This is a genomic window from Pseudomonas sp. TJI-51, assembly GCF_000190455.2.
Taxonomy (GTDB): Bacteria; Pseudomonadota; Gammaproteobacteria; order Pseudomonadales; family Pseudomonadaceae; genus Aquipseudomonas; species Aquipseudomonas juntendi.
In genome coordinates, this window is record NZ_AEWE02000063.1 from 1 (window position 1) to 55163 (window position 55163).

Consider the following 55163-nt stretch of genomic DNA (forward strand, 5'->3'; position numbering starts at 1 on the left):
CTGCACCTCGGCGCGCCGCGCCGGCTCCAGGCGCTCGTCGACGTAAGCGTGCAGTTCATCTTCGGTGGGGATAAGGCGCGTCATTTCAATCTCCGCAAGGCCGGTGGCTGGGGTGAGCCTTCGGTCAGTTCACGCAAGGCATTGCGCGCCCGCGACAGGCGCGACATTACCGTGCCGATAGGAATGCCCAAGGCCTGGGCGGCCTCCTTGTAGCTCAGGCCCTCGACGCTGACCAGCAGCAGCAAGGCACGCTGCTCGGCACTCAGCCGGGAAAACGCTTGCAAGTCGGCCTGGGCCAGGATGATCGCTTCAAGGTTGTCACCAACGGGTTCGTCATCGCGCTCGGCACGGCCGAACCAGGACAGCCAGCGCGCATGCAGGCGCTCGCGGCGTTTGCCGTCCAGGTACAAGCGATAAAGGATGGTGAACAGCCAGGCACGCAGCGCCTGCGCGTCGCGTTGCTGGTCTCGTCGGCTCAGCGCGCGCTCGACGGTAGCCTGCACCAGGTCGTCGGCGCTGCCCGGTTCACGGGTCAGCCATACGGCAAAGCGGCGCAAGCGGGCGAGCAGTTCGCGCCACTGCTGGTTGTCCAGGTCGTGCATGGTCAGGTCCGGCCTATGGGGCAGTCAGTGTAAGGGGCAGACGCGTGCAGGCCTATTTTATTCCCCCGCGGGAATAAATGGCGTGCTACCCCGTCGTACTGGCACCTTCACTGAACCGGACGCACACCATGAACTCACCTTTGCACGGCCCGGCCAAGGCCCTGCGCCTGGCCGCCATCGGCGCCGTGATGCTGGCCGCAGGTGCCGGCTTCGCGTATGCCGCTGGCTGGCTGGGCCAACCGCAGTTGACCCCGCAACGCATCATCGACACCTTCGAAGCCCAAGCCGGGCACTACCCCGGCTACCGCAAGAACCACGCCAAGGGGCTTTGCGTCAGTGGTTACTTCCAGCCCAGCGGCCAGGCAGCCAGCCTGTCCACGGCACGCGCATTCAGCCAGCCGCGGGTGCCGGTCATCGGCCGTTTCGCCATCGGCGGGGCCAACCCGTTCGCCCCGGACACCAGCATACCGGTCCGCAGCCTGGCAATTGAGTTGAGCACCGATGACGGCCAGGTCTGGCGCACCGGCATGAACAACCCGCCGGTGCTTGCCGTCAGCAACCCCCAAGGGTTCTACGAGCAGGTGCTGGCCAGCGCACCGGTCAAGGCCACCGGCAAACCCGACCCGGCCAAGCTGCAGGCGTTCTTCGCCGCGCACCCGGAAAGCGCAGCGTTTCGTCAATGGGCGGCCAGTTACAAGCCCAGTGACAGCTTCGCCAGCACGCAGTACCACAGCATCAATGCCTTCCGCCTGATCGACGCAGCCGGCGCGGCCCACCCGGTACGCTGGCAGTTGGAGCCACAGGCGCCGTTCGCCGCGTTGCCTGGGCAGGTCGACGACAAGTTGTTCCTCCAGCACGACTTGCAGCAGCGCCTGGCCCAAGGCCCGTTGCGCTGGACCCTGCGCCTGGTGCTGGCGGAACCGGGCGATGCGGTGGATGACCCGGCCCGCCCCTGGCCTGTCGAGCGGCGCAGCGTAGACGCCGGCACCCTGGTGCTGGAGCAGGTCGATGGGCCCGAACAAGGGGCCTGCCGCGACATCAACTTCGACCCCCTGATCCTGCCGCAAGGTATCGAAGCCTCCGACGACCCGATCCTCGCCGCCCGTTCCGCCGCCTATTCGGAATCTTTCAACCGCCGCAGCCGTGAATCGCTCGGCACCGGAGCCCGCCCATGAAGCCCGAAGCCTTCCACCCCCTTGCCCGCGCGCTGCATTGGTTGATGGCCGTGCTGATCCTGGCCATGCTGTTCATCGGCGTGACCATGGTTGCCGACCTGTCGTTGCGCCACCCTGTACTGATCAGCCTGCACAAGGCCACCGGCCTGGCGTTGCTGGTGCTGGTCGTGCTGCGTATTGGCGTGCGCCTGGCCGTCCCCCACCCGCCGCTGCCTGCAGACCTGCCAACCGTGCAGCGCTGGGCTGCCGGCGCATCGCACCTGGCGCTTTATGGCCTGATGCTGGCGATGCCGCTGCTGGGCTGGGCCATGCTGTCTGCCGGCGACTACCCGCGCCCGCTGGGCCTGCCCGCGATCGCGCCGCACAACCTGCAGCTGTATGCCGTGCTGCGCCAGGCCCACGGCTGGGCAGGCTACTTGCTGTTCGCCACCGTATTGGTGCATGTCGGTGCGGCGCTGATGCATGCCTGGGTGCGCCGCGACGGCGTGTTGCGTAGCATGTGGCCTGGCCCCCTGCGCCGCAATCAATGACCTGAGGCAGCCCAGGGCGGTCGACCTCCATCAATGACCGGCTGTCACCGGCCCTACTGCCCTGGAAACCCCATGACCCTCGCAAAGGATCCTGCAACGCTCAGCCCAGCCAGCACCCTCGATCTACGCCCGCTGCTGCTGGCCAACATGGCCTGTACGATGTCGATGATGGCCTTCGTCGCCTTGATCGGCCCGATCGCCCGCCAGTTGGGCATGGCCACCTGGCAAGCCGGCGCCGCCATTACCGTGGCCGGCGTGGTCTGGGTATTGCTGGCCCGCCCTTGGGGCCGCGCAGCTGACCGCCTTGGCCGTCGGCGCGTATTGCTGCTGGGTAGCGCGGGTTTCACCCTGGCCTACTGGCTGTTGTGCCTGTTTGTCGAAGGTGCACTGCGCTGGATGCCAGGTGCAACAATGGCCTTCATCGGCCTGATGGTCGCCCGCGCTTGCATCGGTGCCTTCTATGCCGCCATTCCGGTCGGCTGCAACGCCCTGATCGCCGACCATGTCGGGCCGCAGCAGCGGGCCTGGTGGTCGGCCCAGCCCTGGCAGCGCTGCTGGCGCGGCATAGCCTGAGCCTGCCGTTTCTGGTCATGTCGCTGCTCCCTGCCAGTGCCTTCGTGGTGCTGCTGTTGGCCCTGAAGCCACAGGCGCTTGCACACAGCCACGCGCCCACCCCGGTCAGGCTCAACGACCCCCGCCTGCGCCGGCCGTTGCTGGTGGCATTCAGCGCCATGCTGAGTGTGACCGTGTCGCAGATCACCGTCGGCTTCTTCGCCCTTGACCGCCTGCACCTGGGGCCAGCCCAGGCCGCCCAGGCTGCCGGCATTGCCCTCACCACCGTGGGTGTGGCGCTGATGCTGGCCCAGGTCCTGCTGCGCCAGCTGCAGTGGCCACCGCTGAAGATGATCCGGGTCGGTGCCACGGTTTCGGCGCTGGGCTTTGCCAGCGGCGCGTTGGCGACCACGGCCCCTTGGCTATGGGCCTGCTACTTTGTGGCGGCGGCGGGCATGGGTTTTGTATTCCCGGCGTTTTCGGCCCTGGCCGCCAATGCCATGCAGGCCAGCGAGCAAGGCGCCACGGCCGGCTCCATAGGTGCAGCCCAGGGCATGGGCGCGGTCATCGGCCCGCTGGCCGGGACCTTGGTCTATGCCGTGGACCCGCGCTTGCCATTCCTGGCCGTGGCAACGCTGTTGTTGCTGGTCGGGCTGTGGCCAATCCCGCGTGAACAAAGGCGTTGAGAAGCACAGCGCGCAACGCAGCAGAGTATGTTTTAATGCGCATCGCTCGTTATTTTAAACACCTCTGATTACAAGGCGGCTATGGACACGGGGACGCGACTCAAACTGGTGCGGGAACGCAACAACCTCTCCCAACGGGAATTGGCCCGTCGTAGCGGGCTGACCAACTCGACGATCTCGCAGATCGAACAGAACCGCGTGAGCCCTTCGGTCAGCTCCTTGAAAAAGCTCCTCGAAGGCATTCCCATGAGCCTGGCGGAGTTTTTCAGCTTCGACGAGCCGGTACGTGAAGAGCGCTATGTGTTCCGCGGCGGCGAACAGCCAGACCTGGGCCGTAACGGCCTGCGCATGCTGTTGGTCGGTGCCAGTGTCGAAGGCCGGCAGATGCGCATGTTGCGTGAGCTGTACGCGCCGGGCGCAGACTCCGGCGAACCGATCGTGCATGCCGAAGGCGAAGAATGCGGGCTGGTCACGCGGGGGACCGTGGAGCTGTGGGTCGACGGCCAGGTCAGCGTGCTCAACTCGGGTGATGGCTACTACATCCCCACCACCCTGCCGCACAGCTTCAAGAACATCGGCCCGGACGAGGCCGAGATCATCAGCGCCAATACCCCGGCGAACTTCTGACGGCATGAACAGCCGGGTGGTCTATCAACGCCTGCGTGACGCAGCGCTCGGTGTCCATACCCTGTCGATAGCCCAGCGCCATGACCACGCCCTGGTGGACGTGATCGTCGACGGCTGGCAACTGACCCTCGCGCTGGACAGCGAGGGCCTTGCCCAGTGCATCCACTGCACGGCCCCGTGCGGGGCGCAGGCGGGGCTCGATGCCTGGCAACGGTATGGCAGCAACCCCTGCGATCTGCTCAGCCAGTGGGAACGCACTCAGCTGGAAAGGCTGCTCGCCCCCTGCTGCAGCGCTGCCTCGACGAAGTCCAGGCGGTCCTGACCGAAGAACATGTCTTCGCCGACAAAGCACGTCGGCGCACCAAATACCCCCCGCTGCACCGCCACCTCGGTCGCCTGCCGCAGTGCTGCCTTGATTTCGTCATCTGCTGCCAGTGCGTGAAACGCGTGTGGGTCAAAGCCGCCTTCAACCAGGGTGGCGTCCAGTACCGCCACATCGCTCAGGTTGCGCTGCTGGGCAAACAAACCCTTGAACAACACCGCCAGCAGCCCCTCGAAACGCTCCGGCGCGCGTAACTGCGTACCCATGACGCCTCGCATCAAGTGCAGCGTATTGACCGGAAAACCCGGTGGCAGCCCAAACGGCACCCCGTAGCGGGCGGCAAAGCGCGCCAGGTCGTTGAACATATAGCGCCCTTTGGCGGGGATCATCGCTGGCGAAGCGTTGCCCGTGGCCTGGAATACGCCGCCCAGGAGCATTGGCCGGTAGTGCAGCGTTGCCCCGTGGCAGGCGCATAGCGCCGGCAGCTGGGTCCAGGCCAGGTAACTGGCTGGGCTACCCAGGTCAAAGTAGAAATCGACGTGCTTGTGCATGGTCATGTCCTTACAGGGAAAAGGGTTTACCAGCCTTCCATCCAGGGCCGCAGGTCCAGCTCGAAGGTCCACGCGTCGCGGGGCTGGGCGTGCAGGAACCAATAGCTGTCGGCGATGTGTGCAGGGTTCAGGATGCCACCCTCACCCTTGAGGGCGTAGCGCTCGGGGAAGCTGTCGCGAATGAAGGCAGTGTCGATGGCCCCGTCCACCACCACATGGGCGACATGAATATTGCGCGGCCCCAACTCGCGGGCCATGCTCTGGGCCAATGCGCGCAAGCCATGCTTGGCGCCGGCGAAGGCGGCAAAACCGGCCGCGCCACGGGTTGCGGCGGTGGCGCCAGTGAACAGCAGCGTGCCGCGCTCGCGCCGGACCATGCGCCGCGCTACCGCCTGGGCAGTCAGAAAGCCGGCGAAGCAAGCCATTTCCCAGATCTTGAAATACTTGCGTGGGGTTTCGTCCAGAATGCTGCATGGCACATTGGCGCCAATGTTGAACACAAAGGCTTCGATCGGGCCGATATCGCGCTCGATGGTTTCGACCAGTTCCGCCACGTCGTCTTCCTTGCGCGCATCGGAGCCGAACCCGTAGGCCTGGCCACCGGCAGCGCGTATTTCTTCCAGCAACGGCTGCAGCTTGTCAGCCTGGCGCCGGGTGACACAGGCGATATAGCCCTCGCGGGCAAAACGCTTGGCAATCTCGCCGCCGGTGGCATCCCCCGCACCAATCACCAGCACGACTTTTTGTTGTTCCGACATGCCTGCACCCATTGGTAAATGATCGTTTAGTAAACGAACGCTATGCTACGATGCCGGCTTTCGTCAAGCCGTCTTGCAGAGGCACGCCCATGCGCTACCCAAACGAACACAAGCAGCAAACCCGTGAACGCTTGCTCGCCAGCAGCGGTGCGCTGGCCAAGCGTGGGGGCTTTGCCAGCACGGGCGTTGCCGGCTTGATGAAAGCCATTGGCCTGACCGGGGGGGCGTTCTACAACCACTTTCCGTCCAAGGATGACCTGTTCACCGAGGTGGTCCGGCAGGAACTCTGCAACAGCCCACTCGCCCGGCTGGCCAACCAAGGTGCCAGCCGCGAGCGCCTGGCCCGCTGCCTGCAGCAATACCTTAGCCTGGCGCACCTGCACAACGCCGAGCAGGGTTGCCCGTTGCCGCCGCTAGGGGTGGAGATAGCCCGCGCTGACACGCCTGTGCGGGAAGTGGCCGAGCACTGGTTACTGCAGCTGCACCAGGCCTGGAGCGCCACCCTGGAGGATGAGCAGTTGGCCTGGGTATTGATCAGTCAGTGCGTGGGCGCGCTGCTGGTTGGCCGCATGCTGGTCAGCGAAAGCGTGCAAGGCCAGGTGCTTGGCGCCAGCCGCGCGTTTGTCGAACGCGCGCTGGAGGGCGACTGATCACGGGTTGGCTGGGGGTTGGCGGGGGCCCGCCGCAGCACGTTCAGCGCCTGCCAGAGCCTCTGGCAAACCTTGCTCACGGCTGGCATAACGCTGCGCCAGCACCGCGCACACCATCAACTGGATCTGGTGGAACAGCATCAGCGGCAGGATCATCGCGCCAATGCCACTGCCCACGAACAGCACCTGCGCCATGGGTACGCCGGTGGCCAGGCTTTTCTTCGAGCCGGCGAACAGGATGGTGATACGGTCCTCGAGGTCGAAGCCCAGCGCCTTGCCCAACAAGCGGGTAGCGAACAACACCACCGCCAGCAGAATGCCGCATACCGCGAACAACCCCGCCAGGTGCTGCGACGAAACCGTGTGCCACAGGCCGGTCACCACTGCCTCGCTGAAGGCGGTATACACCACCAGCAGAATCGACCCCTGGTCGACCACCTTGAGCCAGCGGGCATTGCGCTTTACCCAGGCGCCAATCCAGCGCCGCGCGATCTGCCCGGCCACGAATGGCACCAGCAGTTGCAAGGTGATCTTGAGGACCGCATCCAGGCCGGAGCCAGTATCGCCACTGGCGCCCAGCAACATCACCACCAGCAATGGGGTGAGGAAGATACCCAGCAGGCTGGACGCCGCCGCACTGCAGATGGCCGCCGGCACGTTGCCGCGGGCCAGCGAAGTGAAGGCAATGGCCGACTGCACGGTTGCGGGCAAGGCGCACAGGTACAGCACACCCAGGTACAGCTCATTGCCTACAAGTGGCACGAACAGCGGCTTGAACGCCAACCCCAGCAGCGGGAACAGCACGAACGTGCAGGAGAACACCAGCAGGTGCAGGCGCCAATGCCCGGCGCCTGCGATGATCGCCTCACGCGACAGCTTGGCACCGTGCAGGAAGAACAGCAGGCCGATGGCAAGGTTGGTCAGCCAGCCGAAGTACATCGCGCCGTCGCCCGAACAAGGCAATACGGTGGCAATGCAGACCACCCCGAGCAAGGCCAGGGTGAAATTGTCGAACAGCATGCGCAAATACTTCATCACGGCTCCCGTCTTGTCATTGTGCAAGGGCAGACGATAAGGTTTCCGGCTTTTCAGCGCTAACGCCGGAACCCCCTGGGGTATCGCTCAACGGACACCATGCACACAAGGAACCGCCCATGCCGCGCTTGCGCAAGGCTTTGATTGCCACCACCATCACGCTTGCCCTGGGCCATACCACCGCCCAGGCTCACGACCCGTTGCAGGCCAAGGTCGACCAGGTCGTCCGCCCGCTGATGCAGGAGCAAGGCATCAGCGGCATGGCGGTGGCCATTTATGCCCACGGCCATGCGCACTATTTCAGTTATGGCGTGGCCAGCAAGGCCGACAGCGTGCCGGTAAGCCGCGACACGCTGTTCGAAATCGGCTCGTTGAGCAAGACCTATACCGCCACCTTGGCCGCGCTGGCCAGCGCGCAGGGCAAGCTGGACCTGTCGGCGCCGGCCAAGCGTTACCACCCGGCGTTGGCAGGCGCCCCTATTGGCGAGGCGTCCGTTCGCGACCTCGGTGCCTACAGCGCGGACTGCCTGCCGCTGCAGTTCCCGGATGACGTCCAGACGCCGCAGCAGGTCGTCGATTTCTTCCGGCACTGGCAACCACGCGCCAAACCCGGCACCCAGCGCTGCTACTCCAACCCTAGCCTGGGCCTGTTCGGCGACCTGGCCGCCCGCGCACAACAGCAATCGTTTTCGACACTGATGAGCGAAGGGCTGTTGGCACCGATGGGCCTGCGCGCCACCTATCTGCAGGTGCCCGCCAGCGCCCAAGGCCTGTACGCACAAGGTTACGATGCCGCCGACAAGCCGGTACGCGTCGGCCCCGGCCCCTATGCCGACGAAGCCTACGGGATCAAGACCAGCGCCCGCGACCTGCTGCGCTACGTGCGCCTGCACCTGCAACCGCAGGGCCTGCCACCAACGCTGCAGCAAGCCTTGAGCATTACCCGCCAAGGCTACTTTCAGGTCGGCGCCATGACCCAGGGCCTGGGTTGGGAGCGCTACCCCTACCCGGTCGCACTGGACACGCTGGTCGATGGCAACAGCCCAAGGCTGATCCGTGAACCACAGCCAGTCACGCGCTTGCAGCCAGCCCAGCCGGCGCTGCCTGCGGCCTGGTACAACAAGACCGGCTCCACCAATGGCTTTGGTGCCTACGCTGCGTTCGTGCCCGCCGAACAGCTGGCGGTGGTGTTGCTGGCCAACCGCAATTACCCCAATGAGGCCCGGGTCCGTGCCGCCTTTGCGATCCTTTCCGGCCTGTAGAAAGGCCGCGGATTGTCGAACAAATCGACACTATGTAGTGAAAAAAAATATTCACTACAAAATGGTTGACGCCGTTCATCGCCCTTGTGCATGATGAAGCCGTCCCCCTGATCGGGGGCGGTGGCAAGGGTATTCCAGACGGTCTGCGCGGTAACGCGGGCCGTTCGTGGAGCGGGAAACTGTCCAAAAGGCAGCGTGAGAAAGCCCCTGTTGCGATGCTGCTGTAGCAGCGTTGGTAGTGCGCTACACCGTGGTAGCGCCAACTGTGAAAATCACCTACGAATGGGTAATGGGGGCTTTATGATGAACTTGAACAACAATCCGACCATCGACCAATTGGCCCAGCTGTTCGCCGGCCGCAAAGACAGCCTCGACGACCACCTGCTGTGGGTCAGCCAAACCGGTGAAGTGCGCCTCGATCGCCTGCCACCGAATACCGTCGAAGCTGAATTTGAAGAGCACCTGCCCAGCATGCGTGCCCGCTTCAAGGTCTACCGTCGTGGCCAAGGCTACGTTGGCAAGAAGGCCGCCGCCGACACCGAGTTCGTTGGCCGTGTGCTGCAGACCCTGCAACAGGAATGGCCCGCTGCCCGTGAGCAGCAGGCAGTCAAGGTGATCGAACCGCTCAATTGAGGTTGCCACCGTTAGCAAAGCCCGGCCTGAACAGGCCGGGCTTTTTTCATGCCTGGCGCCGCTGGCGGCGGGCTGGCGGCAACGGCAATGCCCCTGTCGCCATGGCCCTGGCGCGGTCGACACCCCAAACCATGGCACGGGTCATGGTCTCGCCCGGCCGCGCGGGGTAGTACTCTTCCACCAGCGCCCGCCCATCCCCGGCATACAACCCCAGGAACAATTGCGTTGCGCCCAGGCGCGACAAGCGCACCTGCACATCCAGTGTGGTGCCATCGCTGAGCGCTTCGTCGTGGCTGCGGCTGTGTAGTTGGGCGTCCGCCCAGTGCCAATAAGTCTCTTCCCTGACGCGCATGTGCATCCAGTCCTCCGTTGCTCGAATGTGGCGTCAGCAAAGCACAGGCTTGGCGATCCGGCGAGTGTTACCCAATCATTTCATGAGGCGGGTCAACGAATGACCATAAAAAGTCCGCCGTCGGACAGTGTGGGGTTACTTCTTCAGCGGCACCCGCGGCATGAAGCGGCCCTTTTTGCTGCGCTGCAGATGGGCAGGCTGAAGCTGCTCGGAATCATCCAGGGTCATGTGGGCGAACCCCAGCCGGAATGCCGCCTGGCCGCAACGCACCTGGCTGTTGATCGGAAACGCATCGTTAAGGTCTTCGAAAAAAGATTCGCTCATGCCCTGTCTCCCTCAGCGGCAACGCGCCGGCAACCAGAAAAGTTGCCAAGTGACGCGGCCTGTAAAAGTGAGACTAGCCGGTCATTTACAGACCAGTCGGGCAAAACCCAGGCAGCCGACCAGTGGCAAACCGGCCTTCAGCGCAGGCGCACTGCGGTGCCGGTGACAAACACGACGACCATGCCGCCTTGTACCGAAGGCATGCTGATCTCGTAATCCACACCGACTACCGCGTCGGCTCGCAACTGCTGGGCGCGCGCCTTCAGCTCTTCGGTGGCCTGCTCGCGGGCCTCGCGCAGTGCGCTTTCCAGGGTCTGCGAGCGACCACCCAGCACGTCGCGAACACGGGTAAAGAAATCGCGGACGAAATTGATGCCCTGGACCGATTCGGCGCTGACCACGCCGAGGTATTCGGCAATCGGGCGGCCTTCAAGTTGACTGGTAGTGGAAATGATCATGCAAACGCTCCGTTGGCCTGGTCTCGAACAATGAGGCCGAGTCTAACAGAGCCGCACCTGAGCAACCGGCAATGGGGCCTTACCACCCGGTCAACGCTTCAGCCGTCACCACGCCCCCCACTAACCTCCTGTCAGGCGCTGGCCGCACGCAAGCGCTGGCCGATCCGCGCGCCGAATACGTTCACCAGCAGCCCGGCCATCACCAACACGGCGCCCCAGCCCTGAATTGCGGTCAGTCGTTCGCCCAGCAGCAATGCCGACGAACTCAAGCCGATCACCGGCACCAGCAGCGAAAAAGGCGCGACCTTACCGGCCGGGTGGCGCGACAACAGCTTGCTCCACAGGCTGTAGCCGATCATGGTGGCGACAAAAGCCAGGTATGCCAGCGCCAGCACCGAGCTGAGGCTGATGTTGGCAAGCGCATGGCCAATACGCTCTGGGCCTTCCAGCCACCAGGACAACGCCAGGAACGGCAACGGCGGGATCAAACCACCCCAGATCACCAGCGCCACCAGGTCGACCGAGCCAAAGCGCCGGGTAATGATGTTGCCCAGCCCCCACATGGCACCGCCGCACAATGTCAGCAGCAGCGCCACCATCGGCACGTGGCCACCGTCTTCGCTGCCGATCAGGGCCAGGCCACTGGCCGCCACCATTAGCCCCAGCACACTGGCCAGGCGCAGCCGTTCACCGAGGAACAGCGCGGCGAAGCCGAGCGTGAAGAATGCCTGCGATTGCAGAATCAGCGAAGCCAGCCCTGGTGGCATGCCGCTGTACATGGCCTGGAAGAGAAAGGCGAACTGGCCCAGAGAAATGGTTGCGCCGTAGGCGATGAGCCAGCGCCAGGGCAATTTGGGGCGCCTGACCAGCAACACCGCGGGAAACGCCACCAGCAAAAAGCGCAGTGCCCCCAACAGCATCGGCGGCAAGCCGTCGAGGCCAACCTTGATGACTACAAAGTTTACTCCCCAGGCAACAATCACCACCAGGGCGATGAGTAGGTCCTTGAGCGGCACGGCAGCTTCCTTCTTCAGGCGTTCTAGACATATTTCGTTACAGCATAAGGCTATAACTCTGAAGAGGACCAGCACAGTTGTGGCCTAGGCTGGCGCAACAGTCCGACTGTTGCGTCAACCTGTAACGTTGATGCATAACGCAGAAAACCCGCGAACACTGCGTATTCGCGGGTTTCCAGTACCCTTGAGCAGGGCACGATCAGCAGCGCGGACTTGCCGGCACCTCAGCCTTGCAAACCTTATCGCTGTGCATCAAGCCGCTGCAAACAGCTCATTGGCGATCTGCGCCTGTGCGGCGTCAAGCGCCTGTGTACGCTGCTCCGGGCCGTAGGCCAAGCCGTGAGCGCGCACGATTTCCAGGTCGGTGACACCAATGAAGCCCAGGAACACCTTGAGGAAGTCTTCATGCCCAGCACCCGTTGGCTGGCCAGCGTGCAGGCCACCCGCGGTGGAAACCAGCACTACTTTCTTGTTACCGCAAAGCCCCTCAGGGCCCGCCTCGGTGTAGCGGAAGGTCTTGCCGGCCACCGCAACGCGGTCGATCCAGGCCTTGAGCTGGGTCGGCACGCTGAAGTTGTACATCGGCGCGCCTATCACCACGGCATCGGCGGCCAGGAATTCTTCCAGGGTCTCGGCGCTGAGCTTGGCCTCGAATGCCTGGGCGGCGTCGCGTACATCTTCCGGGGTGCCAGCGGCTACCAGCGTGGCAGCAGAGAAGTGTGCAATGGCATCGGCAGCCAGGTCGCGGTACACCACTTCAACGCTGGGGTCTGCGGCTTTCCAGGCTTCGACCACCTCGCGGCTCAACTGGCGGGATGCGGAATTGTCACCCAGGATGCTCGAATCGATGTGCAACAGTTTCATGGGACTCTCCTGTGAATGAAGACCGCATCACTTGGCGATCACGATGGGTAGAATCCTACCGGAGTGATTAATGACTGATAAGCCGCAGAAAATGCGTTAGTTTGTCTCATGAGTGGAACAATGAGACCTGTTCATGCAAGACCTCAATGACCTTTTCTATTTCGCCCGCGTAGTGGAAGCCGGCGGTTTTGCTGCAGCGGGGCGCCAGCTGGGCATTCCCAAGTCACGCTTGTCCCGGCGCATCGCCGAGCTCGAAGAGCGCCTGGGCACCCGCCTGCTGCAGCGCACCACCCGGCAGTTGAAACTCACCGCAGTGGGCGAGCGCTATCTGCATCACTGCCAGGCCATGCTGCTGGAGGCCGAAGCTGCCGATGAAACGGTGGCCAGCATGAGCAGCGAACCACGCGGGCGCTTGCGTGTGTCCTGCCCCGTGGCGCTGGCCCACGCGTTTCTGCCGCAGGTGATCAGCCGCTTTCTCGAGCAGTACCCGCTGGTGCAGTTGGACATGGTACTGCTCAACCGCCGGGTGGACCTGATTTCCGAAGGTATCGACGTTGCCCTGCGCGTGCGCGACCTGGGCGATGAAGACCCGGCCTTGGTCACCCGCCGCCTGCGCCAGGCGCAAATGCAGCTGGTTGCCGCCCCGGGCTTCGCCGACCACATCCGCGACCCTGCCGAACTGGCGACGTTGCCGGTACTGGGCGCCGCCGAGGCAGACCGGCTGGTGCACTTTCGCCTGCTGGGCCCCAACGGCAAGCAACAGGACCTGGCCCTGGAGCCACGCCTGGCGATCGACGATTTCGTAGTACGTAATGCCGCTGTACGGGCTGGCTTGGGCTTTACTGCATTACCCAGCATGTTTTGCGAGGCGGAGCTGGAACGCGGCGAGCTGGTACGCCTGCTGCCTGAGTGGTCGCTGCCAGGTGGCTACCTGCAGGCGGTGTACCCGCACCGGCGCGGCCTGTTGCCGGCTGTACGGGTGTGGATCGACCATCTGGCGGCATCATTCGAGGCGTGTGGGGAGCGATACGTATGAACGCGAACATGAGCGAAGCCGAAGTAGCGGCATTCTGCCTGGAGCTGCCGGGTGCCCAGGAAGACTACAAGTGGGGCGGTATCCGGGTTTTCTCGGTGGCCGGCAACAAGATGTTCGCGGTACTCGACCTGGCCGGCGCAGGGCTGTCGTTCAAGGTGGCCGACGATTTGTTTCTCGGCTATTGCGACCGCCCTGGAGTGCGACCTGCGCCTTACCTGGCACGGGCACGCTGGATCAGCATGGCGCCGCCCTACCCCATGGGCCGGGACGAATTGCGTGACTTGCTGCAGCGTTCGCACCAGCTGGTGGTGCGACGGTTACCGAAGCGGTTACAGGTGGGTTTGCTGCTGTAATACCGCCTGCCCCCCCGCTTCGGGACCGCACTTCACCCTAAAGGCAGAAAGCGCCCACCGAAAAACAGCCAGTCGGCCCAGAACACCTGGTGCAACAGCACAATCGCCCAGAACAGCAGCTGGTACGAAAGCTTGCGCGTCTTATGCCGGAACAGCTGCTGCGCCAGCAACGCACCCGGCCAGCCACCCAACAGCTCGCTGGCATGCAGCACTTTCTCGGGCGTGCGCCAGGCCTGCTGACGTGCCTGGTGTTTGTCCTGCCAGTACAGCATGACGCTGACCAGGCTCATCGCCGGGTACAGCGCCAATGGCCACCAGGCCTGGTCGAGCCAGGCCATGCGAGCCGCGCCCAGCCCTGGCAGCACGCACAACACGGCCAGCACCAGCAGTTTCAGGCGCAGGTTGCGTACCCCGTCCAGCGGCGCGGCACGCCGCAGCTCAGCCATGAACCGAGGTCCAGTTGACCCAGCCGAACTGCCAGGTAGCCAGGATGAACAGGCCGAACACGATGCGATACCAGGCAAACGCGGCATAGCTGTGGTTGGCAATGAACTTGAGCAGCGCACGCACGGCGATCATGGCGAAAATGAACGACGTGACGAAACCGATGGCGAACACCGGCAAGTCATCCGGTTGGAACAGATGGCGGTACTTGTAGCCCGAATACACGGCCGCGCCGATCATGGTCGGCATGGCGAGAAAGAACGAGAACTCGGTGGCCGCTTTGCGCGACAGACCGAACAGCAGCCCGCCGATGATGGTCGAGCCCGAACGCGATGTGCCGGGGATCATCGCCAGGCACTGCACGAAGCCTATTTTCAGCGCATGACTCCAACGCATGTCGTCGACATGGTCAACTTCTACCCTATGCGTGCGCCGCTCGGCCCACAACATGATCACCCCACCCACCACCAGCGCTGCCGCCACGGTGACCGGGTTGAACAGGTACTCGTGGATCAGGTCGGCGAACAGTACGCCCAGTACGACCGCAGGCAGGAATGCCAAAAACAGGTTACCGGTAAAGCGCCGTGCCTTGGGTTGGCTGCGCAAGCCGAAAACCACTTCGCAGATCCTGCTGCGAAACTCCCACATCACGGCCAGGATCGCAGCCAGCTGGATGATGATGTTGAAAGCCATGGCCCGTTCACCGCCAAAACCGATCACGTCGGCGACGATGATCTGGTGGCCGGTACTGGAAATCGGCAGAAACTCCGTCAGCCCCTCTACTACGCCCAAGATGATTGCCTGGAAGGCAGTCCAAAAATCCATCATTCCCCCGGTGGAGCGCTGCTCGCAGCAGGCTCCTTGTTCTTGATCTATTGACGATTGCTGCACGCGGACCGGCTTTTTACAGCGACTGTTGGGACCAGCGCCAGTGGAAAAGTTCACGGCGGCTAAAGGTTTCATCTTGCGCGGCCGAAATCCTGTCAGAGCACCTTTGCAAATCCGTTACGCAACCTTCTGCAGACTGTGACAAAGATAGCACTTAGCCATTAGTCGAGTGGGGCATGGCTGCAAACCGTGCTTGGATGCAGCTGAATAAAAAGAACAATGGGGGAGCGGCTGGATGAACACTTTGAGATCAATGTCGATCAGCCAACGCCTGTGGCTGATCCTGGTGGTGGCGGTGGCCATGCTGGTGGTGCTGGGGCTGCTGATGCTGCGCCAGATCCACGGCGACCTGTACCAGGCCAAGGCCGAAAAGACCCGCCATGTGGTGGAAACCGCTGCAGGGGTACTGGCCTATTACCAAGGGCTGGAGGCAGCCGGCACGCTCAGCCGTGAAGCCGCCCAGCAGCAAGCGCTGCAAGTTGTCCGGGGGCTGCGCTACGACCACGACGATTATTTCTGGATCAACGACTTGGGGCCGAAGATGATCATGCATCCGTCCAACCCCAAGCTCGACGGCCAGGACCTGTCAGCCATCCGCGACCCCGACGGCTTTGCCGTGTTCAATGAGATGGTCGCCCTGGCGCGCCAGCACGACGCGGGCCCGGTCAACTACCGCTGGCCCAAGCCCGGGGCGAGCGAGCCGGTGGCCAAGACCTCCTACATACAGCTGTTCAAACCATGGGGCTGGATCATCGGGTCGGGCGTGTACGTCGATGACGTGCAGGCCGAATTCGCCCGCCAGTTGCGCGATGCCTCGCTGGTTGGCCTGGGCATTGCCCTGCTGATGGCGCTGGTGGTGATGCTGATCGCCCGCAGCATTGCCCGCCCCCTTCAGGAAGCGGTGCAGGCCATGGGCAATATCGCCAGTGGCGAAAGTGACCTGACCCGGCGCCTGGACACCCATGGTCGCGACGAAATCACCCGCCTTGGTGAACACTTCAACCGCTTCAATGGCAAGCTGCAGGGCGTGGTCGGCCAATTGCAAGGGGCCGCCCATGCGCTGGCCCAGTCGGCCGGGCATGTGGGTGACAATGCCGGGGCCGCCGAGCAGCGCAGTGCCCAGCAGTCGCTGCAGATGGACCAGGTGGCTACCGCCGTGAACGAAGTGACCTACGCCGTGCAGGACGTGGCCAAGACGGCCGAACAGGCTGCCGGGGAAATGCACAGCGCCCAACTGCAGGTCACACAGGGCCAGCAAGCTATCCACGGCAGCCTGGCGCAGATCGACCGGCTGTCGCTGACCATCGACCAGGCTGTGCAAGTGATCCGCGACCTGGCCGGGCACAGCACGCGCATCGGCGGCGTGCTCGACGTGATCCGTTCGATTGCCGAGCAAACCAACCTGCTGGCGCTGAACGCCGCCATCGAGGCGGCCCGGGCCGGGGAGCAAGGCCGCGGCTTTGCCGTGGTCGCCGACGAGGTGCGCCTGCTGGCACAGCGCACCGCGCAGTCCACGGCCGAGATCCATACCATGATCGAGCACCTGCAAAGCCAGTCGGACGCCGCTGTGCGGGCAATCGACACCAGCAGCGAGGCCTCGCGCCAGACCGTCGAACAGGCCCGCGAGGCCGGCGCCAGCCTGGACGCCATCAACCAGGCGCTGAACAACCTCACCGCCTTGAATGCGTCCATTGCCAGTGCCACCCTGCAGCAGGCGCATGTGGTCGAAGAGATCAACCGCAACGTACTGGACACTGCCGGGCTGTCCCAGCAAACCGCCGATGCGGCGCGCCAGTCCAGCGATGCGGGGGTGGCCTTGGGCCAGTTGAGCGAAGAACTGGAGCAGTTACTGCGCCAGTTCCGCGTGTAGTACGGGCTGCCGGCGGGCGCGGCTACACCTTCGCCCGCCGAACAGCTACAATCGCGCCCCTTCCCCGCAGCCTCCAAGGATCGCCGATGTCCGGCCTTGAACTCATCGCCGCCGTCCTCGGCGTCATCGCTGTCTGGCTCACGGTCAAGCAGAACGCCTGGTGCTGGCCGATCGGCCTGGTCATGGTGCTGATCTATGGCTGGCTGTTCTATGAGGTGAAGCTGTATTCGGGCATGTTGCTGCAACTGGCCTACGCCCTCCTGCAACTGTACGGCTGGTGGCAATGGCAACGCCCCGACCGCGCTGAAGACACCCGCCAGGTCTCGCGCTTGCAAGGCCCGGCGCTATTTGCCGGCCTGGCCGTCGGGGTGCTGCTTAGTGCCGCCCTGGGCGCGGCCATGGCCCACTGGACCGACGCCGCCATGCCGTGGCTGGACGCGACCCTGACCGCTTTCAGCCTGGTGGCACAACTGTGGATGGCGCAAAAGCGCCTGCAATGCTGGGCCCTCTGGGTTGTGGTCGACACCCTGTATGTCGGCCTGTACCTGCACCAGCAGCTGTATTTCACGGCAGGCTTGTTCGCCGTTTTGACCCTCATAGCCGTACGCGGCTGGCTGGAATGGCGGCGAGACCCGGCATTGGTGCAGCCATGAGCACGGTGCAGGCGACGAAAGTACTGGTGCTGTGCGGCCCCGAGTCCAGCGGCAAAAGCTGGCTCAGCGGGGTGATCCAGGCGCATTTTGGCGGTTTGGTGGTGGCCGAATACGTGCGTCACTTCATCGAGCAGGAGCGCCGGGATACCTGCTACGCCGATATCCCCAGCATTGCCCGTGGCCAACTGGCATGGGAAGACCAGGCCCGCGAGCAGGCGCCCCCCTTGCTGATCCTCGACACCCACCTGCTCAGCAACATGCTCTGGAGCCATGCCCTGTTCGGCGACTGCCCGGCCTGGCTGGAACAGGCCCTGCTCGCCCGGCATTACGACCTGCATCTTTTGCTAAGCCCACAAGGCGTGGAATGGGTCGCCGACGGCCAGCGCAGCCAGCCGGACGTGCGCGATCGGCAACGCTTTTTCGAAGACAGCCGGGCCTGGTTGCAGCAGCATGGCCAGCCCCACCAGATAATTGAAGGGAGTTGGCCACAGCGCCAGTTGTTGGCCCTGGAAGCGGTGGCTAGGCTCCTTGATAGCGATAAGCCAGCCTACCCTGCCGAGTGTTAAGCCACTGACACAGCCCCCTGCGGTACAACCCCCGAAACCAGGCGGCTGCTCCCACTAGCAGGGTGAGTGTCAAGCGGGTGAAACACCGCTGCGAAATCTCCCTTCAGGCGACGCCACAGCAGGCCCGCCCGGCCATGCCGGTGTGCAACTGTTTCACGGCTGACACACCACACCCCACCTGCGTCTTAGCTGTCATCGCCAAGCGCCTGATTTTCATACCAATTCAAAAAGCGGCACACCTTCTGCTCTGTCCTTCGCATCGCTGATCAGGCCCAGCGCTCAAAGAAGGAAGTGCCGTCGTGAGGAAAACAGCCAACCACCTTTATCACGCCTTGCTGATGGGCTGCGTACTGGGGTCACTGAGCCTGACGGCGCAGGCCGACAAGGGGATCATCACCATCACCCGCGACGTGCAGGTGCGCAACGCAACCGTTCCCCCCCTGCGGCCCGATCCCAATCCGACCACGGTCAACGCCAACCCCTCTGCCTATGTGCTCAAGCAGACCAACGAGCTGAGCGACGGCGACTTCGCCGCCATCAGCAGCGGCGCTGGCATCAGCAACATGATCACCCAGCAGACCAACAACCTGGGCGGCAACCTCGGCAACCAGAACCAGTTGCCCAACCTGGCCGGCGGCCGCGGTACCGGTGGTTCCGGTAACGGCATCGCCAACATGGTCAACTCCAGCGTGCAACGTGGCCTGGCGCCGCTGCAAATCCTGACCGGCGGGGGCAAGTGAGATGAAGTACATGCTGCTGATGCTGGCTGCGGTGTGCAGTGCGCCCGCCTTCGCCCAGTCCCCCGTTCCGGTCATCAACAACGCTGACATCGACAGTTCCGGCAGTCGCTACCAAGGCAACCTCAGCGTCAACCAGGCCGCCGGGGACCAGCAGCAGCAGGCCAATGCCCGCGCCATCGCCGTTGGCCCCGAGGCCAACGCCAGTACCCAGATCCGCCAACAGCTCAACACCCCCGCCGACCCGAGGATGGACGCCCGCGCGACCATTCAGGGCAACGCTTTCAGTAACGGCAGCGGCGCCCTGGGGGTGAACCAGAGTGCAGGCGCCAACACCCAGCAAGCCAATGCCATGCGCATCAGCATTGGCGCACAACCGCAAAGCATCGACGACAGCGTCCTCATGCAACAGAACGTGACGCTGCACAACAACTCCGGAGCAACGGATATCCCAGCCGGCTATCGCCAGGTCACCACCAGTGACCAGGCCTTCACCGGTAGCCGTGGGGTGATCCAGTTGAACCAGAGTGCCGGGGTGGGAAACCGCATGGCCAACACCTTGAGCATCCGGGTCGCGGACTGACCCTTTCAGTTAAGAACGACACTTAACCTACTAGAGTACGGAGAATCACCATGAAACCCTCGATGGCAATCAAGCCTCTGGTTTTCGCAATTGCTGCGGTCATGGCTGTTGCTGTACAAGCTGGGCAAAACGACCGGCGCGGTGACTACCATAATGGCAACAACAATGGCCAGCACACGCCTCCTGCCACCAAGATCCCGGTGTATGCAACCGCCAATGCCTGGGACACTCAAACCAGTACCAACAACCGCATCACCAACCAAGGCACCATCAACGAAGCCGAGATGAGCGACTCGGGCACCGGCTCCAGCGGCAACGTCGGCATCAACGTCGCGGCCGGTAACGGCAACCAGCAGGACAACGCTGCAGCCATCGCCAACGCCGGCTCCGAATCGAGCCTGGACAACAGCTTCGTGTTCGGCATGGCCAACGCCACGGCCGACGTGGTGCAAACCAGCCGCAGCAACCGGGTAGACAACTACTCGACGCAATCGTCGGCGCTGATGAGCGGCTCGGCCAGCGGGGCTGAAGGCAACATCGGCATCAACGTGGCCGGTGGCGACCTCAACCAGCAGAAAAACACCATGGCCATCGCCAACACCGGCGCCCCATTGGGCAACGCCACGGCGACCGCCTCCGCCAACCAGTCCGGCCCAGGCCTGACGGTGAACAACAGCGCCGACCGCACCTACCGGGTAGACACGCTGACCTTCACCACTTCGGCCAGCGGCTCGAGCTCGCGTGATGGCACCTTCAACTCGAGCGATGACCGCAGCGCGTCGTCGAGCTTCAGCGTGGCCGGCTCGCAAAGCGCCAGCAACAGCGGCTCCAGCGGCTGGAACTCCAGCGGTTCGAGCAGCGCCAACGCCAGTGGCTCCAACAGTGCCAGCGCCAGCGGTTCCAACAGCTGGGGCATGAACGGTTCGGCCAGCGGTTCCAACAGCTCGTCCAGCAGTGCCAGCCTGAACGCCAGCCTGGCTGCAGCAGCCGACGCGACCCGCACGGTCACCACCGACGACGGCCGCCGCGAACGCTCGCGCACCAGCAGCTTCGATGGTTCGCTGAACGCCTCGCTGAACGCCTCGATCGACAAGTCGCACGAAAGTGCCTATGACTCGTCCTTCGAGAAGGCATTCGACTCGAACTACGACAAGTCGCACCAGTCCTCCTACGACAAGTCGCGCGATTCTTCGTACACCAAGTCTCATGAGTCCTCGTACGAAAATGCTTCCGCCTCTGACTTCTCCAAGTCTGGCGAGCAATCGCATCAGTCCTCCAACGACGTCGCCAAGAGCTACAGCGAAAGCAGTGCTTACGACTTGAGCAATACCGTGTCCTTCCAAGTGCTGACCCCGACCGGCTGGGCCAACCCTGTTACCAACACTGCAACCCTTAGCGGTTCGGTCAACGGTGGCAGCGGCAACCTGGGCGTGAACGTGGCCGCCGGTGTAGGCAACCAGCAGAGCAACTCGCTGGCCATCTCCAACACCTCGTTCTAACGCTGCAATCAAGGCCCCCTTCGGGGGGCCTTTCTTCAACAGAACAAGAAGGCATCCGATCATGCGCATTATCGCCTTGGCGTTTTTACTGTGCCTGGCCAGCGTGAGCGAAGCTGCACAAATGCCGCTGGCGGTATTGCCGGGCGGCGCCGTGGTGTTCAAACCCCTGCAAAGCGTGCGCGAGCGCAAGTTCGCCGACCTGGTGCAACAGAAAACCGACTTCAGCTGCGGTGCTGCTGCCCTGGCGACCATCCTGCGCCAGGCCTACTGGCTGGATGTGGACGAACACCAGATCATCGAAGGCATGCTGGCCCACGCCGACCAGGACCTGGTGCGCACCCAGGGCTTTTCGATGCTCGACATGAAGCGCTACGTGGAAAGCCTGGGCATGCGTGCCCGCGGCTACCGTGTAGCGCCCGATACCCTGCACAGCGTGCGCATTCCGGTGGTGGTGTTGATGGATGTGCGTGGCTACAAGCACTTCGTGGTCATGCAGAAAGTCGACAAGGGCTGGGTGTATGTCGGTGACCCGGTGCTGGGCCACAGGCGCTACAAGGTAGACGACTTCCTCAAGGGCTGGAACGGCATCATCTTCGCCGTGATCGGCCAGGGTTATGACAAGAACAATGTCTTGCTCGACCCGCCTCTGCCGCTGACCGCCAAGGGTCGAGTGAACAACTTCACCCCGGTGCAGGACGCAGAGCTGCTGGACTTTGGCTTCATCAAAAGCGACTTCTTCTAACGATACGTCCAATGATAAGGAGCATGACGCTCCCGGGAGCCCGCCATGAACAACCCCTTCCTGCTGGCATTGGCCTGCCTGGCTGCCAGCCTGCCGGTTCATGCAGAAACGTTCAAACCCATCGAACTGAAGGACCAGGAACTGGCAACTTTGCGTGGTCGCTACGTGATGCCGGGGCGCATCGTGAGCTTCGGCATCGTCATGAGCAGCACCTGGCAAAATGCCAAAGGCGACGTGATTGGCGCCAGCAGCAGCCTGCAGGTGCAAGCGTCGACAATCAAGCCACAATTCTACGTGTCGACGATCAATGAAAAAGGCACCGGCAGCGCGGCTGGGGCGGCCGCTGCGCCCGGGACCGGCAGCGTGACCGGCGGTGCCGGGCTGGCCACCAGCGAGGGCGTCACCCAGGTAGTGCGCGCCGCCGGTGATAACAACGGCGCATACAACAACGTCGACATCAACGTCACCAAGGCCAACCAGGCACCGGTGGTGCAACAGCAGGGCCAGGCGCTGGCCGCAGGCCAGACCGTAAATGCAGAAAACGGCGCCGGTTCGCTGAGTGTCTCGGCCAGCGGCGTGGGCGTGCAGCTGAACATCAACGCCAGCAACAACCAGGGCAGCAGCATGCAACGCCTGGCCCAGGGCGGCCTGATGCAGAACACCACGCTGCTGGGCAACGGCAACCTGGTCAGCAATGTCACCTCCCTCAATGTGGTCATGCGCGAGAGCGTGCCGACAGCGGCTTCGCTCAATGGCAGCCTCGATCAGCTCAAAGGCCTTCGCACTTTCGGATACTGATCTACGCTCAGTCTCATCAAAAGTAGTTGGAAGGGACGGCAACTCCATGCACCGATCTTTTACGCTCAAGGCTTTTGTTTGTCTGACTACCCTGGCCCCGGCCACATTGCTGTATGCCGCTGCCGACCCGCAGGTCGAGGCACTGAAGCAGGAACTGACCGAACTCAAGCGCCGGTATGAGGCCCAGCAGCAAGCGTTGATGGTGCTGGAACAACGCGTGCGCCAGGTTGAAGAAGCCCCGGCGGCGGCCCCACCCAAACGCCTGGTCAAGTCGCCTGCCGAAGGCGTGAAGGGTGGCCAGACGGTAGCGTCCGGCGCCCCTGGCACCACCGGCAGTTCCTATGGCCAGGCCCTGGCTGCCGACTCGGAGCCGGCGCAGAGCGTGTCCAACCTGTATGACGAGGCCAGCGGCTTCTTCGGTGGCGGCAAGTTCAGCTTCGAGACCGGCCTGACCTATACCCACTACGACACCCGTGCACTGACCCTCAACGGGTTCCTGGCGCTGGACTCGATTTTCCTGGGCAGCATCAACCTCGACCGCATCAAGGCCGACAACTGGACCTTGGACATGACCGCGCGCTACAACCTGGCGCAACGTTGGCAGTTCGACATCAACGTGCCGGTGGTGTACCGCGAATCCACCTACTCGTCCGGCGGTGCCGGCGGCTCGGGCGCGGCCACCTCCGATGCCACCGTCACGCGTGACCCGGAAATCGGCGATATCAACGTTGGCGTGGCCTACAAGTTCCTCGACGAAGACGAAACCTGGCCGGATGCCGTGGCCACCCTGCGGGTCAAGGCGCCGACCGGCAAGGACCCTTATGGCATCAAGCTGCGCGAGGTGGACGGCAACAACAACCTGGCGGTACCGGACAGCCTGCCGACGGGCAACGGCGTGTGGTCGATCACCCCAGGCATCTCGCTGGTCAAGACCTTTGACCCGGCCGTGCTGTTCGGCAGCCTGTCCTACACCTACAACATGCAGGACTCGTTCAGCGACATCAGCCCGCAGGTCAACAGCAAGGTGCCGGGCGACGTCAAGCTTGGCGACTCCTGGCAAATCGGCGGGGGCATCGCGTTCGCGCTCAACGAGAAGATGAGCATGTCGTTCTCGGTGTCGGACCAGTTTGCCCGCAAGAGCAAGATCAAACCGGATGGCGGTGACTGGCAGTCGATTTCCAACAGTGACTACAACGCCGCCAACTTCAACATCGGCCTGACCTTCGCCGCCAGCAACAACCTGACCATCGTGCCCAACTTGTCCATCGGACTGACCGACGACGCCCCGGACTTTTCCTTCAGCTTGAAATTCCCCTACTACTTCTGACCTATGCCATCAGCCGGGCCCGCGACTACGGGCCCGACTTTTGGTAACCACCCTTGTAGCGCCCGCCTTCCCGACCGCCCGCCTGTTATCATTCAGCACAGTTTCATGACGATTCAATGGCAAAAGGGAAGTTTTTGTGAAGAACCTGTCCGACCACCCACAGGCCCGGCTTGCCGCTCTGGCAGGCCTGCTGTTGGTGATCCCACTGGGTGCGCGCGCCATGCTGGGTTGGTCCAACCCACTGGGCTACCTGTCAGACCTCGCCCTTGGCAGCCTGCTGCTGTTACTGCTGCAGCGCCGCCCGTGGTGGCTGGCGCTGCCGGTGTTGCTGGCCTGGGCGGCCCTGTGGGTCGCCTCGGCCGAACTGGTCAGCGCGGTGGGCCGTTTGCCAACCAGCGCCGACCTGGCCTACCTGGCCGACCCGCAGTTCATGGAAAACTCCACCGGCGGCGGCCTGGCCCATGCCTGGCTGCCCTGGCTGATGGGTGGCGGCCTGCTGGCCTGGCTGGTGCTTGCCTGGCGCAGCCGTGCACAGCGCGGCCGGGCACTGCCGCGCAAGGCCTGGGCCATCCCGGTCGTGCTGTTCGGCGCCCATTGGGGCAGCCAGCAACTGGCACCTTCTGATGCCGACCAGTGGCGGCAATACAACCTGGGCCATCAGTTGCTGTCTGCCGGGGTGGGCCAGGTACAGCGCCAGGCCGATGAGTGGCTGGGCACTTCCCAGCCCTTCACCCCCCTGCCTAGCATTGGCCTGACACAATCCGACCTGCACGGGCAACGACTGCTGGAAGGCCCGGGCCGTGCGCGCAATTTGCTGGTGATCACCCTGGAAGGCATCCCCGGCGCTTACCTGCGGCCCAACCGTCAGGCGTTGAACAGCCCCTTCGACGAAGAGCTCATGCCCAAGCTCAGCAGGTGGGCCGAGCGCGGCATGAATACCCCGGACTACGTACTGCACACCCACCAGACCATTCGTGGGCTGTACGCCATGCTCTGTGGCGACTACGACAAGCTGGCCAACGGCACGCCCAAGGGCGTTGAGCTGCTGACCCAGAACGAACGGAACCAGGCCTGCCTGCCGGCGCAGTTGCGCCAGGCCGGGTTCACCACCCATTACCTCCAAGGTGCGGGCCTGCGCTTCATGGCCAAGGACCGCATCATGCCGCATGTCGGTTTCGAGGCTGTACATGGCCTGGAGTGGTTTGCCAACAAGAACTACCTGGACTTCCCCTGGGGCAAGGATGACCGCGCATTCTTCGAGGGCGCCTTGAGCTACGTGGGCCATTTGCAGCAGCAGGACAAACCCTGGATGCTCACGTTGCTGACCGTCGGTACCCACCAGCCCTATTCCGCGCCGGCCGAGTACCTCGAACGGTTCGACACGCCGAAACAGGCGGCAGTGGCCTACCTGGACGACGCGGTTGCGGCGTTCCTCGACAGCCTCGAACACCAGGGGGTACTCAAGGACACGCTGGTGGTGCTGACCTCCGACGAGTCGCATGGCATCGACGGTGTGCGCCTGGCGTCCTCCTGGGGCTTCAACCTGACCCTGGCCCCGGAGCAGGCCCAATTGCCACGGCTCAAGCAAGGGACTTATGGCCACATCGACCTTGCCGCTTCACTGCTCGACTACTTCTCGCTGCCGATCCCCATGGCCCTGGGCGGTCGCTCGCTGTACCGCGACTACGACACCGGCCGCGAAATGATCGCCTACACCAACGGCATGCTGCGCTACCACAACGGCCAAGGGGTGTTTACCGAGTGCGATTTTCAACAACGGTGCCGGCGTTACGCCAGTGAGGGCTTCATCGCCGGGCAGGCCCGCTACCTTGGCAGCGGTGATAACCTGCTCGGGCAGCAGATCGGTGCCCTGGCCGGCGTGCTCGACCAGTCGCTGCTGCAGACGCCGCTGAACCTGCGCTACCAGTTTGGCGGCCCTGCGCCGATCAGGCTGCGCAAGCACATTCAGGATGATTGGGCCGACAACCTGATCGGTGCCCAGTACCTGGAAATGCCAGGGGGCTCGCGTACCCGGGTACGCATCAAGGTCCGCTCGCTGGACCCGAGGCACGTGGCCTATATCCAGCTCAAGGCCAAGCAACTGGAACAGGACGTACCGCTGGGTCTGCCTGCCGAGGTGCAAGTCACCACCGATCAGCCACTGGAGATGGACTTCCGCTTCGACAACCCGACCGATCGCAAGGCGTTTTCCTTCCACTTGCTGGGTTATGGCGGCGGCCAGGTGGAAGTCAGCGACTTCAGCGTGATAACCGCGCTGCCTGGCGATGAAGAGGCAGCCGAGGAACTGGGTGACGAGCCTATCGCCCATTCTGGCTGAACAGGCGACAGCTCTGCGGTGCGTGGCACCGCCTACGCCGGTGTGCGCGGCGGTTTAACCACGCACACCCAGCATTCCGCGTTCGACAATGAAATCGATCACTGCCTGCAGCCCCTCGCCTTTCTTCAGGTTGCTGAAGGTCCATGGGCGCTGTGGGCGCATGCGCTGGGTATCGCGCTCCATCACCTCCAGCGAAGCCCCCACATACGGTGCCAGGTCGGTCTTGTTGATCACCAGGAAGTCAGACTTGGTGATGCCCGGGCCACCCTTGCGCGGAATCTTCTCGCCCTCGGCTACGTCGATCACGTAGATGGTCAGGTCGGCCAGCTCCGGGCTGAATGTGGCGCTGAGGTTGTCACCGCCACTTTCCACGAAAATGACTTCGAGGTTGCCGAACTTGCGCGCCAGCGCCTCGACCGCCGCCAGGTTCATGGAGGCGTCTTCGCGAATCGCCGTGTGCGGGCAGCCGCCGGTTTCCACCCCGACGATGCGCTCCGGCTCCAGCGCGCCGGCTTCGGTGAGGATGCGCTGGTCTTCCTTGGTGTAGATGTCGTTGGTGACCACGGCAATCTGGTAGTGATCGCGCATGGCTTTGCACAGGGCTTCGAGCAGTGCGGTCTTGCCGGAGCCGACCGGGCCGCCGACACCGACGCGCAGGGGTTGTTGATAGCTATGCATGCAGGCAGTCCTCAGGAACGGAACAAACGGGTGTATTGGGTTTCGTGACGCGATGAGGCAATGGCCAGCAACGGCAGGCCACCCCCGAGCTGGTCGTCACCCAGGGTCAGGGCCTGGTCGATGGCTGCGGGCAAATCGGTGGCCAGGTCACGCAGCAGGGTCTGGGCCGCCTGCTGGCCGAACGGCACCAACTTGACACCGGCCATGACCGCGCCCTCCAGCCAGGCAAAGCCATGCCCCAGGGCCAGTTGGCGCAAGGGGATGGCCCAGTGCACAGCCAACCAGGCCATGCCGCCCAACTGGGTCAGCTCGAGGCTGGTACGCCACGCCGGCGCCTGGCCCAGCTGCCAGCCGTCGAGTAGCCGTGCCAGGGCCGCCCCGCGCTGCTGTTCTTCCAGGCGCAACTCGGCGGTCTCACGGTTTGCCAGCAAAAAGCGGCTCCAATGAGCAAAGGCTTGCGCATCCTCGGCCTGGCAGGCCTGGTACAAGCGGGCGAGCACCGGCCAGTCCAGGCCGACCAGGGTGTCGTGCAACTGCTCACGCTGCCACGCAGTGAACCCGTGCACATCCCTTACCCAGCCCGCCTCCACGGCCCACTCCAGGCCCTGTGAATAGGTGAAGCCACCTACCGGCAGGCCTGGGCTGGCCAGTTGCAGCAGGCGCAGCAACGCCAGATCGCTGTTCATCAGCCGGCCAGTACCAGCGCGGCGCCGGCCAGCAGGCCACCGCCGAAAGCTTTTTGCAGGCCAGCATGGCGGCGCAGCAGGCAACCGACCGCAAAGCCGGCGGCCAGCAACAGCCCGCTGACCGTGACAAAGCCGGCGCTGAACTGCCAGAACGCGCTTGGCGTGGCCTCGACGCCATGCGCCCAGCCATGGAACAGCGCGAACACCGGCATCGCCAAGGCCAGCAGCTGTTGCCGGCCAGGCAGCAGCACGGCACCTGCGGCCACCAGCAGCGACACAGCGATCAGCGTTTCCATGCCCAGCACGTCCCCGAACAGATGCCCACATACCGCCCCGCCGAACATCGCGGCCAGGGTCGCCAGTGGCAAGGTCAGGTTGCGCCGGGTCAGCGCCGCCAGTACGCCGGTGCCCAGCAGCATCAGCAGGTGGTCGAGCCCGGTCAGCGGGTGCAGAAGGCCGTCATGCAAGGGGTTGCTGTCATGCCCGGGGTGGGCGAAAGCCGGCACGGCCAGCATCAGCAGAAACAGGGCGAAAGTCTTTTTCATCGGTTGCTCCAGGGCAGTTCAGGAATGGGCAGGCAAGCGCACGAACGGGTGATCGTGGCCGTGAGCGTGGCTGTGGCTGTGTGGCGCACTTTGGTAGGCACCCGCTTCGGGCTCGAACGGGGCCTGCTCGGCCTCGACAGTCAGGCCCAGGCCACGCAGCATCTCGTCCAGCACATGGTCGTGCTGGAAGCGCAACAGGCCGGGCTCGATCTGCAGCGGGACATGGCGGTTGCCCAGGTGGTAGGCCGCGCGCGCCAGCAGGTGCGGGTCGGCACAGCGCACGGTGGACACCGCCTCGGGCGCTGCCAGCACGCGGATCAGCTGGGTGCCCTCGGCATCGGCCAACAGCTCGCCGCCACGCAGCAGGTGGCCACGCTCCAGCATCAGGCCGGCTTCGCGACCATCGTCCAGCGTCACCCGCAGGCGGCTCTTGATGCGGCTGTCCACATCGAGGGTGACGGTACCCGTGACAGCACGTGCGCCGGGTTCGGTAATCCGCTGGGTCAAGACAATCATCGGTGCTCCTTCAGAACAGGAAATAGCGCTGGGCCAGCGGCAGTTCACTGGCCGGTTCGCAGACCAGCAGCTCGCCATCGGCACGCACCTGGTAGGTTTGCGCGTCGACCTCGATCAGCGGTTGCAGGGTGTTGTGGACCATGTCCGGCTTGCGCACCCGGCGGCACCCGTCCACCACGCCGATCAGGCTGCGCAGGTTCAATTGCTCGACCAGGCCACGGTCCATGGCGGCCTTGGGCAGGAAGGTCATGCGCGTGGCATGGCGGGCTGCGCCCAACGCGCCGAACATCGGGCGGTAATGCACCGGCTGGGGCGTAGGGATGGACCCGTTGATATCGCCCATGGGCGCGGTGACGATCATGCCGCCCTTCAGTACCAAGGCGGGCTTGACCGCGAAAAATGCCGGCGACCACAGCACCAGGTCTGCCAGCTTGCCCACTTCGACCGAGCCCACCTCGTGGCCGATGCCATGGGTGAGCGCCGGGTTGATGGTGTATTTGGCGATGTAGCGCTTGACCCGGAAGTTGTCGCTGTAGTGGGTATCCGGTGCCAGTGGGCCACGGCGCAGCTTCATCTGGTGCGCCACTTGCCAGGTGCGCAGCACCACCTCGCCCACCCGGCCCATGGCCTGGGAGTCGGACGAGGTCATGGCGAAAGCGCCCATGTCGTGGAGGATGTCCTCGGCAGCGATGGTTTCACGGCGGATGCGCGACTCGGCAAACGCCACGTCCTCGGCAATGCTTGGGTCCAGGTGGTGGCAGACCATGAGCATGTCCAGGTGCTCGTCCACCGTGTTGATGGTGTACGGCAGTGTCGGGTTGGTCGAGGACGGCAGCACGTTTGCCTGCCCGGCCGCACGGATGATGTCGGGGGCATGGCCGCCACCGGCACCTTCGGTGTGGAAGGTGTGGATGGTGCGGTCACCGATCGCCGCCAGCGTGTCTTCGATACAGCCCGATTCGTTGAGTGTGTCGGTATGGATCGCCACCTGGATATCCATTTCTTCGGCTACGCCCAGGCAACAGTCGATGGCCGCCGGTGTCGAGCCCCAGTCCTCGTGCAGCTTGAGCCCGACCGCCCCGGCAGCGATCTGCTCGCGCAACGCTTCAGGGCGCGAGGCGTTGCCCTTGCCCAGCAAACCGATGTTGATCGGCAGGCTGTCGGCAGCCTGCAGCATGCGCGCCAGGTACCACGGGCCCGGGGTGCAGGTGGTGGCGTTGGTTCCGGTAGCCGGGCCAGTGCCGCCACCGATGAAGGTGGTTACACCGCTGTTGAGCGCCTCGTCCACCTGCTGCGGGCAGATGAAATGGATGTGCGAGTCGACCCCGCCGGCAGTGACGATCTTGCCCTCGGCGGCGATCACTTCGGTCCCTGGCCCTACGGGTATGTTGACGCCTGGTTGCACGTCGGGGTTGCCGGCCTTGCCGATCACGGCGATACGCCCGTGCTTGATGCCGATATCGGCCTTGACGATACCCCAGTGGTCGATGATCAACGCGTTGGTCAACACCAGGTCCATGGCCTCGGCGGCCAGCATCTGGCCCTGCCCCATGCCATCGCGGATGACCTTGCCGCCGCCGAACTTCACTTCTTCGCCGTAGACGGTGTAGTCCTTCTCTACTTCGACCCACAATGCCGTGTCGGCCAAGCGCACACGGTCACCCACGGTAGGGCCGAACATGTCGGCATAGGCCTGGCGGGAAATTCGGCTCATGCCCTGCCCTCCAGTGCGCCCATCACCTTGCCCTGAAAGCCGTAGACTTCGCGCTTGCCAGCGTAGGCCACCAGTTGCACGGTACGGGCCTGGCCCGGCTCGAAGCGCACGGCAGTGCCGGCCGGGATATCCAGGCGAAAGCCCAGGGTTGGCCCGCGCTCGAACACCAGCGCCTCGTTGACTTCGTAGAAGTGGTAATGCGAGCCGACCTGCACCGGGCGGTCGCCATGGTTGGCTACGCTGACACTGACCGTGGCGCGGCCACTGTTCAATTCGATGTCGCCAGCGGCGACCTGGATTTCACCTGGGATCATGCAGCGTTCCTCGGCAGGTTCAGACGATCGGGTCATGCACGGTCACCAACTTGGTGCCATCCGGAAAGGTCGCTTCGACCTGTACGTCGTGAAGCATCTCGGCGATGCCAGGCATGACCTGGTCACGGCTCAACACCTCGCGGCCCATGCTCATCAGCTCAGCGACGGTGCGCCCATCACGGGCCCCTTCCAGCACGGCGGCGCTGATCAGCGCTACGGCCTCCGGGTAGTTGAGTTTCAGGCCACGGGCCAGGCGCCGTTCTGCCAACAAGGCGGCAGTGAACAGCAGCAGTTTGTCTTTCTCTCTTGGGGTCAGCTCCATGGCGCTCTCTCAGGTGGCCCAGATACGTGGCGGGCAGGCAGGCAGGCCGAGAACGGCCGGGCGCAGCACATGCCACAGGCGTTGCAGGGTGCGTTGCAATTGTTGGTTGTCATGGTCGAGCAGGCGGATCACCAGCAGCGAACCGAGCAGCGTCGCGCCGGCAGGGGTGCCCAGCTCATCGAGCATGGGCCTTACCTGCTCCAGCAATGCCTGATCGGCCGGCGCGGCACAGAAGGTGGCTAGCAGTGGGTGGCCACCGAGCTTGCCCAGCTGGCCGCCTTCGATACGCAGGCGCTCATGCAGGCCCGTTTCGCCGGCCAGGGTGATGTGCAACAGGCTGTCGAGTGCACCCTGGTCGAACCGTTCGAGCATCACCGGGCGGCCCAGGCACAGCGTTTCCCAGGCCAGCAACCGGGCGCCGGGCTCAAGGGTGAAGTGGCTGGCGAGCCGGGCACGGGCACCGGAGAAGAAAATGCTGTCTTGGGGCAACCATTCCAGGGTGCTGCCAGCGGCCAGGTGGAAGCGCTGGGTCAGCCGTGCGGTCGGGCCGATGCTGCGGTAAAACTTGCTGGCACCGGGCATGGTCAGCAGGGCGTGGCTGCCAGCTTCCAGCTGAATGTCGAGCTCCAGACGATCGCCGGCAACGATGCCACCCGGCGGGTGCAGTACATACACATGGCAGGGTGCACCTTCCGGATAGAACGGGCGCTGCACCAAAAGAGGTCCGAAATGTTTCCACGCACCAAGGCGGGTCGTGCCCGCACGCTGGACAAAGCGCAATTGCAGGTGGGCGCTCCAGCCTGCATCGTCTTGGTGGTGTTCGATCTGCTCCGCGAGCGACATCCTGCAGCCCCTGAAATTCGTGGCCTGCTGGCCGGTAAGAGGGTCAGCGGCGGGCGCCGGTTAGTGCGCACGGCCTGACCACTCGATCAAATTCGCAGGCTGGATATAGCAGGTTGCGGGCCAACTCCGCAGGTGAAGGCAGATGAATTATTTTTACCGCTCGCTCCGCCATCGGGCACCGCCGCGGGGGCCGCACAAAGCGGGGGCGTGCCCAGGCCCTGTTTCGGTGCTGGCGAGGCCTACGCTGGTCGGCGCTCAGTAGTCGAAACGGTCTACCGCACGGCGGCGTTCGTTGTCGTCACGCCGGTCGTAGATGGCCGTGGTCTGGATATTGGCATGGTGTGCCAGCTTTTGCGCAATCGACAGGTCATGCTCCTCGATCACCCGGGTGATGAACGCGCGGCGGAAGTCGTGCGGCATGATCTTGACCCCCACCTGCGCCCCGCGCTGGCGGGCGATGTAGTAGATGGCATGCTTGGTGATACGCGCCCGGGTGATGTGGTTGCCGCGGCGGATGCGGTTGAACAGGAACGGGTCGTCTTCGACACCGGCCGGCAGGGCCTGGCGACGCAGGTCGAGCCACGCCTGCAGCTTCTCGAACGCCCAGGGCGGCGCGTACTTGATCAACTGGTGGTTGCCCTTGCCCACCACTTGCAGGCTGCGCGCGGCGAAATCAACCTGGGCAAGGTCGATGTCGACCGATTCCGACTTGCGCATGCCTGTGCCATACAGCAAGGCAATGATCGCCGCATCGCGCACCCCTTGCGGCCGCGGGTCGGCAGCGCACACGTCCATCAGTTCGCGAATCAGGCTACGCCGCAGGTTGCGCCCGGGCGGCAGGCGGGTGCCGGTTGCCGGCTTGACCTCGCGGATGCGTAGCAACTGCTCGTGGTCGATCAGGCCCTGGCGCCAGGCCTCGTTCATCACCCCACGGATGGCGTTGACGTACAGCGAAGAGCTGTTGGGCGCGTAACCATCGGCCCGCAGGGCGGCCACCAGAGCGATCACATGGCCGGGCTCGAGCCGATGCCAGGGAACGTCGACGATATTGCAGTCGACGAACCCCAAGCGGTCGGCGGCGTCCTGAAGGATGTAGCGCATGGTTTGCTGGCTGGATGGGGCCAGGCGGGCCATGTACTGCAGCAGCGGATTTTTCGAGAGGTCGGACAAAACGTGAATCCTGTAGCGGGGCGTTGGCCGGCAGCACAGCGGGCCGACGCTGGAGCAGATCAAAACGGCATGCCAGCGAGTCTGCATGACAAACTAACGGTCAGGCCATTCTGGCCCAAGACAGTGCCATCATCTTGATATACAAGGACTTTGTATCAGGCATGGAGGTGATCTTACCCCAATCGAGCCCCCTGAACGACCTTGGGCCTGCCTGCGCAGTGCCAGGTGCTCAACGCAGCGGTCAGGTACACTGCTCGCCTTGCGGCCACCAGCCCGGGAACATCTGCTGCACCCTCGGCTCGGCGAAACGCTCATCGATCAATACCAGTACGCCACGGTCCTGGTCCCCCCGGATCACCCTCCCCGCTGCCTGGATCACTTTGCGCACCCCGGGGTAGAGATAGGCATAATCGAAACCCGCGCCAAATTGCCGACCCAGGCGCTGCTTGAACTGCTCGTTGACCGGGTTGACCTGGGGCAGCCCGAGCGTGGCGACGAAGGCGCCGATCAGGCGGGTGCCCGGCAAGTCCACCCCTTCACCGAACGCACCACCCAGCACGGCAAAGCCGATGCCTTGGCCGTCGGCGACAAAGCGGTCGAGGAACGCCTGCCGCGCCGCTTCGTCCATGCCCGGGGCCTGGGCCCACAATGGGATCTGCGCGTAGCGCTCGGCCAGCAGCCCGGCGACCTGCTGCAGGTACTCGAAACTGCTGAAGAACGCCAGGTAATTACCCGGCTGGCGCTCATACTGCCGGGCAATCAACTCTACGATCGGTGCCAGCGAAGCCTGGCGCTGCTGGTACCGGGTAGACACCTGGCTGGCAATGCGCACCTGCAGTTGTTCGGCACGAAACGGCGCTGCCACTTCCAGCCACGCCGTATCGGCCGGCATGCCCAGCAGGTCGCTGTAGAACTGCCGCGGGCTCAGCGTGGCAGAGAACAGGGTGACACTGCGCGCCGCACGCATGCGCGGTGCCAGCAGCCGTGCCGGGGTGACATTGCGCAGGCACAAGGTCGCCAGCCGGCGCTTGCGCGGCCCTTGGCGCTGGCTGATATCGAACAGGAAATGCTCGTCGAACAGTTCGGCTACCCGGCTGAACTGCAAGGCCTGGTAGAAGAACTGCAGCACCTGCGGGTCGATGTGCGTGGGCGCCTGGTTCATCTGCTCCTGGATCAGCCCGATACACTGCTGCAGGGCGCGCAAAAGGTCATGCGGCAGCGCTTCGCTGGCCTGGTACGGTGCCCGTTGCTCTTTGTACAGGGCGTTCCACTGGCGGTTCAGGCGGTCCAGCGCACTGCCCAGCCCATGGGGTTTGCTTTGGCGCAACGCCAGCAACTGCCCCTGATCGAGGCTGGCGCTGTACATGCCCCGCCCGCGCTCGACCAGGTTGTGAGCCTCGTCGACCAGAACCGCGACCCGCCACTGGTTGAGCTGTGTCAGCCCGAACAGCAAGGCGTGGGCGTCGAAGTAATAGTTGTAATCGGCAACCAGAACGTCGGCCCAGCGGGCCATCTCCTGGCCCAGGTAGTACGGGCACACCTGATGCGCCAAGGCCACTTCGCGCAGCTGGGTACGGTCCAGCATCGGCACGGCCGCAGCGGCCGTGCGCGCGGCCGGCAAGCGGTCGTAGAAGCCGGCCGCCAGCGGGCAGGACTCGCCATGGCAGGCTTTATCCGGGTACTCGCAGGCTTTGTCGCGAGCGATCAGTTCCAGGGTGCGTAACCCAGGCTGGGTATCGCCCGTGGTGATCTGGCGCATGGCATCCAGGGCCAGCGCCCGGCCCGGGGTCTTGGCCGTGAGAAAGAACAGTTTGTCCAGTTGCTGGGGCACCATGGCTTTGAGCAAAGGAAACAAGGTGCCCAGGGTCTTGCCGATGCCCGTGCTGGCCTGGGCCATCAGGCAACGGCCAGTGCTCACCGCCTTGTACAGGGTTTCTGCCAGTTGCCGTTGGCCTTGGCGGAACGCTGGGGAGGGAAAGCGNNGGTAGGGAAAGCGCAGCGCCTGAAGGCCGTGGTCACGTTCGCAAAGGCGCTGCTGCTGGAACTGGGCCCAGCCCAGAAAGCGCTGGCACTGAACCTGGAAGAATGCCTGCAACTCAGCGGCCGTGCAGTGCTCACTGAACAGGGTCTGACTATCGCTGTCGACGTCCAGGTACACCAAAGCCACCTCGATGCTCGCCAGTTGCCGGGCCTGGCACATCAGCCAGCCGTACACCTTGGCCTGCGCCCAGTGCAGCTGGCGGTGGTTGGCTGGTTGCCGGGCCAGGTCGCCACGGTGGGTCTTGATCTCTTCCAGCCGGTTGCAGCCAGGGTCGTAACCGTCAGCACGCCCCCGCACCCGAAGGCCTTCGAACTGGCCCTCGAGGGTAATTTCCGACTCGTAGCCGGCCGCACGCCGGGCCACTACCCGCTGGTGGCCCTCGATGCCCTCCTGGGCGGTGGGCGACGGCGTGAAGCGCAGGTCGAGGTCGCCGACCTTGGCACTGAACTCGCACAAGGCACGCACCGCCACGCTGTAGCTCAAGCGGCGTCACTCCAACGCACATGGCAGACCGCGACGGGCAGTCCGTGCTGCTGGCAGAATGCCAGCCAGCGCAACTGGTTGTCCTGCAGGCGGTCACCGGGGCCTTTGACCTCGACCATGCGATAACGCCCCTGCTCGGGCCAGAACTGGATAAGGTCGGGCATGCCCGCACGGTTGCTGCGAATGTCCTGCAGCAGGCGCACGAAGCAGTGCTTCAACTGCGCAGCCGGCAGGCAGGCCAGGGCCTGCTGCAGCAGCGCCTCGCTGAGCATCGACCAGAACACGAACGGTGACTGCAGCCCGTGTTTGGCTGCATAGCAATCCAGGATCGCCTGGTGGTGGCTACCATCGTCGAGCCGCGCCAGGCATTGCTCGAACAGGGCACTACGGCGCTGCTGGAAGTCGCTGTCGTGCAGGTCCTGCGGCGCGGCCTGGAACGGGTTGAAGAACGCGCCAGGCACAGGGGCGAAGATCGCCTCCCAGCACAGCAGGCCAAACAGGCTGTTGAACAGCGTGTTCTCCACATAATGGGCTTGCCCGCCCTCGGCGGCCAGGTGCTGGCGCACGGCCTCTTCAACGCCTAGCGCGGCGTGCTCACGGGGCAATTCCAGTTCGATCAGTGCCAGCGGCGCCACGCGCTGGCGGCGCTGTGGCGGGCCACCGAGCTTGCGGGACAGGCGTGGCAACATACGCTCCAGCGCCTGGACCTCCAGTGCATTGGCCGGTGCCGCTGCCAGTTGCAACGCCAGGGCATGGGCCTGCGGCCAACGTTCGCTGCGCTCCAGCACCCGCACCTGGCGAATACGCGCCTGGGCATGGCTGCACTGCGCATAAACCGCCATGGCCTGGTCCCAGTCACCCAGGCGCTCGCATTGCTGGCCCAGGGCGAACTGCAACCGCGCACGGCGCCGGGCCAGCCAAGGGTTGTCGCAGTGCAGGTGCTGTATTGCCGTGATTACCGACTGAGGGTGTTCGCCCTGCTCCAGGCGCTCGGCACACTCATGCAGCACCATGGCCAGGTCGATATCGGCGCGTTGCTGCAGGGCACGCGAATCGGCGCTGAAGGGCACCTGCTCGTAGCGCAGCAGCCCCAGGTCGGCAAGCACGAACTCTGACCAGTCCTGGTAGAGGTTGCCGAAGAACAGCAGCCGCATGCGGTCGCAGAGCGGTTGCAGGCACCACTGCAAGATGCGCAACTCACTGCCCGGGTACCACTCGGCCAAAGACCGGGCGGCCAGTTGCAGCGGCTGCAGCTGGGCCAGCAAGTCATGCTTGGCGGCACGCGGGCGGCTCAATTGGGCGGCGAAACAGCACGCCAGTTCGTCTTTGCGCAGCAAGGCGAACAGTTGCTCCAAGTGCAGTTGCTCGGGCTCGCGGACCCAGCCCAGGGCCTTGAGTGGCTGCAGGGCCAGTTCGGTGTCGCCTATTTCCTCATAGACGAGGCGGTCGCTGCGAAACAGTTCGCCCTTGCGCATTACCATGCGCACCATCAAGGCCTGGGCTGGCGCGCTAAGTTGGCCGAAGGCATGGATGAACGCCAGTTCCTGTTCATCGAGCAGGTCCTGGTAGCGCTGTTCGACCCACAGCAGTACCTGGCGGAAGTTGTGCAGGTAATAGAACGGGTCGTCGACGGAGTGGGCAATCACGGACTGGGTCAGGTAGCGGGAACAAGGCACTGGTTATACATACAGACCCAGGGGCCTGGCAAGTGCCGTGGGTCAGCTCGCCTCTGCAAGAACGGCCGCGAACGCGCCCTTGGGCATGCAGTGCCCTATGATTCAGGGGGGAACCGCCGCACCCGCCTGCGGCGAAGTTCCAGGGCCTGGGCCAGGCGCTGCACGGCTTGTTGCAGGTCGCCTGGGCAGTCGCCCAGCCACATCAGCGCCAGGTGCTGCCGGTAGCGGCCGTGCAAGCTGAACTGTTCCCCCGGCAATGCATGCAATGCGCAACCTGCCAAGGCCGTGGCAATGGCATCCCAGGCCAGCGGCTGCTCGAAGCGCACCCACAGCATGCGCCCGCCTTGCGGGGGCTCCAGCACCACCCGCTGGGCAAACTGCGCGGTCAGCGCGCAGGCGAGGTTTTGCGTGCGCTGCTGCAGGTTGCTGCGCAACGCCACCAGTTGCGCTTCGATATCGCCCTTGGCCAACAGGTGGGCCAGCGCCAGCAGCCGCAGCGGCGCAAGGCGGAACGCCCGCTCGCAGAACGCCTTGGCCAGGGCGGTATCCAGGCTCAGTACGTAGGCATACGGCGCTTCGGGCCCTACTGCAGCCTCGAACGCCCCCATGATCATCAACCTGCGCGGATCGACCCAATCGCGCAGGCGGGTCGCGGGTGGGCCGCTGTAGCAAAGCTCGCTGTCCAGGTCGTTCTCCAGCAGCCATACGCTGTGCTGGCTCAACAGCAGGCCAAGCTGCTGCTGATAATGCAGGGAGACCAGCCGCCCTTGCGGCAGGCCAAGGCAGGACGGCATCACCAGCAGACGGACCGGCTCGCAGCCCAACAGCCTGGCCACGGCCTGCAGGTCCGGGTTGCCACGTGGATCGGGTGGCACCTCCAACACCCGCATGCCAGCGCGCGCCAAAGCACGCAGCACGTGCCCGCAACAGGGCGACTGTACCAGCACCGTGGTGCCGCTTTGCAGGGCCAGCGCTGCAAGCAGCGTTTCCAGCAACGCCGGAACATCCGGGGCCACCTGAACGTCATCGGCCCGCCAGTACTGGCGCGAGCAACGGGTGTATCGCTCCGCCAGCGCGTCGCGCAGGCGCGCACTGCCCTGCACTTCCCAAGGGCCAGCGCCGCGCTCGCGCTGGCGGGCCAGGCGCCGCTCGTGGGTGAACAAGGCGCGCTCCAGCAACGGTTGTGCGAGCTGGGGCGCCTGCCGGGGCATGCCACCTTGCTGCAGGTCAGCCAGGCGAACGAAATAGCCCGAGCGTGGCAGGCAGTGCACACGACCCTCCTCCTCCAGCAGGCTGTAGGCGCTCTGCACCGTTGCCAGCGATACCCGCAGCCGCCGCGACAGCTCACGCAAGGACGGCAGCCGGTTCGGACCACCAGCCGTCGCCTGGCCAATCAACGCTTCCAGGTAGCGGTAGACCCGCCGATAAGCGAACTCGCCGGCCGCTGTTCGCGCCATCAAGGTTGCCTCGCGGGGCTGTGCCGCCGTTCAGCGGCGTGGCGCGGTAACAGCCGCAAGTGCGCGTCGCGGCGCGCCAACGCACTGAGCAGGCGCCACGCAGGTAGCGGCATCTTACCGCCGTAGACTGCCCGCAGTTGCGCCAGTGATAGCCCACTGGTGTTCACCAGCCAGGCTTTGACCGCCGCAGGGCAAGGTTTGCCTTGCATGGCCCGGTGCAGGTAAGGCAACGCCACCAGCATGTCGGCATGGCGAGCGCGCAGAAAACGCTCGAGGTTCTTGCCCTGCCTGGCGAACGGCTTGCAGAGCAGGCATTCCAGTTGGGCCTGGCTGAGGCCATAGGCCTTGCCAAACTGCAGCACAGGTTCGTCGGCAGGCTTGCTGTCGCCCGGCCCCCCCGCCAGCCTCAAGGGCGGCCGGGTGGCTTGAGGCTCCAGGCTGCGGGCCCGCAGTTCCTGCAACTGGGCCAAGGCCAATGGGTCGACGAACGCGGCCAACGGCGAGCAGGCCGTCTCGGCCGCCGCGAAGTGCCAGCCCAGCATGGCATCCAACTGCTGCCCGCCCAGCAACGGCGGCAGCAGGTCATCAATGGCTATCAACCGCACCGCCCCCCCCTTGAGCGCAGCCCCCGCAGGCTGATCCGCCGGGTTGCCGGGCGCCAGCCCCGTGGCCCCATGCAAGCGCGCCAGGCCCTCGGCCAGCGTCGACAGGCAATGGTGGGCCAGGTAAGGGCCACGTTGCCCCGCCAGGCGCTGGCTACGCAGCGCCCACGCCAGGTAGCGGCGGCGCTGCCCTGCGGGCAAGGCGGTGACCATTGCGTCGGCGGGCGCCTGAGCCTGCAGCGCGAAGCTTACGGCCGCCGCCAGTTCCAGGTGCAGGCGGCTACCCAGCAACGCTTCTGGCCTGGCATCGATCAGGTGGCCAAACATCAGCAGCGCTTCCCTGGTCGGCAACCAGCGCTCGGACGCCACACGGGGGCGGCAACTGAACGGCACCACTTCGCGCCCCTCGATCATTTGCAGTTGCACCCGCGGGTCATCCTGCATGAACAGCGCACTGAAGCCTTGATCGAGCCCTTGCAGCGTAGGGCTGCCGGCCACCGGCAAGCTCACCACCAGCACGCGCAGTTGAAAAGTAACCGGTGCACGCATGGCGATGCTCAGCTGCGCAGCACGCAACATCGCCAGCAGCCGCGCACCCTGGCGGTCACTGCCTTGCAATACCTGCAGGCGAAAGGTGCCGATATATTCAGGCCCGCCTGCGGCTACCAATAAACGTTGTATCAACAACTGCAAGGAGGCCCGTTGCGCCTGTGACATATGGGCGAGCAAGCGTTCGAGTACTTGCTGGTAAATATAATGCATTGCCTGGTCGTGAATAGCAGTCACGGATCACCTCACCACTTCAAGTCGCCGGCGCACGCCCAAGCAAGTTGTTCAGGCTTACACTGCGCCAGGCTTTTACAGAAGAAACTTCCTACAATTGAATAAAGTGACGTGAGCCTTCACTGTCGCCAGGCCATGGAGAAGAATTCACCCCTGCAATGCTCTGATTCAGGCCTAGCCGTACGCATCCCTTACTCCTTGCACAAAGTATCATTGCGCCATTATCGAGTGATGCGAAGCGAATTGAAGATACAGATCACGGTAAAAAAACCATTCAGCAAAGCGCCAAATTCACCTTGACCCTCTAACCACCCACGTGCAACCGCAAATGATTGGCGGCATGTTTCCATTGGCATTTAATTAATGAATTATATGTAGTCCGCTTCGTCTTTTATTGTAGGAATATTCCCACTTTAACGATGACGTTACTTTATTCCGCGCACAAAAAACCCGGGGCTGGCCCGGGTTCACGGTGAACTGCAGTGGTCAATGCTGCGCCATATCCAACACCACGCGCCCACCACAGGGGCACTGGTCCATGTAGCGATGCGCCTCCACCACCTGCTCGAACGGGTACACCTTGATGATCTGCGGGGTCAGCAACTGGTCGGCGGTGAACTGGTTGATGTCACGCAAGGCACGCTGCAGCGCCACCTGGTCCTGGCTGATACCCAGTTCCGGCTTGCCAGTGAAGTTACCGATGCAGTGCACGTAGAACTGGATGTTCTTCTGGAAGGCCGCGCAGGCTGGGAACGGCGTCTGGTTGCCGCCTTGCAGGCCATACAGTACCAGGCTGCCCCGCGGTGCCAGCACATCGCCCAGCAACGACATCTGCGGCCCGCCCATGCCGTCCAGAACCATGTCCACGCCGCGCCCATCGGTGTACTTGCCGACCTGCATCAACAGGTCCTGCTCTTCGGTGACGATCACCTTGTCGGCGCCCAGGCCCAGCAGGTAGTCACGCTGCTCGGCATCCTTGGTGGCGGCGAACACTTTAAGCCCCAGCGCCTTGCCCAACTGCACGAAAGCGGGGCCAGCACAGTGGCTGGCGTCGGTGACCAGGGCAGTCTGCCCGGCCTTGGCCCGTGCCAGGTCCACGTAGGCGAAATAGGCAATCAGCAGCGGCGTATAGTGCACGCTGGCCTCGATCGGGGTAAGCACCTGCGGATAGCGTGTGATCGCGGTCCGTGGCAGCACGATGACATCCCCGTATACCGGGTGGTCATTGGCGCTGGTAGCGGGAAAACTGGCGACCCGGTCAGCCACGGCAATGTCTTCGATCCCTTCACCGACCGCCGTCACCACACCGGCCATCTCATGGCCGATACCGGCCGGCAGGCGTGCCTGCGAGGGCGCCAGGTTCTGCCGCCAGAGCACGTCATACCAGCTGACGCCAACCGCCTCGACGCGAATTTGCACTTCGTCGGCAGCGGGAGACGGTTCGGCCTGCTCCTCGCAACGGAGCACATCGGCAGCGCCGAACTTGTGGAAACGGATCATGCGGGACATCGCAAACCTCGCCTTTGTGAACCTCTAATTACCACTGACTCTATCCGGGCTTTTGCAGTTAGACCACCAGTGGTCATTAATAGTCGACATGCCTGTCATCGATTGGGCACCTGGCTTTCCGTGCAATTGGCTCCCGTAAAGCCGTGCAGGGTAACAGCCTTTGGCCTTAAGATTCACCCCTGCCCCCCTTCAGGCGAAGCGCACCGATGAATCGAAACGACCTGCGTCGTGTAGACCTCAACTTGCTGATTGTGTTCGAAACGCTGATGCACGAGCGCAGCGTGACCCGTGCAGCGGAAAAACTGTTCCTCGGCCAGCCAGCCATCAGCGCGGCCTTGTCGCGCCTGCGCAACCTGTTCGACGACCCGTTGTTCGTGCGCACTGGCCGCAGCATGGAGCCCTCGGCACGGGCTCACGAGATCTTCGCGCTGTTGTCGCCCGCGCTGGATTCGATTTCCACCGCGGTCAGCCGCGCAGCCGAATTCGACCCTGCCACCAGCAATGCCGTATTCCGCATCGGCCTGTCGGACGACGCCGAGTTCGCCCTGCTGCCGCAACTGCTCAAGCGCATTCGCGCCGAGGCCCCTGGCATCGTGCTGGTGGTGCGCCGGGTGAACTACCTGCTGATGCCGACCCTGCTGGCCTCAGGGGAAATCTCGGTGGGCGTCAGCTACACCAGCGAACTGCCCGCCAACGCCAAGCGCAAGGTGCTGCGCCGCAGCGCGCCGAAACTGCTGCGCGCCGACAGCGTGCCTGGCAGCATCACCCTGGACGACTTCTGCGCGCGGCCACATGCATTGGTGTCGTTTGCCGGGGACTTGTCTGGCTTTATCGACGAGGCGCTGGACGAGCTGGGTCGCAAGCGCCATGTCGTGCTGGCGGTACCGCAATTCAACGGGTTGGGGAGCTTGCTGGCGGGGACCGATATCGTGGCGACGGTACCGGACTACACCGCCGATGCGCTGACAGCTGCCGGCGGGTTGCGGGCGGAGGACTTGCCGATACCGGTACGTAGTTTCGAGCTGCACATGGCCTGGCGTGGCGCGCAGGATAACGACCCGGCGGAGCGCTGGCTGCGGTCACGGATACAGATGTTCTTCGGCGACCCTGACAGTCTTTAGGGGCTTCGCGCATGCTCGTTAGCTGATCATTTCTGCGTTTTCTAGCCTCGAACAACCATTTACTTCCAGCAAATTGCTACATTTCGGGCATATTTGAGGGCATACTTTGGATGGTTCGAAAAGGATGCCCCCAACCGAAGATGCTCAGCACCCCCGACACAAAAAACTCCCAAGTATTTGGCTCGCAGGGGAAGCTTGGCAAATAGCGAAGAGGACTGAAGAATGGTCTCATCGATCACGGAAGGTCACCGAGGCAGAATTTGGTGATTCACAACTCATCCTGGCCGGGAGCATCAGCGGATTTGCCAGTGGTGCCAGACACACCCCGCACCTGGCTGCCTGGCGAGCCCGCCTACCTCTCACTACGGCAATTGGTTCGCAAACCATATTCTTGGCAAGTAGAGGGTCGGAATGTCTACGTGTGTGAGAATCCGAACATAGTAGCCATCGTCGCCGACCGTCTAGGTGCCCAAAGTGCTCCATTGGTCTGCAATGATGGCATGCCCGCCGCTGCGCAGCGAATTCTACTCGACCAGTTGGCCGCCGCCGGCGCACACCGGCACTACCATGGCGACTACGACTGGCCAGGGATCGCCATCGGCAATCACGTCATGCGTAATTGGCAAGCAGTCCCTTGGCGATTCGGCTGCAGAGATTACTTCGAAGCGGTGATGGTAGCGCCGACGCGACCGCGCGATTTGGCCCTCAACGGAGTCGAGGCTCTATGGGACAGCGCGCTGCACATAGCTATGGACACCCAAGGGCTCGCAATTCCAGAGGAAGCGGTTGCCAGCAACCTCTTGGACGATCTGAGCAATGGAGAAAATAATCCGCCCGAGCATCAACAGAGCATCTAATGCCAGGCGGCAAACTGGAGTTCCAGCAGCGCACGATGATGCCCCTTTCGGTCGAGAAATGAGCCCCACCCGATACCGGTTAATGTCCTAAGAGGTGGTGTAAATCGTCCTGCCCTGCTACTGAGCGCCCTTCCCCCACCTATGCTTCATCAGCAAAGAATCAATATTGACCAGGTAAGGATTATTCCTTACCATCCAGTCAATACATCCGGGAGAATGCTCATGCCTGCCATCCACGAAATCGCCACGCTGACCTCGAAGGGACAGGTCACATTGCCCAAATCCGTCCGCCAGCTACTAGGCATTGACACCGGTGGCAAGATTGCATTCGACGTACGCGGCGGTGAAATCGTGGTCAGCCGTGTAGAAACCACCCACGAAGACCCTGCCATCGGTGCATTCCTGGGTTTGCTGGAAGCTGATATTCGAAACGGCCGCAACCTCACCACTCTGCCGGAAGACTTGGCGCAAACCATGCTCGCCAACGCAAACCACTGCGTAAACCTGGACGAAGATATCGATGGTGAGGTCGCGATCTGATGCTGCAACATGGCTGGACACTGTTGTTCCATGAAGGTGTGACGTTACAGCTACGCAAATTGCAAGAAGCCGCCGCCCGGGCCGAGCAGAACGACCCGCAAGGTTTTGAGAGCAACGCCAACGTCAAGCTGTTTCGGGCGCTGAGCCATCTGATCATGGAGGCTGTGCCTACCGATCCGGGCCGTGATGAGTTCCGACAAGGCAATACGCTGGGCACCGCCTACCGCCATTGGCGGCGGGCGAAAATCGGCAGGCGCTTTCGGCTGTTCTTTCGCTACGACTCAAGGTCCAAGGTCATCGTCTATGCATGGGTCAACGACGAAAATACCTTACGGTCTGCAGGCAGCAAATCTGATCCCTACGCCGTATTTGAGAAGATGCTGGGCCGCGGCAACCCGCCTGATGACTGGGATGCGCTGACTGCTGCGACGCGCAGCGACTGGGACGAGCCCAAAGCATAAGTTGCGCTAATGGGTGAGGGATTGCACGTTCTGCGCCAGCCCCGCCCCCGGTGCGTCCACTGTAATCCACTCGTAGCTGCTGTAAAAAGGGGTACATCTGGGGGTACAAAACCAATTTCCCATTCATAACCAACTGATTTATATGAATGTCCAAATGTTTTTTGGGGATCCCGATAGTTTGTGACTTACCTCCACTGAGATCCAGAAATTACAATAAATTCATTAGCTTAACTTAAACTCAAGCCCAATGCCGTCCGTCGTATTCCGCCCATTTCCAACGCGTCTGCGGGTTTTTGGGTACTTTTTCTGTTTCGAAAAAAGTACCCGCACATGACGACTTCCCTCCCTACACCCGCACTGCGGCGAAAACTCAGCGATGCTTTCCTGCGCGCCATTGCCGAACCCGGCAAGTACGCTGATGGCGGGGGCGCTGTCGACTGGTCACTAGGTACCACAGAACAAAAAACGATTGCAGCCCGGAACAAAGATGGGGATGTCTACCTGGCCGTAGCTTTGAACGAGTCACCTTACCAGCAAGCCATCCAGTAACAAACTCAACGCCACTCCACCCTCGGCCAGGCGTGCCTGGCCCTCTTCGGCCTCGGCGATCCAAAACGCAGCCTCGGCCAGGCTGCCGTAGATCAGTGACGCCAGGGCATGCGGGTTGACAGGCACGACAATGCCCTGCTCTATCAGGTTGGCGATCAGGTGTTGCAGCGAGTCCACGCAATGGCGTTGCGCATCCGGCGACGCACCGCCCAGCACCGCCCGGGCGTCACGCAGGACGATGCGCTGGATCGGTGGTTCGACGGCCATTTCGAGGTAGGCGTGGCAGCGCCGGCAGAAACCCTCCCAGGCATCTTCGGCGCTGTCGGTGATCGCTCGCAAGCGTGCGTCCATTTCAGCGTCGAGTTCCGCCACCACCGCCGCCAGCAAGCCTTGCTTGTCGCCAAAGTGGTGATAGAGCGCCCCCCGCGTGAGCTGAACCTGGGCAGTCAGGTCATCCATCGAGGTCTGCGCATAGCCGCGCTCGCCGAAAAGCTGGCGCGCGGTGGCCAGCAAGGTGGCACGGGTTGCTTCCATTTCGGCACGGGTACGGCGAGCCATCCGGCGGTTTCCTTGTTCTGCGGCATGACGGGAGCATCGTCGTCGATGCGATCCCGGCATTCTCACGGCCTGCTGGCGCCGTGACAAGCGCGCCAGCACCGCGGGCTCAACGTGCGAGCAGCTCGCTGATCGCGCGCTCGATCACCTGGGTATCGGCATCGTTCAGGCCCTCACCGGCCACATGGCCCCAGTCGGACTCAAGCACGCGCAACTCGGCACGGGCGATGCCGCGAGCCTCCTGCTCGGCATCCAGCACCGGGAAATACAGGTCGCTGGACGACGGCATGATCACCGTGTCGGCCTTGATCGCCGCCAGTGCCTGGTCGATGTTGCCGCGATAGCGCGGGTTGGCACTGATGTCCGCATGCTGCCCCATCCACAGCTGGGCGAGCAGGTCGTTGGCATCACGCTTGAGGAACCAGCCCTCCCAGAAGTCGATCAGGAAGTCCTCGAGCGAGGCATAACCCAGCACCCGCTGGTCCAGGCGTTCACGGTAGAACGCCTGGGAGAAGCCCCAGCCGGCATAGATACGCGCCGCGACCCGCAGGCCACGGTGCGGCGGCTGGTCATAGAAGCCCTGGTCGAAGGCCGGGTCGAGCTCGATCGCGGCCCGCACGCTGTCGAAGAATACCTGGAAGTGCCGCGACGTCCGTGCAGCGCTCTGGAAGGTGAACAGCCGTTCGACCTGGTCAGGATAGGCCGCCGCCCACTCGAACGCCTGGGAACCGCCCAGCGACCAACCGATGGCCAGGCGGATCTTGCCGATGCCGAAGCGTTCGCTCAGCAAGCGCTGCTGCTGGATCACGTTGTCATGCACGGTGATGTGCGGGAAGCGATTGCCGTTGTGCGGCGCCGGCGTGTTGCTGGGGGAACTGGACACACCATTGCCGAACGCGTCAGGCACGACGATGAAGTACTTGTTCGGGTCCAGAGCCCGGCCTTCGCCGATCAGCCACGCGGTGTCGTCATGGGTGGCGGCGAACGACGTCGGGTAGACGATGACATTGTCCTTTGCGGCATTGAGTTCACCGTAGGTCTGGTAGGCCAGCCTGGCTTGGCGCAGGCACCGGCCGGACTGCAGCTGGATGTCACCCAGTTCGAAAATTTCTGCGTTCATGAATCGCGCTCCCTCGGCCAGGCCGAGTGCAAGGGTCGAATGGGGCCGACTGCCGGCCCCGGTTATCGGTCAGGGCAGGCGGTAGGCGATGACGTAGTCGCCATTCGCCTTGCCGGGGCCTTGGGCGCCGCCAGCGGTCACCACCACATACTGGCGCCCGCTGCGGTTGCCCTGGTAGCTGATAGGGGTAGCCTGGCTGCCGACGGGCAGTCGGCCCTTCCACAGCACATGACCGGTGCGGCTGTCCATGGCCCGCAGGTAGTGGTCCATGGAGCCTGAGAAGAACACCAGCCCTCCCTGGGTGACCAGCGGCCCGCCCATGGTGGGCATGCCGATGGGCATCGCCAGCCCCGGCAGCCCTCCAGGCAGCGGCGTATCCTCGGTGCTGCCCATGGGCACCTGCCAAGCGATCTGCCCTGAGTTCAGGTCGATCGCGGTCAGGGTCCCGTAGGGCGGGGCGATGCAAGGCACGCCCAACGGCGAGGTGAACATGCCGTGGATGACGCCATAGGGTGCGCCGCGCTGCTCGGCATAGTTGCCCGATGCGCCGGTGGGATTGTAGCCGGCCGCCAGGGCCTTCTCGTGTTCGATGAACTGTGCCCAGTGGGCGATGCGGATGTCATTGACCAGCAACAGGCCAGAGGCTTCGTCGACCGCGCCACCGCCCCAGTTGATGCCGCCGTAGTAGCCGGGGTACATCAGGCTCTTGCGGGTGCTCAGCGGGGTAAAGTCACCGACGTAGTGCATCCGCTTGAACTGGATACGGCAGTACAACTGGTCGAGGGCGGTCATGCCCCACATGCGTTGTTCGGTCAGGGGCGCATATCCCAGCGACACACTGGAGTACGGCTGTTGTGGCGCCGGCCGCTGGCCAGCGGGCGCGCCCTCGGCACTGACCGTGCGCGACTCGACCGGGAAGACAGGCCGGCCATCGCGCCGGTCGAGCACGAAGACCTGGCCGGTCTTGGTCAGCACGATGACAACGGGAGTGGTATCGCCATTGCCGGTGGGCAAGTCGTGGAGGATGGGCTGAGCGGCCACGTCGTAGTCGTGCAGGTCATGATTAACCGTCCTGAAGTGCCAGCGGTCGATCCCGGTGCGCACGTCGATAGCGACCACCGAGGCATTGTAGGTTTCGGCCGCCAAGGAACGGTCCGCGCCCCAGAAGTCAGGGGTCTGGTTACCCGTAGGCACGTAGATCAGGCCGAGCGCCGGGTCGTAGGACGCAGTCCCCCAGAAGTTGGGCGTCTCATCCGGGTAGACTTGCCCCGCCGGCAGCGGTTTCCCGCGCTTCGGTGCGGCGGGGTCCCAGGCCCAGACCAGCTTGCCTGTGCGCACATCCCAGCCGCGCACCACACCTGAAGGTTCACCACGAGCGGCCCAGTCCTGCATACGTGCGCCGGTGACGATCACGTCGCCTGCCACCAGGGGTGCCGATGTCGGGTAATAGGAAGCCTTGGCCCGTTCGCTCAGCCCCGTGAGCAGGTTGACCTGGCCATTCTCGCCAAACCCAGGGCACACCGCGCCGCTGTGTGCGTCCAGCGTGATCAAGCGGGCGTCGAGGGTGGTCAGCACGATGCGCGTGCGGCACAGGGCCTCGCTTTTTTCCACCTCGCCGGCGGGCGCTTGCCAGGACGCCAGGCCACGGCAACGCTGCCATTCCTTCGACTGGGCCTGGGGGTCGTAGGCCCATTTCTGCTCACCGCTCTCGGCGTCGACCGCTACCACCTTGCTGTAGGGCGTGCAGACATACAGCAGCTCGCCGAGCTTGATCGGCGTACCCTGGAACGCGGCCTCGCCAACGGGCAGGTCACCGGTGCGGTATTGCCAGGCCACTTCCAGGCCGGCGACGTTCGAGGTATCGATCTCGCTCAGCGCGGAATAGCGGCTGCCACGCGTGTTCTGGCCGTATTGTGGCCAGTCGGGGTCGCCCGCCTCAAGGGAGGGTTCGCCCGGCGCCGCCTGCGCCACTTCCACGCCAGGCAGCGCAGCGCTCCCCGGATGCGGCTGGAAAGCGCCCAGCCCACCGACCAGCAGCACACCGAGCAACACCGGCAGCAGCCGGTTGCGCACGGCGCGCGCCCCAGCCAAGCCTGCGGTGTCGCGAAGTTGCGGGTAACAGGCGGTGACGATGCACGCCACCACCAGGAACATCGCCACCCGCGGCACCCATTGCCAGTAATCGAGGCCTACTTCCCACCAGGCCCATGCCACGCTTACGGCCAGCAGCGCCAGGCTGACACCCAGCGCGTAGCGGCGCTGCCGCCACAGCCCCAGGGCGACGGCGCCCAGCATCAGCCCAGCCAAGGCATAGAACCCGCTGCCGCCCAGCATCAGCAACCATACGCCGCCAACCAGCAGCGTCACGCCGATCAGCGCCACGCCGCCCGACAGTGTGCGGGTGAACATCCGTGTACCCCTCATGCCCTCTCCCCAATTCTGTAAAGACCTTCCAGGCGCGAGCACGCCTCTCCTGAGACGGGAGACGTGCACGTACATGGTGTGGAACGCCCGGGCGTGACGCCGCCCGGGCCGTGCGTCATTTTGCGGCGTTGGCCTGGGCGGCCAGCGCTTCGGGCTTGTGCCCGCCCATGCCCAGCGCCAGCAGCAACCCCAGTGCGGCCAGGCCGGCCGCCAGCCACAGGTTGGTGGTCAGGCCCAGGCCATCGACGGTCTGCCCGCCTGCCCAGGACCCCAGCGAAATACCGACGTTGAATACGCCGACGTACAGTGCCGTGGCAATTTCCACCGCGGCGGGCGCCGCCTTCATCATCCAGGTCATCAGACCCACCGACACCCCGCCGTAGGCAAGCCCCCAGGCCAACAGCACCAGGCTGCCACCGAACTGATTGGCACCGATGCCGAGAAACAGCAGCGGGGTCAGCAGCAGCCCAACGGCGATGGCCACCAGGGTGAGCGTGGTGCGTCGCGCAGCGATGATGCCGGCCAGGAAATTGCCGATGATGCCGGCGATGCCATAGGCGAACAGCAAGGCGCCGATCCACTGCGGGTCGAAACCGGATACCGAGAGCAGTAATGGGCGCACGAACGTGAACGCCATGAAGTGCCCGGCCACCAGCAACAGGGTCAGTGCCAGGCCCGCCTGAAGCTTGCGATTGCCCAGTTGCTCGGCGAACTGGCGCAGTGTCACCGAGCCGTGCACCGGCAATGACGGGATGACCGCTAGGTGAATCAGCAACACCAGGGCACTGAGTATCGCCATGCTGCCGAACGCCCAACGCCAGCCGGCGAAGTCACCGATCAGCGCACCCAGCGGCACGCCCAGCACCGAGGCGGCCGCCACCCCACCGAAAATGATCGAAGTGGCCAGGCCGATCGATTGCCCAGGTACCAGGCGTGCGGCCAGGCCGCCGGCAATGGCCCAGATCCCGCCCATGCAGAACCCGACCAGCACCCGCGCGGCCAACATCCAGGCCATGCTCGACGCCAACGCCGAGGCGACATTGGCGACCACCAGCAAGCCCAGCAGGCCGCAGAGAATCCAGCGGCGGTCCAGATTGCCCGCGGCCATCACCACCAGCGGTGCGAAGAAGGCCGCCAGCAAGGCTGGCAAGGTGATCATCAAGCCAGCGGTGCCCGTCGTGGTACCCAGCGTTTCGGCGATGGTGGTCAGCAGGCCGACCGGCAGCATTTCAGTGGTGACCACGGAGAACGTGGCGAGCCCGACGGCCGCGACCGCCAGCCAGGGGTGGCGGACGTTCGGTGCACTGGCGGTGTTTGCAGATGCGCTCATGATTGCAGATCCCTTGAATGAAAATCAGGCGTCGCCGATGACACGAGGCCCGGTGGCGCCCACGGATGATTCGAACTTCCCTGCGACAAGGCGTAGGTGCCCTGCCGGCATCATACATACAGAATGTATGTAAAAAGACACTACCACGCCTCCCAGGCCCCTACAACAGCCCACCCGTCGGACGTTGCTCAGCCGGCGCGCGGTCGCGTCGACGCCGCATGGTCGATGGTCAGCAGCACGTACAGCGTCTCGCCCTGCACGGCCCAGCTACCGTGAAACACATGGCCATCGGAAAACCTTTCGCCCAGGCGCTGCGAACGCAGCGCCAGCTCGAAACGCCCTTGGTCGTCCCAGTCGGTCAATTGCGCTTCGTCCATTTCCAGCTCCACGTGGCAAAGCGGAAATACTGCCTTGTAGAAGGCTTCCTTGGCACTGAAGCACAGGTAGAAGAACCGCAGCGCCTCGGCACCCCGCATCCGCTGGAAACGCTCGCGTTCCTCCGGGTGCATGGCATGCTCGGCCATCTCGGACAATTCCGGGTAGCCGACCATGTCCTCGATATCGATGCCCAGGCCAAGACACAGCCCGGCATCGGCCACGCACGCCAGCGCCAGCTTCCGGGTGTGCGATATCGACCCCACGGTGCCCAGCTGAAAACGCGCGTAACGATAAGGCCGGGCAATCGGCAACCAACCCTGCTCATGGCCCAGCGCCCCCAGCGCCGCCGCCGCACACACCCTGCCACCGGCGAACTCGCGCCGGCGGGGCGCCAGTGCCGGGCCCAGCCAGCGAGCGTCATGCAACACCGCGTCACACGGCGTGCGGTAGCCCTCCAGGTCCAGGGCGAACAGCGCCAGCCCCGCCGGGGGCGGCCCCCGGAATGGCCAGACCGGCTGCGCCTCACGCATCACAACAGCTTCCTCTGCTCGGTCATGCGCAATCGGGCGTGGTAGTAGCCCGGCGCGCCATAGGTGACATTGGCCGCGGCCCCTGTGCCGCCACCATGGATATCGGTGAACACTGCGCACTGGCTGATGTAGAAGTTCTTGCAGAAGTTGATCGACAGCAGCGCCCCCATCTCCTGCGAAACCTGGCGCAGCGCATGCTCCACCCCGGCATCGACGGTATACAGGCCAAGGCCCAATGCGCCATGGTGCTGACCAATGACGCGCAGTTCCGCAAGCAGGGCCCGCAGGTCAGGCGGCTGGACCAGGAACGACACCGGCCCGCGGATTTCCCGGCCATAGTGTTCGACGCTGCTGGCAAAGCCCTGGCGCACGGCAATCAATGAAGGCGTGACGATGCAGGCGTGTGGGTAATCGGGGTCCTGTACAGCTTCGGCGCGGCGCAGCACACGGGCGAAACGGGCGCCTTCACAGGTGCGGATCTCGGCCAGGCTCTGCGCGTCCAGCAATGCCCCGAGCAGCTCGCGGGCACTGGGGAAGCGCGCCAGCACCTGCTCCATCCGCTCGACCAGGTCACGTTCGAACTGCGCCACCGACACCACGCCGTCCGCCAAGCGTATGCCTTCAGGCAGCACGTACAAGGTCTGTGGCGAGGTGCACAGCTGCGCGGAAAACGAGCACAAGCCAAAGGCCAGGTTCTCGAGCATGCCGTCGTAGTCGTGGGTCGAATGCAGGAACACCGGCGTCTGGGCGCTTTGCTGGGTCATCACCCGTGCCTGCCAGGCATGCTGGCGCAGCCAGCTGCCGAACTCCGCCGCGCCCATGTAGTCGATCAGTCGCACGTCAGGGTGCAGCGCCGCCTGCCGATAGGCGGCCGGGTCGTCGCTGTGGAACAGGTTGACGATGTCATGGGGCACACCGACCTGCGCACAGGCCGCCTTCAGTGCCTTGACCGTCAGGGCCATCGGCAACACCGCCTGGTCATGGCCGACGACCACCACCGGGCAACCCGCCGCGAGCGAAGCGAACAACCCGGGATAAGCGCCCCAGGTCGGCACCACCCGTCCGGCGTAGACCAGCGACAGGCCCACCGGCATGGTCGCGAACTGGCGTGACAGGCGTTGGCTGGCGCCCTGCCCCACCACCAGCTCTGCCTCGAACCCGCCACTCAGTTCGCGAGCCGCCGCCAGCACCTGGGCCACCGACTCCAGCGCACGTGCCTGGGCGTGCACCGCATTGGCGTGAAACCCCATGAACAGGCCATGCCCACTGGTGTGCATGCCGACATGGGCAAACAGGAAGGTATCCTCGTGCAGGCGGGTGATGACCTCGCACAGCAAGGCACAACGCAGGCCGATATCGAGCTGCTGCCACTTGCGCTTGGCCGCCTCGGCCCGGCACGCCAGCAGCGGGAATGCTTCGACCCGGTAGCGGATACCCAGGTCGAAGCCGTAGGGCGAGCGTTCGCCACCTGCCCAGCGCGGGTCCACGTCGGCCGGCACCTGCGGGGTGACGTGGAACGGCGCGTCGAGCAGGCGCCTGAAACGGCTCTCGCCTTGCTCTATCTGTGCACTGTCGTAGTCGCCCAGCTCATCGGAAAACGGGCTGAACGGCTGCCGTGTGCGCACGGCCTCGATGGCCGCTTCCAGCAGTGGCCCATGTTGCGCCTGCCAAGCCTTGAGCTTGCGCGCGTTCATGCGGCGCCGTCCGTTTCCACGGCAGTGGCAAAGGCTTCGCGGCCCGGCATCTGCGCACTGAACAAGGCATCCAGCTCGCGTGCGCCCTGGGTGCGCGCCATGCGCACGAACTCGGCGGCGTCCGCGCCGACGCAGTAGTGCGTGTCAGGCGCCGCGCAGCTCAAGACCTCGAGGATGACCTGGGCGAAATCTTCCTCGCTTGTGGTCGCCTGGCTTGCCAGCGCCTCGCTGGCTTCGAGAAACGCACTGAACGACGGCCCGTAGATGCTTCGAAACGGACACTGACCCGGATGAAGCATTTCGCCGAATTAGCGGGCTGGGCAAGCTTGGGTGAGGAATTGTTCGAGGCAGGGTTTAGTGTCGAACAGGAAGCGGTTTAGGGTCTGTACGCAATCCCGAGAAACCTATCATACCCTTGGAAGTGGTGTAACTCATCCTGCGGCGCTATTGAGCGTCCTCCCCGCCTGCCATCGTTGCGTTCCTGGGTTTGCTGGAGGCTGATATCCGAAGCGGACGCAACCTCACTACCCTGTCGGAAGACTTGGCGCAAACCATGCTCGCCAACGCAAATCGCTCCGTTAACCTGGACGAAGATATCGACGGTGAGGTCGCGATCTGATGCTACGACATGGCTGGACACTGTTGTTCCATGAAGGTGTGACTTTACAGCTACGCAAATTCCAAGAAGCCGCCGCCCGAGCCGAGCAGAACGACCCGCAAGGTTTTGAGAGCAACGCCAACGTGAAGCTGTTTCGGGCATTGAGCCATCTGATCATGGAGGCTGTACCGGCCGACCCGGGCCGTGATGAGTTCCGCCAAGGCAACACGCTGGGCACTGCCTAACGGCATTGGCACCGAGCAAAAATCGGCAGGCGCTTTCGGCTGTTCTTTCGCTACGACTCAAGATCCAAGGTCATCGTCTATGCATGGGTCAACGACGAAAATACCCTACGGAGATCCCGATAGCTTGTGACTGACTTCCACTGAGATCCATAAGTCTCTGCAGCGAGCCGCAATCTGCAAGAGCACCAGCCTTGTGTCAGGCTCCGCCCACTTCTCCTCGGCGGTATGGCCCAACCTGGCATGGCCGAGCTTCAAGGCCGATAATATGGAGCCTGGTCTTTACCTTGAGGGCGCCGGACTTACCCCCTACTCCGCCGCAACAACGAATGCGGCGCTTCTCCAAAAGCCTTCCGAAACGCATGACTGAAATGCGAGAAATCGGAGAACCCGAATTCCAGCGCGGCCTGGGAAACACTTCTTACCTGGCCGCGTTCGATCGCTGCGCGGCTGGCGTTGAGCCGTTCCTTCCAGATTTCGGCGACCGGGGATTTCTGGTGCCGGGCAAATGCCCGGGTGACCGTGCGCGTCGATACGTGGTGGGCCACGGCAATCGACTCGATCGACAGTTCCGGTTCGGTCAGGTGCCGCTGGATGTAGTTCATGATCCGCCCGTAAAGGTCCAGCTCTTGATGGGTGGTCTTGAGGTCCTGCAGCTCCAGGCTGAGTACCAGCAAGTCGATGATGGTACTGGAGTAGCGCCGGGAGATGCTTTCGTTCTGCAGCAACGCGGCGGAACTGGCGGCCTGGCCGATCATCTGCCGCAGCGGAATCACTCCGGGGCGGGACTCGTCCAGCACCCGCGCGGTGAGGTCGGCGATGCCTGGCAGGCGCTGCGAGAGCAGCGGTCGGGGGATGCGGATCAGGTGGTTTTCGGTACCACCCAGGCTGAAGCGGAACGGTTGGGTTGCGTCGTAAAGAAACACACTGCCGGTCGTCAGGCTGGCCTTGCGCGTGTGTTGTTCGATTTCGCCGTAACCGTCGAGGGTGAAACCCAGCCAGATATCTTCGGCTGGGTCGCCGCGCAGGTGTTGCTCGGAACGCACCCAGTGGTGCAGTGGCGAAGACAGGGTGGTGATGTCCAGGGGGCCAATTCCGTGGACCTGTAGCGCACCCTCGAAATTGCTCTGCAACGAGGGTTTGCTGTCCGCCGACAGGCAATGCCGGCAGACCACTTCCCGCCAGTAGTCGAAG

General features: G+C 63.9%; 57 protein-coding genes and 4 pseudogenes (1 of these 61 running past the window's edge). 27 read left to right on the forward strand and 34 right to left on the reverse strand.

Annotated features, from left to right (window positions below):
* Together G1E_RS28325 and G1E_RS14160 are read right to left on the reverse strand one after the other, a co-directional pair.
* Positions 1-84, reverse strand: a pseudogene (locus G1E_RS28325) (anti-sigma factor); the annotation flags it as partial.
* The gene (locus tag G1E_RS14160; RefSeq protein ID WP_009685428.1) at positions 81-602 is read right to left on the reverse strand and encodes a sigma-70 family RNA polymerase sigma factor; all 522 of its coding nucleotides are present in this window, start codon (positions 600-602) and stop codon (positions 81-83) included. The pseudogene G1E_RS28325 and the gene G1E_RS14160, both read right to left, overlap by 4 nt.
* A 128-nt stretch (positions 603-730) precedes the next feature.
* On the opposite strand from G1E_RS14160, the gene G1E_RS14165 reads away from it, so the two are divergent.
* From G1E_RS14165 to G1E_RS14185, 5 genes and pseudogenes are all read left to right on the forward strand, one after another.
* Positions 731-1777: a catalase family peroxidase gene (locus G1E_RS14165; protein ID WP_009685429.1), complete on the forward strand. Its 1047-nt coding sequence runs from the start codon at positions 731-733 to the stop codon at positions 1775-1777.
* Entirely contained in the window at positions 1774-2307 is a 534-nt protein-coding gene (locus tag G1E_RS14170; RefSeq protein ID WP_009685430.1) for a cytochrome b, read from the forward strand. The genes G1E_RS14165 and G1E_RS14170 overlap by 4 nt, the downstream gene beginning before the upstream one ends.
* Positions 2308-2379: 72 nt before the next feature.
* Positions 2380-3545, forward strand: a pseudogene (locus G1E_RS14175) (MFS transporter).
* A gap of 81 nt (positions 3546-3626) precedes the next feature.
* Entirely contained in the window at positions 3627-4172 is a 546-nt protein-coding gene (locus G1E_RS14180) for a cupin domain-containing protein (RefSeq protein ID WP_003248033.1), read from the forward strand.
* A gap of 4 nt (positions 4173-4176) precedes the next feature.
* Positions 4177-4494: a hypothetical protein gene (locus tag G1E_RS14185; protein ID WP_082437891.1), complete on the forward strand. Its 318-nt coding sequence runs from the start codon at positions 4177-4179 to the stop codon at positions 4492-4494.
* Here the strand turns inward: G1E_RS14185 and G1E_RS14190 are convergent.
* Positions 4431-5045, reverse strand: coding sequence for a 2-hydroxychromene-2-carboxylate isomerase (locus tag G1E_RS14190; RefSeq protein ID WP_009685431.1), 615 nt, complete (start codon positions 5043-5045; stop codon positions 4431-4433). The genes G1E_RS14185 and G1E_RS14190 overlap by 64 nt on opposite strands.
* Before the next feature lie 26 nt (positions 5046-5071).
* Positions 5072-5803: an SDR family NAD(P)-dependent oxidoreductase gene (locus G1E_RS14195; protein WP_029884833.1), complete on the reverse strand. Its 732-nt coding sequence runs from the start codon at positions 5801-5803 to the stop codon at positions 5072-5074.
* Positions 5804-5892: 89 nt separating this feature from the next.
* Here G1E_RS14195 and G1E_RS14200 point away from each other — a divergent pair, with 89 nt between their 5' ends.
* A complete protein-coding gene (locus G1E_RS14200; RefSeq protein WP_009685434.1) occupies positions 5893-6453 on the forward strand; it encodes a TetR/AcrR family transcriptional regulator in 561 nt (186 codons plus the stop codon).
* On the opposite strand, the gene G1E_RS14205 is transcribed toward G1E_RS14200, so the two are convergent.
* Positions 6454-7488, reverse strand: a complete 1035-nt coding sequence (locus G1E_RS14205) for a bile acid:sodium symporter family protein (protein WP_009685435.1) — start codon at positions 7486-7488, stop codon at positions 6454-6456.
* 119 nt (positions 7489-7607) lie between these two features.
* On the opposite strand from G1E_RS14205, the gene ampC reads away from it, so the two are divergent.
* Complete coding sequence (gene ampC, locus G1E_RS14210) at positions 7608-8750, forward strand: class C beta-lactamase (protein ID WP_009685436.1); 1143 nt, start codon at positions 7608-7610, stop codon at positions 8748-8750.
* A 300-nt stretch (positions 8751-9050) separates the two neighbouring features.
* Positions 9051-9383: a hypothetical protein gene (locus G1E_RS14215; RefSeq protein ID WP_029884829.1), complete on the forward strand. Its 333-nt coding sequence runs from the start codon at positions 9051-9053 to the stop codon at positions 9381-9383.
* 46 nt (positions 9384-9429) lie between these two features.
* Here the strand turns inward: G1E_RS14215 and G1E_RS14220 are convergent, their stop codons facing one another.
* The 5 genes from G1E_RS14220 to G1E_RS14240 all read right to left on the reverse strand — a co-directional run bounded on the left by G1E_RS14220 (position 9430) and on the right by G1E_RS14240 (position 12397).
* A complete protein-coding gene (locus G1E_RS14220) occupies positions 9430-9741 on the reverse strand; it encodes a hypothetical protein (protein WP_009685438.1) in 312 nt (103 codons plus the stop codon).
* A gap of 129 nt (positions 9742-9870) precedes the next feature.
* Positions 9871-10059, reverse strand: a complete 189-nt coding sequence (locus G1E_RS14225) for a hypothetical protein (RefSeq protein WP_003253897.1) — start codon at positions 10057-10059, stop codon at positions 9871-9873.
* Between the two features lie 137 nt (positions 10060-10196).
* A complete protein-coding gene (locus G1E_RS14230) occupies positions 10197-10517 on the reverse strand; it encodes a YbjQ family protein (RefSeq protein ID WP_009685439.1) in 321 nt (106 codons plus the stop codon).
* A gap of 131 nt (positions 10518-10648) precedes the next feature.
* On the reverse strand, positions 10649-11533 hold the full coding sequence (locus tag G1E_RS14235; protein WP_047149894.1) for an EamA family transporter: 885 nt from the start codon (positions 11531-11533) through the stop codon (positions 10649-10651).
* Between the two features lie 252 nt (positions 11534-11785).
* Positions 11786-12397, reverse strand: a complete 612-nt coding sequence (locus tag G1E_RS14240; protein ID WP_009685442.1) for an FMN-dependent NADH-azoreductase — start codon at positions 12395-12397, stop codon at positions 11786-11788.
* Between the two features lie 133 nt (positions 12398-12530).
* Here G1E_RS14240 and G1E_RS14245 point away from each other — a divergent pair, with 133 nt between their 5' ends.
* Both G1E_RS14245 and G1E_RS14250 read left to right on the forward strand, forming a co-directional pair.
* A complete protein-coding gene (locus G1E_RS14245) occupies positions 12531-13433 on the forward strand; it encodes a LysR substrate-binding domain-containing protein (protein WP_009685443.1) in 903 nt (300 codons plus the stop codon).
* An 8-nt stretch (positions 13434-13441) separates the two neighbouring features.
* Complete coding sequence (locus G1E_RS14250) at positions 13442-13786, forward strand: MmcQ/YjbR family DNA-binding protein (protein ID WP_009685444.1); 345 nt, start codon at positions 13442-13444, stop codon at positions 13784-13786.
* A 32-nt stretch (positions 13787-13818) separates the two neighbouring features.
* On the opposite strand, the gene G1E_RS14255 is transcribed toward G1E_RS14250, so the two are convergent.
* Together G1E_RS14255 and G1E_RS14260 are read right to left on the reverse strand one after the other, a co-directional pair.
* Positions 13819-14232, reverse strand: coding sequence for a DUF1294 domain-containing protein (locus G1E_RS14255; RefSeq protein WP_009685445.1), 414 nt, complete (start codon positions 14230-14232; stop codon positions 13819-13821).
* Positions 14225-15055 carry an undecaprenyl-diphosphate phosphatase gene (locus G1E_RS14260; protein WP_009685446.1) on the reverse strand — a complete coding sequence of 277 codons (831 nt, stop codon included), beginning with the start codon at positions 15053-15055 and terminating at the stop codon, positions 14225-14227. The genes G1E_RS14255 and G1E_RS14260 overlap by 8 nt, the downstream gene beginning before the upstream one ends.
* Before the next feature lie 298 nt (positions 15056-15353).
* Between G1E_RS14260 and mcpP the strand changes: the two genes are divergently transcribed.
* The 10 genes from mcpP to G1E_RS14310 all read left to right on the forward strand — a co-directional run bounded on the left by mcpP (position 15354) and on the right by G1E_RS14310 (position 26231).
* The gene (gene mcpP, locus G1E_RS14265) at positions 15354-16988 is read left to right on the forward strand and encodes a methyl-accepting chemotaxis protein McpP (protein WP_033690917.1); all 1635 of its coding nucleotides are present in this window, start codon (positions 15354-15356) and stop codon (positions 16986-16988) included.
* Positions 16989-17074: 86 nt separating this feature from the next.
* Entirely contained in the window at positions 17075-17641 is a 567-nt protein-coding gene (gene pnuC, locus G1E_RS14270) for a nicotinamide riboside transporter PnuC (RefSeq protein WP_047149895.1), read from the forward strand.
* On the forward strand, positions 17638-18207 hold the full coding sequence (locus G1E_RS14275) for an AAA family ATPase (protein WP_009685449.1): 570 nt from the start codon (positions 17638-17640) through the stop codon (positions 18205-18207). The genes pnuC and G1E_RS14275 overlap by 4 nt, the downstream gene beginning before the upstream one ends.
* A 338-nt stretch (positions 18208-18545) precedes the next feature.
* The gene (locus G1E_RS14280) at positions 18546-18947 is read left to right on the forward strand and encodes a hypothetical protein (RefSeq protein WP_104148483.1); all 402 of its coding nucleotides are present in this window, start codon (positions 18546-18548) and stop codon (positions 18945-18947) included.
* Between the two features lies 1 nt (position 18948).
* A complete protein-coding gene (locus G1E_RS14285) occupies positions 18949-19527 on the forward strand; it encodes a hypothetical protein (protein ID WP_009685451.1) in 579 nt (192 codons plus the stop codon).
* A 50-nt stretch (positions 19528-19577) separates the two neighbouring features.
* On the forward strand, positions 19578-21026 hold the full coding sequence (locus tag G1E_RS14290) for a hypothetical protein (RefSeq protein ID WP_029884822.1): 1449 nt from the start codon (positions 19578-19580) through the stop codon (positions 21024-21026).
* 61 nt (positions 21027-21087) lie between these two features.
* Positions 21088-21768 (forward strand): C39 family peptidase, encoded by a 681-nt coding sequence (locus tag G1E_RS14295; protein ID WP_009685453.1) that lies wholly within the window; start codon positions 21088-21090, stop codon positions 21766-21768.
* 45 nt (positions 21769-21813) lie between these two features.
* The gene (locus tag G1E_RS14300) at positions 21814-22566 is read left to right on the forward strand and encodes a hypothetical protein (protein WP_009685454.1); all 753 of its coding nucleotides are present in this window, start codon (positions 21814-21816) and stop codon (positions 22564-22566) included.
* A 46-nt stretch (positions 22567-22612) separates the two neighbouring features.
* Positions 22613-23893: a hypothetical protein gene (locus G1E_RS14305; protein ID WP_029884820.1), complete on the forward strand. Its 1281-nt coding sequence runs from the start codon at positions 22613-22615 to the stop codon at positions 23891-23893.
* A 136-nt stretch (positions 23894-24029) separates the two neighbouring features.
* Entirely contained in the window at positions 24030-26231 is a 2202-nt protein-coding gene (locus G1E_RS14310) for an LTA synthase family protein (protein WP_009685456.1), read from the forward strand.
* A 54-nt stretch (positions 26232-26285) separates the two neighbouring features.
* Here G1E_RS14310 and ureG read toward each other — a convergent pair whose 3' ends face one another.
* The 14 genes from ureG to G1E_RS14380 form a co-directional block, all read right to left on the reverse strand.
* Positions 26286-26909, reverse strand: coding sequence for an urease accessory protein UreG (gene ureG, locus G1E_RS14315; protein ID WP_009685457.1), 624 nt, complete (start codon positions 26907-26909; stop codon positions 26286-26288).
* Positions 26910-26920: 11 nt separating this feature from the next.
* Positions 26921-27595 (reverse strand): urease accessory protein UreF, encoded by a 675-nt coding sequence (locus G1E_RS14320; protein WP_009685458.1) that lies wholly within the window; start codon positions 27593-27595, stop codon positions 26921-26923.
* Positions 27595-28140, reverse strand: coding sequence for a HupE/UreJ family protein (locus G1E_RS14325; RefSeq protein WP_009685459.1), 546 nt, complete (start codon positions 28138-28140; stop codon positions 27595-27597). Before G1E_RS14325 ends, G1E_RS14320 begins: the two co-directional genes overlap by 1 nt.
* Positions 28141-28158: 18 nt before the next feature.
* Positions 28159-28656 carry an urease accessory protein UreE gene (ureE, locus tag G1E_RS14330; protein ID WP_029884816.1) on the reverse strand — a complete coding sequence of 166 codons (498 nt, stop codon included), beginning with the start codon at positions 28654-28656 and terminating at the stop codon, positions 28159-28161.
* Positions 28657-28666: 10 nt separating this feature from the next.
* A complete protein-coding gene (ureC, locus tag G1E_RS14335) occupies positions 28667-30370 on the reverse strand; it encodes an urease subunit alpha (RefSeq protein WP_009685461.1) in 1704 nt (567 codons plus the stop codon).
* The gene (locus G1E_RS14340) at positions 30367-30684 is read right to left on the reverse strand and encodes an urease subunit beta (RefSeq protein ID WP_009685462.1); all 318 of its coding nucleotides are present in this window, start codon (positions 30682-30684) and stop codon (positions 30367-30369) included. The genes ureC and G1E_RS14340 overlap by 4 nt, the downstream gene beginning before the upstream one ends.
* Before the next feature lie 19 nt (positions 30685-30703).
* Positions 30704-31006: an urease subunit gamma gene (locus tag G1E_RS14345; RefSeq protein WP_009685463.1), complete on the reverse strand. Its 303-nt coding sequence runs from the start codon at positions 31004-31006 to the stop codon at positions 30704-30706.
* A gap of 9 nt (positions 31007-31015) precedes the next feature.
* Entirely contained in the window at positions 31016-31849 is an 834-nt protein-coding gene (locus G1E_RS14350) for an urease accessory protein UreD (protein ID WP_009685464.1), read from the reverse strand.
* 255 nt (positions 31850-32104) lie between these two features.
* Positions 32105-33019, reverse strand: coding sequence for a tyrosine recombinase XerC (gene xerC, locus G1E_RS14355; protein WP_009685465.1), 915 nt, complete (start codon positions 33017-33019; stop codon positions 32105-32107).
* A 241-nt stretch (positions 33020-33260) separates the two neighbouring features.
* Positions 33261-35543: an ATP-dependent DNA helicase gene (locus G1E_RS14360; RefSeq protein ID WP_047149896.1), complete on the reverse strand. Its 2283-nt coding sequence runs from the start codon at positions 35541-35543 to the stop codon at positions 33261-33263.
* Complete coding sequence (locus G1E_RS14365) at positions 35540-37189, reverse strand: VRR-NUC domain-containing protein (protein ID WP_009685469.1); 1650 nt, start codon at positions 37187-37189, stop codon at positions 35540-35542. The genes G1E_RS14360 and G1E_RS14365 overlap by 4 nt, the downstream gene beginning before the upstream one ends.
* 125 nt (positions 37190-37314) lie before the next feature.
* Positions 37315-38676 (reverse strand): aminotransferase class I/II-fold pyridoxal phosphate-dependent enzyme, encoded by a 1362-nt coding sequence (locus tag G1E_RS14370; RefSeq protein ID WP_047149897.1) that lies wholly within the window; start codon positions 38674-38676, stop codon positions 37315-37317.
* The gene (locus G1E_RS14375; protein WP_047149898.1) at positions 38676-40064 is read right to left on the reverse strand and encodes a hypothetical protein; all 1389 of its coding nucleotides are present in this window, start codon (positions 40062-40064) and stop codon (positions 38676-38678) included. Before G1E_RS14375 ends, G1E_RS14370 begins: the two co-directional genes overlap by 1 nt.
* A 483-nt stretch (positions 40065-40547) precedes the next feature.
* Positions 40548-41570, reverse strand: coding sequence for a zinc-dependent alcohol dehydrogenase family protein (locus tag G1E_RS14380; protein WP_009685473.1), 1023 nt, complete (start codon positions 41568-41570; stop codon positions 40548-40550).
* 206 nt (positions 41571-41776) lie between these two features.
* Between G1E_RS14380 and G1E_RS14385 the strand changes: the two genes are divergently transcribed.
* The 5 genes from G1E_RS14385 (at position 41777) to G1E_RS27625 (ending at position 45098) form a co-directional block, all read left to right on the forward strand.
* The gene (locus G1E_RS14385; RefSeq protein ID WP_029884809.1) at positions 41777-42691 is read left to right on the forward strand and encodes a LysR family transcriptional regulator; all 915 of its coding nucleotides are present in this window, start codon (positions 41777-41779) and stop codon (positions 42689-42691) included.
* 311 nt (positions 42692-43002) lie between these two features.
* The gene (locus tag G1E_RS27620) at positions 43003-43548 is read left to right on the forward strand and encodes a TIGR02679 family protein (RefSeq protein ID WP_198748533.1); all 546 of its coding nucleotides are present in this window, start codon (positions 43003-43005) and stop codon (positions 43546-43548) included.
* 222 nt (positions 43549-43770) lie between these two features.
* Positions 43771-44088, forward strand: a complete 318-nt coding sequence (locus tag G1E_RS14395) for a type II toxin-antitoxin system PrlF family antitoxin (RefSeq protein ID WP_009685476.1) — start codon at positions 43771-43773, stop codon at positions 44086-44088.
* Positions 44088-44549, forward strand: a complete 462-nt coding sequence (locus tag G1E_RS14400) for a type II toxin-antitoxin system YhaV family toxin (protein ID WP_047149900.1) — start codon at positions 44088-44090, stop codon at positions 44547-44549. The genes G1E_RS14395 and G1E_RS14400 overlap by 1 nt, the downstream gene beginning before the upstream one ends.
* 330 nt (positions 44550-44879) lie before the next feature.
* Complete coding sequence (locus G1E_RS27625; RefSeq protein WP_082437889.1) at positions 44880-45098, forward strand: hypothetical protein; 219 nt, start codon at positions 44880-44882, stop codon at positions 45096-45098.
* Here G1E_RS27625 and G1E_RS14405 read toward each other — a convergent pair.
* From G1E_RS14405 to G1E_RS14435, 7 genes are all read right to left on the reverse strand, one after another.
* Positions 45072-45656 (reverse strand): TetR/AcrR family transcriptional regulator, encoded by a 585-nt coding sequence (locus G1E_RS14405; RefSeq protein ID WP_047149901.1) that lies wholly within the window; start codon positions 45654-45656, stop codon positions 45072-45074. The genes G1E_RS27625 and G1E_RS14405 overlap by 27 nt on opposite strands.
* A 106-nt stretch (positions 45657-45762) precedes the next feature.
* Positions 45763-46773, reverse strand: a complete 1011-nt coding sequence (locus G1E_RS14410) for an alpha/beta fold hydrolase (RefSeq protein WP_009685479.1) — start codon at positions 46771-46773, stop codon at positions 45763-45765.
* 69 nt (positions 46774-46842) lie between these two features.
* Positions 46843-49182 (reverse strand): membrane-bound PQQ-dependent dehydrogenase, glucose/quinate/shikimate family, encoded by a 2340-nt coding sequence (locus G1E_RS14415; RefSeq protein ID WP_082437888.1) that lies wholly within the window; start codon positions 49180-49182, stop codon positions 46843-46845.
* Positions 49183-49312: 130 nt separating this feature from the next.
* Positions 49313-50527, reverse strand: coding sequence for an MFS transporter (locus G1E_RS14420; protein ID WP_047149903.1), 1215 nt, complete (start codon positions 50525-50527; stop codon positions 49313-49315).
* A gap of 188 nt (positions 50528-50715) precedes the next feature.
* Positions 50716-51435, reverse strand: coding sequence for a 4'-phosphopantetheinyl transferase (locus G1E_RS14425; protein WP_009685484.1), 720 nt, complete (start codon positions 51433-51435; stop codon positions 50716-50718).
* The gene (locus tag G1E_RS14430) at positions 51435-53129 is read right to left on the reverse strand and encodes an aldehyde dehydrogenase family protein (protein ID WP_009685485.1); all 1695 of its coding nucleotides are present in this window, start codon (positions 53127-53129) and stop codon (positions 51435-51437) included. The genes G1E_RS14425 and G1E_RS14430 overlap by 1 nt, the downstream gene beginning before the upstream one ends.
* Positions 53126-53428 (reverse strand): hypothetical protein, encoded by a 303-nt coding sequence (locus G1E_RS14435; RefSeq protein WP_009685486.1) that lies wholly within the window; start codon positions 53426-53428, stop codon positions 53126-53128. Before G1E_RS14435 ends, G1E_RS14430 begins: the two co-directional genes overlap by 4 nt.
* 164 nt (positions 53429-53592) lie before the next feature.
* Between G1E_RS14435 and G1E_RS29535 the strand changes: the two are divergent.
* Both G1E_RS29535 and G1E_RS14440 read left to right on the forward strand, forming a co-directional pair.
* Positions 53593-53748: pseudogene (locus G1E_RS29535) on the forward strand (AbrB family transcriptional regulator); the annotation flags it as partial.
* Positions 53748-54089 (forward strand): annotated as a pseudogene (locus tag G1E_RS14440) (type II toxin-antitoxin system YhaV family toxin); the annotation flags it as partial. The pseudogenes G1E_RS29535 and G1E_RS14440, both read left to right, overlap by 1 nt.
* 182 nt (positions 54090-54271) lie before the next feature.
* Here G1E_RS14440 and G1E_RS14445 read toward each other — a convergent pair.
* Positions 54272-55163 carry the 3' portion of a helix-turn-helix domain-containing protein gene (locus tag G1E_RS14445; protein ID WP_009685489.1) on the reverse strand. 50 nt of this gene lie beyond the right edge of the window, so the window shows 892 of its 942 coding nt (coding positions 51-942); the start codon falls outside the window, past its right edge; the stop codon is at positions 54272-54274.

Coding starts and splice junctions, on each gene's coding strand:
- G1E_RS14285 (WP_009685451.1), top strand. CDS start 18,949: ATGAAGTACATGCTGCTGATGCTGGCTGCGGTGTGCAGTGCGCCCGCC.
- mcpP (WP_033690917.1), top strand. CDS start 15,354: ATGAACACTTTGAGATCAATGTCGATCAGCCAACGCCTGTGGCTGATC.
- ampC (WP_009685436.1), top strand. CDS start 7,608: ATGCCGCGCTTGCGCAAGGCTTTGATTGCCACCACCATCACGCTTGCC.
- G1E_RS14380 (WP_009685473.1), bottom strand. CDS start 41,570: ATGTCCCGCATGATCCGTTTCCACAAGTTCGGCGCTGCCGATGTGCTC.
- G1E_RS14165 (WP_009685429.1), top strand. CDS start 731: ATGAACTCACCTTTGCACGGCCCGGCCAAGGCCCTGCGCCTGGCCGCC.
- ureG (WP_009685457.1), bottom strand. CDS start 26,909: ATGCATAGCTATCAACAACCCCTGCGCGTCGGTGTCGGCGGCCCGGTC.
- G1E_RS14340 (WP_009685462.1), bottom strand. CDS start 30,684: ATGATCCCAGGTGAAATCCAGGTCGCCGCTGGCGACATCGAATTGAAC.
- G1E_RS14250 (WP_009685444.1), top strand. CDS start 13,442: ATGAGCGAAGCCGAAGTAGCGGCATTCTGCCTGGAGCTGCCGGGTGCC.
- G1E_RS14345 (WP_009685463.1), bottom strand. CDS start 31,006: ATGGAGCTGACCCCAAGAGAGAAAGACAAACTGCTGCTGTTCACTGCC.
- G1E_RS14420 (WP_047149903.1), bottom strand. CDS start 50,527: ATGAGCGCATCTGCAAACACCGCCAGTGCACCGAACGTCCGCCACCCC.
- G1E_RS14260 (WP_009685446.1), bottom strand. CDS start 15,055: ATGGATTTTTGGACTGCCTTCCAGGCAATCATCTTGGGCGTAGTAGAG.
- G1E_RS14395 (WP_009685476.1), top strand. CDS start 43,771: ATGCCTGCCATCCACGAAATCGCCACGCTGACCTCGAAGGGACAGGTC.
- G1E_RS14215 (WP_029884829.1), top strand. CDS start 9,051: ATGATGAACTTGAACAACAATCCGACCATCGACCAATTGGCCCAGCTG.
- G1E_RS14245 (WP_009685443.1), top strand. CDS start 12,531: ATGCAAGACCTCAATGACCTTTTCTATTTCGCCCGCGTAGTGGAAGCC.
- G1E_RS14230 (WP_009685439.1), bottom strand. CDS start 10,517: ATGATCATTTCCACTACCAGTCAACTTGAAGGCCGCCCGATTGCCGAA.
- G1E_RS14275 (WP_009685449.1), top strand. CDS start 17,638: ATGAGCACGGTGCAGGCGACGAAAGTACTGGTGCTGTGCGGCCCCGAG.
- G1E_RS14160 (WP_009685428.1), bottom strand. CDS start 602: ATGCACGACCTGGACAACCAGCAGTGGCGCGAACTGCTCGCCCGCTTG.
- G1E_RS14300 (WP_009685454.1), top strand. CDS start 21,814: ATGAACAACCCCTTCCTGCTGGCATTGGCCTGCCTGGCTGCCAGCCTG.
- G1E_RS14200 (WP_009685434.1), top strand. CDS start 5,893: ATGCGCTACCCAAACGAACACAAGCAGCAAACCCGTGAACGCTTGCTC.
- G1E_RS14220 (WP_009685438.1), bottom strand. CDS start 9,741: ATGCACATGCGCGTCAGGGAAGAGACTTATTGGCACTGGGCGGACGCC.
- G1E_RS14205 (WP_009685435.1), bottom strand. CDS start 7,488: ATGAAGTATTTGCGCATGCTGTTCGACAATTTCACCCTGGCCTTGCTC.
- G1E_RS14410 (WP_009685479.1), bottom strand. CDS start 46,773: ATGAACGCAGAAATTTTCGAACTGGGTGACATCCAGCTGCAGTCCGGC.
- G1E_RS14170 (WP_009685430.1), top strand. CDS start 1,774: ATGAAGCCCGAAGCCTTCCACCCCCTTGCCCGCGCGCTGCATTGGTTG.
- G1E_RS27625 (WP_082437889.1), top strand. CDS start 44,880: ATGACGACTTCCCTCCCTACACCCGCACTGCGGCGAAAACTCAGCGAT.
- G1E_RS14430 (WP_009685485.1), bottom strand. CDS start 53,129: ATGAACGCGCGCAAGCTCAAGGCTTGGCAGGCGCAACATGGGCCACTG.
- G1E_RS14185 (WP_082437891.1), top strand. CDS start 4,177: ATGAACAGCCGGGTGGTCTATCAACGCCTGCGTGACGCAGCGCTCGGT.
- G1E_RS14385 (WP_029884809.1), top strand. CDS start 41,777: ATGAATCGAAACGACCTGCGTCGTGTAGACCTCAACTTGCTGATTGTG.
- G1E_RS14255 (WP_009685445.1), bottom strand. CDS start 14,232: ATGGCTGAGCTGCGGCGTGCCGCGCCGCTGGACGGGGTACGCAACCTG.
- pnuC (WP_047149895.1), top strand. CDS start 17,075: ATGTCCGGCCTTGAACTCATCGCCGCCGTCCTCGGCGTCATCGCTGTC.
- G1E_RS14295 (WP_009685453.1), top strand. CDS start 21,088: ATGCGCATTATCGCCTTGGCGTTTTTACTGTGCCTGGCCAGCGTGAGC.
- G1E_RS14425 (WP_009685484.1), bottom strand. CDS start 51,435: ATGCGTGAGGCGCAGCCGGTCTGGCCATTCCGGGGGCCGCCCCCGGCG.
- G1E_RS14405 (WP_047149901.1), bottom strand. CDS start 45,656: ATGGCTCGCCGTACCCGTGCCGAAATGGAAGCAACCCGTGCCACCTTG.
- ureE (WP_029884816.1), bottom strand. CDS start 28,656: ATGATTGTCTTGACCCAGCGGATTACCGAACCCGGCGCACGTGCTGTC.
- G1E_RS14400 (WP_047149900.1), top strand. CDS start 44,088: ATGCTGCAACATGGCTGGACACTGTTGTTCCATGAAGGTGTGACGTTA.
- G1E_RS14435 (WP_009685486.1), bottom strand. CDS start 53,428: ATGCTTCATCCGGGTCAGTGTCCGTTTCGAAGCATCTACGGGCCGTCG.
- G1E_RS14305 (WP_029884820.1), top strand. CDS start 22,613: ATGCACCGATCTTTTACGCTCAAGGCTTTTGTTTGTCTGACTACCCTG.
- G1E_RS14240 (WP_009685442.1), bottom strand. CDS start 12,397: ATGAAACTGTTGCACATCGATTCGAGCATCCTGGGTGACAATTCCGCA.
- G1E_RS14180 (WP_003248033.1), top strand. CDS start 3,627: ATGGACACGGGGACGCGACTCAAACTGGTGCGGGAACGCAACAACCTC.
- G1E_RS14190 (WP_009685431.1), bottom strand. CDS start 5,045: ATGCACAAGCACGTCGATTTCTACTTTGACCTGGGTAGCCCAGCCAGT.
- G1E_RS14370 (WP_047149897.1), bottom strand. CDS start 38,676: ATGGCGCGAACAGCGGCCGGCGAGTTCGCTTATCGGCGGGTCTACCGC.
- G1E_RS14280 (WP_104148483.1), top strand. CDS start 18,546: ATGGGCTGCGTACTGGGGTCACTGAGCCTGACGGCGCAGGCCGACAAG.
- G1E_RS14320 (WP_009685458.1), bottom strand. CDS start 27,595: ATGAACAGCGATCTGGCGTTGCTGCGCCTGCTGCAACTGGCCAGCCCA.
- G1E_RS14195 (WP_029884833.1), bottom strand. CDS start 5,803: ATGTCGGAACAACAAAAAGTCGTGCTGGTGATTGGTGCGGGGGATGCC.
- G1E_RS14350 (WP_009685464.1), bottom strand. CDS start 31,849: ATGTCGCTCGCGGAGCAGATCGAACACCACCAAGACGATGCAGGCTGG.
- G1E_RS14415 (WP_082437888.1), bottom strand. CDS start 49,182: ATGTTCACCCGCACACTGTCGGGCGGCGTGGCGCTGATCGGCGTGACG.
- ureC (WP_009685461.1), bottom strand. CDS start 30,370: ATGAGCCGAATTTCCCGCCAGGCCTATGCCGACATGTTCGGCCCTACC.
- G1E_RS14225 (WP_003253897.1), bottom strand. CDS start 10,059: ATGAGCGAATCTTTTTTCGAAGACCTTAACGATGCGTTTCCGATCAAC.
- G1E_RS14325 (WP_009685459.1), bottom strand. CDS start 28,140: ATGAAAAAGACTTTCGCCCTGTTTCTGCTGATGCTGGCCGTGCCGGCT.
- G1E_RS14290 (WP_029884822.1), top strand. CDS start 19,578: ATGAAACCCTCGATGGCAATCAAGCCTCTGGTTTTCGCAATTGCTGCG.